Raw genomic sequence first — 57258 nt, 5'->3', positions numbered from 1 at the left:
CCGCCGACGATGCCGCCCAGGGGGCCGGCACCGCGCCCGCCACCGCCCATCATCATCACGCCCATGGCCAGCGCCCCGGCGACCATGGGCAGCATCCGCAGCAGGGTGCCGAACGGTTTGCTCGGCGTGGGCGGCGGAATCTCGGGTGGTGGTTCCAACAACAGATCACCGCGCGGCATGGGCGGTGGTGCCGCCCGCTTGGCCCGGTTGAACGTGAGTGAACCCATGCCCCATGCCCTCGGTGAGACGGTGCGGTGACCAGTCGCACCGCATCGCCCAACATAGTCGTTGACCGGGCCAGCCACGGCTGGCCCCATTGGCGCGGCGGGCTGGCCGACCCCGCAGCAAGTAGTGTGCTGCCCGTGAGCAGCGTGATGGACGAGGACCTGGCGCGGGTGACGATCATTTCCCCGAACCGTCGGGTCGACCTGGCGTTACCCGGTTCGGTGACCCTCGGTGAACTGATGCCGAGCATCGTGAAGTTCGCCGGCTTCGAGGCCAGCAACACCACTGACGCGGTCCACACCTGGGTGCTGCAGCGTTTCGGCGAGGATCCGCTTGATCCCACCGCCCGGGTCAACAAGCTGTCCATCAGCGACGGGGAGACCCTGCACCTGCGCCAGCGCGAGAATGCGCTGCCCGACGCCGCCTTCGACGACGTGATCGACGCGGTGGCCACCACCACCGCGCAGCGTCCGTCGTGGCTCCCCAAGCACTCCCAGCGGTTCGCGTTGGGGCTGGTGCTGGTGCTGATGGTGGGGTTGCCGCTGATGGTGATCACCCAACCCCTCGATCCGGACATGATGGCCACCCTGGGACGGCTGCTGGCACCGGTCGGTGACCACGTGCTGTGGGGGGCGATCGGCTGCGGCCTGCTCGCTTTCGCCGGCGCCATCGCCGCCATCTCGGTCTCCCGCGCGGTCGGTGAGTACCGGGTGGCCACCGCCCTGGCCTGGGGTTCGGTGGCCCTGTCGTTCCTGTCGGGCTACAACCTGCTGCCCGACGACGCCAGCGTGCCGCTGCGCCTGACCGTCGGTGCCGCCTTCGTGCTGGTCGTCGCCGCAGCGGTGGCGATCGCCGCCCAGGTCAGCGTGATGCCGCTGTTCACCGCGGCCATGACGGCGCTGCTGGTGCTGCTGGCCGGCTCGACCATGACGGTGCTGCCCGAGCACTTCGGGACCATCTGCCTGGTGGGCCTGTGCCTCCTGGTGGCCATCACCGCCCTTCTGCCGACCTGGAGCTACAAGCTGGCCCAGATCGCGCTGCCGGCGCTGCCCCCCGACGCCGAGACGATGCTGGCTGACGAGACACCGGTGCAGAACGACATCGTCTCGCGTGCCCTGCTGGCCGACCGGCTGCTCGCCAGCTTCCTGACGGCCACCAGCCTGGCCGCACTGTTCCTGGCCCTGCCGGTGCTGCTCACCCGCGAGCTGTGGGAACTGCTGCTGGTGGCCGTCATCGGCACCGCCCTGACGCTGCGCTCGAATGCCTTCGTGGGACTGCAACAACGTCTGGCCCTGATGGGCACCGGCACCGCCATGCTGCTGCTGGCCTTCGTCATTGGCATCAGCCGCTACCCCCTGCTGGTGCAGGTGGCTGCCGGTTTCGGGCTGTCAGTGGTGCTGATCCTGGCCCTGACGTTCTTTGCCACCGCCGTCTACAACAAGGTGCCGAGCCCCGTCTGGGGTCGGGTCGGGGACATCCTGGAGTGGCTCTCGATCATGGCGATCATCCCCCTGGTGCTCGCCGCCCTCGACATGTACGCCCGCTTCCGCGGCATGACCAGCGGCTGAGCAGCCCCACCGCCCGGATGGCCCTAGGTGAAGAGCAGCCGGTATTCCTGGGGCCCGGGCGGCATCGAGACCCGGGTCGTGCGGCGTGGCATCGCCAGCACCACGTCACTGGCACCCAGATTGCTGGCCTGGCGCAGCTGTGCCTGGCTCAGCACGTAGGCACGGCGGACGTTGTCCAGCCCCTTCGCGTCGACCTGCCCGAGCAGGGCCAGGTCGCAGTTGCGCAGCGAGTGCACCGCCGAGCCGGCCGAGACGTCCCCGATGACCGCGATCGCCTGCCAGGCGCCGACGGCCACCTGGGTCGACTCGTTGCCGTCGGCGTCGTCGACGACCAGGCTCGGACGATACGGGCGGCCCTGACCGGGCACCTTGTCGCCGCGGCTGAGCAGGTCAGCGGTCCCACCCACCCGCCGGATCGACTCGGCCAGTGACTTCCAGTTGCGGTGGTCGCTGGCGACGATGGTGATGTGCGCCCCCAGGCAGGCGGCGCGGAAGACCAGCAGCCAGGTGGCGTAGTCAGGGGCGGCCAGGAACATCCGGGTGCCCTGGGGGCGGAACAGCCGCAAGGAGACCTCGGCCCGGTTGGTGCGGCCCAGCACCACACCGCTGGGACCGGTCCGGACCACGGCGGACTTGCCGGTGGCCTCGACGGGCGGCAGCCGCCACTCGCTGCTGGTGCTGGTCGTCGTGGGACTGCTCATCGTTCAACCTGCTTCCCGAGGGGCACGGTGGCCAGCATCGCGGGCACCTGCGCGCCGCCGGCGAAGGAGAGCTTCACCGACGTCGGCAGGGCCGCGGCCAGGACGTCGGCGGCCGCGGTGGCCTGCTCGGCGGTGGGTGCGGCGAGCCGGACGGCACCGGTCGCCCGGGAGGCGGCGTCCAGGGTGAAGGACGTCACCGCGAACAGCACCGGCGCGTTGTTCAGCGCCTGCAACAACGCCTGGTAGCCGAGGGACTTGGTGGAGCCCCAACTGCGCACGTGGCGTCCGGTGTGGGACAGCCCGTCGCACTGCCAGGTCGTCCACTCCTCACTGGAGCGGTGTTCCCCGTGGTCGGGAGTCGAGCCGCTGGTCAGCGACAGGACGTCATAGATCTCCAGGGGGGTCAGCGCCCGGGTGACGATGCCCTGGCGCTTGAGGGCCGCCTGCACGCGGTGCATGCCGAAGCGCAGGGTGGCGTAGATGCCGTCGGTGGAGGCACCCCGGCGGGCCACGGCCTCCAGGCACAGGCGCGGGTCCAGTCGCACGCACAGCCAGGTCATCCGTACCGCGGGGGGCATGTCGGCCCCGGACACCTCGGTGTAGGCCGACGGCGCGGGCGATCCGTCCGGGAACAGGACCCCGACAGGGGCGGGCACGGTGTAGGTGACCACCTGCAGACCGGCGAAGACGATGTCATCCTGGCGGGTCAGTCCGGACAGGGCGTCCAGGTCGATCTTCTCCCCGGAGTCCGCGACCAGGACGTCGTCGGAGTTCAGCGCCAGCACCCCGGTCCAGCTGCGTCCGTCGGTGACCACGCCGACCTCGGCACCCTGCGCCGAGCGGGTCTGGTTGACGGTGAGGCCGGGCACCCACTGGGCCAGCGGCACCAGGTCGACGGGCATGTCGGCGGGTTCGTCGATCTGTTCGCCGCGGCGTCGCAGGTAGCCGAGCGCCGTGTCGGCCCAGCCGATCAGGCTGCGGCCCTTGACGGGGATGCCCACCAGCAGTGCCACCCCGGCGACCACCCCGGCGATGAGGTAGCCGTTGCGGGTGCTGGTCAGGGCGAACAGGACCGCGGCTGCGATCGCCAACTCCCAGCCCAATGACCGCATCCAGAAGCGGGTGGTGAGTCGCCGCGGCGTCCGTACTGCCAGTTGGGCCGCTCGTGCCATGGGTCCTCCTGGATGTTCGCCCGCGCTGCTCGCGCCTACTCTAGGGGCCGCGGGGGCGAACCGAGGGGCCTGCGGCACGTCGGTTCACGCCTGCCTGGTGAGGTCCTCGGCGTTGGCCGTGCCGGTGGACAGCAATTAGGGTGGCACAGGTCCGGCTCGGCATTCGTCCCGACGTGAACCCCCCGGGGAACAGAATGGGGATGACCTGAGTATCCGACCCCAGCAGGCACGCAGGTGTCGCCCAGGACCAGTGAAGGAGGCACGGTGGCGTCGCGCAAGGACCTGTTGAAGGCCCATTCGTTCACGACCCAACGACTGGTCTCGGCCCTGGTCACCCGCAACCCGGACGACCAGTCCCCGCCGCTGCGCCGGGTGGGCACCGCCACCTTTGTCTCGTTGCTGATCGGCGTGGTGTTGCTGGCCGGGTTCGCCGTCTTCGGGTTGATCCGCAAGCAGGTCACCACCGACCAGTGGCAGAAGACCGGGGTGGTCATCCATGACAGCGGTTCGGGTGAGTTGTTCGTCTGGGACGACGCCACCGACTCGCTGGTCCCGATGAACGATGTCGTCTCGGCGCGGCTGCAGGCCGGCAATGGCGCCGAGCCCGACATGGTGACCGTGAAGAGCGCCGACCTGCTCGGCATCAAGCAGCGGCCCCGTCAGGGCATCCCCCAGGCGCCCTACCAGTTGCCGCTGCCGGCCAACATCACGCCCTTTCCGCTGCGGGTCTGCGCCACCGAACCCAACCCCACCGGCGCCCGCTTCCTGACCGTCCAGATCGGCAACCGGGCTCCGGCCTCGACCAGTTCGGTCGACATCGCCGTCGAAACCCCCGACGGCCAGCAGTACATCGTGATGAACGGCACCAGCCACAAGCTGCTCAACCAGGGCACCGTCTCGCCGCTGATCGAGAACCTGCCGCTGTTCCGGGTGAACAATGCCTGGCTGGCCTCGCTGCCCTTCGGTCACCCCATCGAGCGACGCGAGATTCCCGGTGCCGGCGGCAAGCCCGTGCGCGGCAACTGGACGATCGGCACGCTGACCCGCATCGGGGCCCCCGATGACGCCGAGACTCGCTACTACGTGCAACTCAATGACGGGCTGGTGCGCCTGTCCTACCTCGACATGCGGCTGATGGTGGCCACCGGCACCCCCGAGGCCACGCCCATCTCCGAGTCCGACTACTCCCAGTTCGCCGACAACACCACCACCTTCGGCACCAGCGGACTGCCCTTCGGCCGTCCGCAGGGCCCGACCAACATCGGCAGCGTCGACCAGCTCTCGCTGTGCGCCAGTTACGTTGGCGGCGACCAGACCTGGCCGAACATCACCATTGGGGCCCCCACCCCCACCCGGCCGGCCACGCTGGTCAACCCGGTGGGCAACAAGGCCGACCTGATCGAGATGGACACCCTCAGCGGCGCGATCCTGCAGAACCAGACGTTGCGCGGGGAGCAGACGGCCACCTTCCTGGTCACCAACGGCAAGATCTACGGCATCCCCGACCAGGCCTCGCGGCTGGCGCTGGGCTACGGTCCAGACACCCCGGTGGGCCGGGTTCCCGAGGGGGTCCTGAACCTCTTCCCGACGGGGCTGCCGGCCGGGGTGGACCTCTCCAGGGCGTCGATCACCACCGTTTGACCCCGACTGGCGCACATCCTGCGGGCGTCCCGACGGCCGTCGTCCAGTCCGGCCGTGGCCCAGCCAAGTGACCCTGCCGCGCCCTACTGTTTTTTCCAGAACCATTGAGTTCCCTGCCAGCATCACAGGGGAGCAACCACAGTCGAGAAACCTCTCGGCCCCCCATCAGGAAAGGTAACGCCATGTCGGGACAGAGTCAGGTCAACCGCGCCTCTATGCAGACCGCCGCGGGCCAGGTCGAGGACGCCCACGGCAAGATCCACGCCCTCCAGAACGCCCTCTCCGGCGAGATCAACCAGCTGCGCACCGGCTGGAAGGGTCAGGCCTCCGACGCCTTCTACGGCGCCTACACCCAGTTCGACGGCGAGTTCGAAAAGGTCAAGAAGGGTCTTGACGACATCCACCAGAAGCTCGTCGGCTCACAGGTCAGCTACACGCAGACCGAAGAGGAACAGAAGGCTGCCACCAACCCCATCCTCGGCATGCTCTGAGCTGCTGACAACCACGAGACCTTAGGAGAACATCATGGGCGACTTCACTCTTGTCAACTCTGCGGCGATGCAGCAGGGCATCGGCAGCCTCAAGAAGGCTCACACCAACCTCAACGACACCCTGGACAGCCTCAAGGGTGACCTCAACCAGCACCTCTCGGAGTGGGATGGCGCCGCTCGCGCCGCCTACAGCGAGGTGCAGCGCCAGTGGGACCAGTCCGCTCTGAAGATGAGCGAGATCGTCAACAAGATGGGCGTGGTGATGACCTCGATCTCGGAGGGCTACGACGCCAACGAGAAGAGCATCCAGTCGCGCTGGAGCTGACGCTGCTCCCTGGTGACCCTGACGTGGCCCCGGTCCTCGGACCGGGGCCCTGTCGCGTCCCGGCACTCGCTGGCCACCGCAGGCACGAGGCTACTTCAGCAGCTTAGAGAGGCGACGGTCGGCCAGCGGTTTGCCGCCGGTCTGGCATCCCGGGCAGTACTGCAGCGAACTGTCGGCGAAGGAGACCTCCGCGATCGGCGTCTGGCACACCGGGCAGGGTTGCCCGGTCCTGCCGTGCACCCGCATGGTGGTGCGCTTGGTGTCCTTCAGCTTCTGGGCACCGACCCCCACGGTGGCCTCCATGGCCTCGGTGAGCACCGAGCGGATGGTCACCAGCAGCTGGTCGCGCTGCTCCCGGGTCAGGGAGCTGCACGGGTGGAAGGGGCTGAGCCTGGCCACGTGCAGGATTTCGTCGGAGTAGGCGTTCCCGATGCCGGCCAGCAACCGCTGGTCCTTGAGGACGCCCTTGATCTGGGCGCGCCCGGCGGTCGACAGCACCGCATCGAAGTCGTCGGCGGTGAAGGACGCGGCCATCGGGTCGGGGCCGAGCGTGGCGACCATGGCGATGTCGTGGGGATCGGTCACCACGTGCACGGCCAGGTGTTTCTGGGTGCCCGCCTCGGTCAGGTCGAAGCCCTGACCGTTCGACAGGTGGACCCGCAGCGCCATCGGCCCCTTGCCGGCCCGCAGCATGGTGTCGGGCATCTGCTCGCGCCAGTGCAGCCAGCCCGCCCGAGCCAGGTGAAAGACCAGGTGGACGCCCTGGGCGTCGATGTCCAGGAACTTTCCGTACCGGTTCACGCCGCTGATCTGCAGGCCCAGCAGCGCGTCCAGCGGCGGGCTGACCGTCTTCAGCGCGCTGAAGGCCACCAGTTGGATCCGTTCGATGGCCTGCCCCACGCAGGCCTCGGCCAGGAACCGGCGCAGCGCCTCGACCTCGGGCAGTTCAGGCATGCTGGTCCCCTCTCGGCTGTCGTGGCACCACGCTACGACGATGCTGCTCACCGCGGTGGAATCGGGGCGCGTCGGCCGACAACACTCGCTCGAGCCGGGCGAGGTAGTCGCTGCGGGACACCTCGACGGCCCCCAGGCTGGCCAGGTGCGGGGTCAGCCACTGGATGTCGAGCAGGCGCACCTGGTCGCGCAGGTCGGGCTCGATTCCGCGGCCGAGTTCCTGGACCAGCCGCACCAGGGCCACCTTGGAGGCATCGCGGCCCAGCTCGTGGTCGTGGAACATTGACTCCCCCGAGAACAGCCCGCCGACGTTGACGCCGTACAAGCCGCCCACCAGTCGGCCGGCGGCGTCCCAGGTCTCCACGGAATGGGCCACGCCGCGCTGGTGGAAGTAGCGGTAGACCTCGACGACGCCGTCGGTGATCCAGCCACCCTCGCGGCTGGGGTCGGCGCATCGTGCCATCACCTCGTCGAAGGCCACGTCGACGGTGGTGGTGTAGCGCCGGGCCGTCTTGCGCAGGCTGCGACTGACCCGCAGGCCACCCACGGGCAGGATGCCCCGGTGCATGGGTGACCACCACCCCATGTCGGTCGGGTGGTCGCCCTCGAGCAGGGGCATGGGGAAGACGCCGCTGCGGTAGGCCGCCAACGCCAGGTAGGCATCGAACTCCTCCGAGAAGGCGATCAGGTCCTGACGCGGCCACTCGCTCTCGGGTCCGAACAGGTGCAGCACCCGTCCAGTGTTCCACTGCTGGGCCTGCGTCCACGGCCGCGGCGGCCGTGTCGCTCGGGGCTCAATCCGGGTCGCACCCCATGTGGATGAGGTCACCAGCACATAGGCTGGAGTGGCCCCACCCGCGACCCGACACAGGAGGCACCATGGCCACGGCGAACGAGATCGGCAAGGCGCTCATCGCCACCGGGCAGAAGTACCGGCCCACCGCTGGTGGCGCAATGCGCCGGGTGCTCGAGCTCGCCATCGACGGGGCCGCCGGTGTGCCCTCGGCCCGGGACGCTGCCGCCTCCCATCTTGGCAAGAAGCCCGACCGCGAATCGGCCATTGATGCCCTCGTCACCCAGCACGTCGCCCTGGCCGGCGCCCAGGGCTTCGCCACCAATCTCGGCGGGCTGGTCACCATGGCGGTCACCCTGCCCGCCAACCTGGCCGGGGTCTCGGTGATCCAGTGCCGGATGGTGGCCGCGATCGCCCACCTGCGCGGCTACGACCTGGACGACAACCGGGTCCGCAGCGCGATCCTGATGTGCCTGCTGGGCGAGAACAATGCCACCGAGCTGATCCGCAGCGGTGACCTGCCCTCGACCCCCATGGCCATCGCGACCGCACCCGCCTTTGACTCCGAACTCGACTCGACCATTTCTCAGCACGTGCTCGGCCAGCTCATGCAACTGCTGGGCGGCAAGAAGTTGGGGGTGCTGCTGGCCCGTCGCATTCCCGTCATCGGGGGCGGGGTGGGGGCCGCCACCGACGGCTGGTCGACCTTCACGGTGGCCAGCTACGCCCGGGCCGAGTTCGCCGACCGGCGCCGCAGCGGCTGAGGAGGCAGAATGGACGCCATGCCCGCCGCGTCCGCCCCCGTCACCGCCACCATTGACCTGCGGGCGATCGGTGACAACCTGCGTGCCCTGCGCACCCGGGTCGACCCCGGCACCGCCCTGCTGGCCGCGGTCAAGGGCAACGCCTACGGCCACGGGGCCGTCGAGGTCAGCCGCCACCTGCAGCGCACCGGTCACGCCGAGATGCTGGGCGTCGCCACCGTCCCCGAGGCGGTCGAACTGCGTGCCGCCGGGATCAGCCTGCCGATCCTGAAGCTCTCGCACTGCCTGCCCGACGAACTCGACGCCGCCGTCGCCGCGGGCATCGAGCTGACCGTCGTCGACGAGGCCACCCTCCGTGAGGCCGCCGCGGCCGCCGGGTCGGGCAGCGTCGCCGTCCACCTGAAGCTGGACTCCGGCATGGGCCGGATCGGCGCCCCCCTCGAGGACGGGGTGCGGCTGGCGAGGTTGGCCCGGTCCCTGCCCGGTGTCCGCCTGACCGGGGTCTTCACCCACCTGGCCACCAGTGACGTGGCCGACGACCACGGATTCACCGCCCGGCAGTTGGACGAGTTCCGCCGCGTGGTGGCCGCCATCCAGGACGAGGGTGGTCGACTGCGGTGGGTGCATGCCGCAAACTCCGGCGCCCTGCTCGGGCATGACCTGAGCGGCTTCACCCTGGCCCGTCCGGGGATCGCCCTGTACGGCTACTACCCCGATGCCACCACCCCGCGCACGGTGGCGCTGCGACAGGCGATTCGGCTGCAGTCGCGGCTGTTCTTCCGCAAGTGGGTCAGCGCCGGCACCAGCATCGGCTACGGCCGCAGCTGGACGGCGCCGAGCGACACCTGGATCGGCACCGTGCCGATCGGCTACGCCGACGGGTTCAGCCGACGCAACTCGAACCGGGGTTCCATGATCATCAACGGTCGCCGGGTGCCGATCGTGGGACGGGTCTGCATGGACCAGACCATGATCGATCTGGGTCCTTCCTCCGACGACCGCGTTGGTGACGAGGTCGTCTGCCTGGGTGGGCAGGGCAACGAGTTCATTGGCACCGACGAGATGGCCGAGCTGATGGGAACCATCAGCTACGAGGTGACCTGTCTGATCTCCGGCCGCGTCGAACGGCGCTACGCCGAGTAACCGCCCCGTCCGGCCTGGCGGGCGTTCACCCAGTGCGCCACCCCGACCAGGGCGCTGCGCATGGGGTCGGGGGCGATCGCGACTGGCAGCGCCGAGCCACCGGGCCCGGCCTGCAGCAGCCGCCCGGTCAGGTACTGGCTGACCAGTTCCCGCGACTGGGCGATGGACCCCCCGATCACGAGCGCCTCGGCCCGGAAACGGTGCAGCACCGGGATCATGGCCTGGGCCAGGGCCGCGAAGGCCTCGTCGAAGACCTCAAGCGCCGCCGGTTCCACGGCGTAGGCCCGTTCGGCGATCTGCTTGACGTCGAGCCACTCGCCGGTCAGGTCGCGGTAGCTCCTGCGGATCGCTGCCCGCGAGACGATCTGCTCCAGCGGCACCCCGTCCAGGGTGATCGTGTGGACCTCGCCCAGATGAGGCACCTCGTCGCCGGTGACCACCGGCAGGCCATCGGCAATGAACGCCGAGCCGATGCCCGTGCCCAGGGTCATCGCCACCCCGCGTCCCATGCCCACCAGGGCCCCGGTCATCCACTCCCCCACGCCAAAGGCGTCGGCGTCATTGATGAAATGCACCTGTGCGGCACCGAGTCCCCGGCGCAGGGCATCACCCAGGTCGACCCCGCGCAGCGACTGGAACTTCTCGACGCCGGTGTAGTCGCCAATGCCGGCGTCGTAGTCGAAGGGTCCGGGCACCGCCGCTCCCCACGCGGCACCGTCGGGGGCCAACAGGCCGCGCCCGGCCTCGACCAGGACCGAGACCAGCTGCGGGGCACTGCCCGAACTGTCGAGGTCGATGCGGTCGACGACCTCGACCTCACCGGACTCGCTGGCCCACGCGGTGGTGACATGGGTGCCGCCGACCTCGAGGACGGGAACCGGCTCACTGCTCAGGGGGGAGGCCACACTCATGGGCTCAGTACAGCATGGCCAGTTCCGGGTCCTCCAGCAGGGAGGCCACCTCCCGCAGGAAGCGCGACCCCTGCTCGCCGTCGATCAGGCGGTGGTCGAAGCTGATCGAGACGGTGGTCACCCAGCGCGGCTCGATTCGTTCCTCGGCGCCCACACCGACGACCCACGGCTTGCGGTCGATCGATCCCATGCACAGGATGGCCGACTCGTTGCCGTTGATGATGGGGGTGCCCGACTCGACCCCGAAGACGCCGACATTGGTGATGGTGAAGGTGCCGCCGTGGTAGTCGGCGGGCTGCAGCCTGCCCTCCTTGGCCACCTGGACCATGGAGTTGATGGCCCGGCACAGGTCCAGCATGCTCATCCGCTGGGCGCCCTTGATGTTGGGCACCATCAGTCCCCGGGGGGTGGCCGCGGCGATGCCGAGGTTCAGTTCGCCGTGCTGGACGATCTCCTGGTTCTGTTCGTCCCACGAGGCGTTGATGTCGGGGTTGTTCGCCATTGCCAGGCAGACCGCCTTGGCGTACATCAGCAGCGGGCTGACCCGCAGGTTCGCGAACTCGCGGCGGCTGCGCAACCGCTCGACCATCTCCATGGTGGCGGTCACGTCGATGGTGACCCACTCGGTGACGTGGACATGGGTGTTGACCGAGTTCACCATCGCCTCGGCGGTCACCTTGCGCACCCCGCGGATCGGGGTGCGGCGCTCCCCCGTGGACTGGTAGCGCCCCTGCGGCGGGTCCGAGACGAAGCTCGACCCCTGGCCGGCGTCGGCGTAGGCGCCCGGGGAGTCGGACTCGAAGCCGGATGCCCCGAAGTTCGGCTCGGTGCCGGGCCCGGTCACCCGGGCTCGCGACGCGAGTGAGGCCATCGCGGCGGCGGCCTCGACGTCGGCCCGGGTGATGGTGTGGTTCGGTCCGGTGCCGGCGACCTCGTCCAGGTCAACACCCAGCATCTTGGCCAGCTTGCGCACCGGTGGCTTCGCGCGGGCGGTGTTTGCGGCCCCGAAGAGCACCATCTCGTGGCTGCGGACCGGCTCGCCGGGCCCCGGCAGCGGCTCACCCTGCGCCTGGGCCACGACCGGGTGCGGCTCGTGGATGTCATCGGGACGGCGCGACGGTTCGGCCTGCACGAAGGAGTCGGCCAGGGCCTGGGCGGCGGTCTGGCTGGAGGCGTCGCGGCCCCCGCGTCGCCGGCGTCCGGTTGACGGCTTGGGCCCGTAGCCGACCAGCATGGCCTCGGGCGCCTCGGGTTCTGCTGACGCAGCGTCAGCAGTGCCCACGGGACCGGCAGCAGCGTCGCTGCCGTCATCGATGACGATGACCGGGGTGCCGATGGCCACGACCTGGCCGACGGGCACCAGGATCTGGTCGACGCGTCCCGACCAGGGGATCGGCAGTTCGACGATCGACTTGCTGGTCTCGATCTCGAGCACGATGTCGTTGACGGTCACCTCGTCACCGACGCCGACATGCCAGGCGACGATCTCGGCCTCGACCAGGCCCTCGCCGGGGTCGGGCAGGTTGAATGTCTTCATCAGTACCCCATTGACTCGTCGACGGCGTCCAGGATTCGGTCCACGCCCGGCAGCCAGTCCTCCTCGACCCGACTGAACGGGTAGGGGGTGTCGTAGCCGGTCACCCGCAGCACGGGCGACTCCATCACGTAGAACAGTTCCTCGCCCAGGCGGGCGGACAGTTCCGCGCCCAGACCGAGGTTGCGGTGGGCCTCGTGGACAACGATCGCGCGGCGGGTGCGCTTGACGGAGTCGACGATGGTCACCATGTCGATCGGCGAGAGGGTGCGCAGGTCGACGACCTCGATCGAGCGACCCTCCTCCTCGGCGATCGCGGCGGCCTCCAGGCAGGTCTTCACCTGGGGGCCGTAGCTGAGCAGGGTGACATCGGTGCCGCGGCGCGCCACCCGTGCCTGGTGCAGCGGCCACGGCTCAGCCTCGTGCTCGCTGACCTCACCCTTCTCGTGGTAGCGCCGCTTGGGCTCCAGGAAGATGACGGGGTCGTCGGACGCGATCGCCTGCTGGATCATCCAGTACGCATCGCCGGGGTTCGAGGCGGTGACCACCTTGAGCCCGGGCGTGTGCGCAAAGTAGGCCTCGGGCGACTCGGAGTGGTGCTCGATGGCGCCAATGCCACCGCCATAGGGGATCCGGATGACCACCGGCATGGAGATGCGTCCCGAACTGCGGAAGTGCATCTTCGCCAACTGGGTGACGATCTGGTCGTAGGCGGGGTAGACGAAACCGTCGAACTGGATCTCGACGACCGGACGGTAGCCGCGCATGGCCAGCCCAATGGCGGTGCCGACGATGCCGGACTCCGCCAGTGGGGAGTCAATGACGCGGTCCTCGCCGAAGTCCTTCTGCAGGCCCTCGGTGATCCGGAAGACTCCGCCGAGCTTGCCGATGTCCTGGCCGGCGAGCAACACCTTGGGGTCGGCCTCCAGGGCTCGGCGCAGACCCGCATTGAGGGCCTTGCCCAGGGTCATCGTGGTCGGCTGCTGGCTGCTCATCAGGCGTCCTCACCCCGGGGACCGAAGGAGTCGACCCAGGCCAGGTACTCCTCGCGCTGGGCGCGGAGTTCGGCGGTGGGCTCGGCGTGCACGTGGTCGAAGATGACCTCCATGGGACGCACCTCCAGATCGTGGCAGGCCTTGCGGACGTCGGCACCGAAATCGTCGAGCTGCTGGTCGAGCTCGTCCAGCCAGGCGTCGTCCAGTTCGTCGATGGAGCGCAGGTAGATGGTGACCCGTTCGATCGGGTCGCGTCCCTTCCAGTGCTCGTCCTCCTCTGCCAGACGGTACTTGGTGGGGTCGTCGGAGGTGGTGTGCGCGCCGCGGCGGTAGGTGAAGGCCTCGATGAAGGCCGGGCCCTGTCCTTCACGGGCACGCTGCATGGCCCACTGGGTGACGGCATGGACGGCGAGTGCGTCGTTGCCGTCGACGCGGATGCCGGGGAACCCGAAGCCGCGGGCACGCTGGTACAACGGGATTCGGGTCTGGCGGTCGGTGGGCTCGCTGATCGCCCACTGGTTGTTCTGGCAGAAGAAGACCACGGGCGCGTTGTACGAGGCGGCAAAGACATAGGCCTCGTTCACGTCGCCCTGGCTCGACGCCCCGTCGCCGTGGAAGGCCAGGACGGCGGCGTTGCGGTCCGGCTCGGGGTTGCCGACCATCCCGTCGAGCTGCAGGCCCATGGCGTAGCCGGTCGCATGCAAGGTCTGCGAGCCAATGACCAGCGTGTACAGCTGGAAGCGGAAGGTCTGCGGGTCCCAGTCGCCCTGACCGGTGCCCCGCCACAACTTGAGCATCTCGGCCACCGGCACTCCCATGGCCAGTGCCACGGCGTGCTCCCGATAGCTGGGGAAGACGAAGTCCTGACCGGCCAGCGCGGCGGCGGCACCCACCTGGGCGGCCTCCTGCCCGAGCAGCGGGGGCCACAGGCCGAGCTCGCCGTGACGCTGCAGGGCGGTGCCCTCCGCGTCGAAACGCCGTGCCTGCATCATGCCGCGCAGCATGCCGCGCAGTTGAGCTGCGTCCCCGTCCCAGGCAAAGTCCGGGTGGTCCACGCGCACCCCCTCGGGGGTGAGCAGTTGGACCATGTCCTGCGGGTCGCGTGATCGCATCCGTGCTTCGGGGTCAGTGACCCCGACCAGTGCACTCATTCGTTGATCCTCCCGTGGAATGCCACGTTTCCTACGCTAGCGTAGGTTCGTTTTCGGCCACGTTGTGGGAATCCCACCGTGCCGCCCCGCCGAGCTTGGTGATTCCTCCCATGCCCGCGCGCCCTGCGTCCCGGCGCCCCTCGGGCGACAACACATCTGGTGTCCAGTACTGTCATGCCAACCGCACCGACGCGGCCCTGCTCAAGGACTAGACATGACTCGACGTCTGTTCCGGCTCGTGACCGGAATCGGCCTGGCCCTCGCCATGACCGCCACCCTGCACCCCACCGCTTCGGCTGACGACACCGACCCCACGGGACGACCCGGCCAGAAGCCGGCCACCCTCACCGCACGGCTCAGCGCCGCGGTGTCCACCAGCGACGCGCAGAGCACGACGCGTCCCCTGGACTCGGCCGCCTCGTCGGAGGAGACCGGTGCCGTGGCCCGACTGAACAGCTACCGCACCCGCGCCGGCCTGGGCCCCGTCCGACTGGTCGGGGTGCCGGGCGCCGTGGTGAACCACGCCAAGTACATCAACATGAACCTGTCTGAGCCCAGCCTCGACCTGTTCACCGAGGACCCGGCGCTGCCCGGCTACACCGAGGCCGGCGCGGCGATCGCCCCGCAGACCTGGCCGGCGGCCTCGAGCATCGGCAGCTACTCCCAGATCATCGACCAGTGGCTGGCCGACCCCGAGGCACAGTACTTCGACTTGCTCGACCCGGCCACCAGCACCATCGCCTTCACCCGCCATGAGCAGGTCGTGCTGGCCTGGTTCCAGAAGGGTGCCGTCGACGCGGTCACCTACCCGATCGTCTTCCCGCAGGGGCCGAACTTTCCCCTGACCACCATGCCGGACTACCTGGTCGACTACTACGCGCAGGACTGTGACGTGCCCACCGGCGGGTTCCCGATCAGCTTCCAGTTCGACCCGGCCGTCTACGACGCCGTCTGGGTCGACCGGGTCGACGTCCGGGTGGACGGTGCCCCCATCGCCGTCTGCCCGCTCAACAACGCGGGAACGCTCGGCACCCCCGGGCAGGTGGTGCTGGTCCCCACGATCGCGCTGCCGCAGGGCGCGCATGTCTCCGCGTCCTTCGAGGGCACCGCCTGGTACGACCGCAACGTCTCCGAGACGGTGGCCGTCCAGGCGAGCACCGTGTTCACGGTGCAGGCACCGGTCACCGCCACCCCCGGCGACCAGACCGGTGACAAGACCGCCGACATCCTGGCCGTCACCACCACCGGCGACCTGATGCTCTACAAGGGACGCCAACCCGGCACCATCGGCCACGGCTTCCAGATCGGACGAGGCTGGAACCAGTTCACCTGGTTCGCCCACACCCCCGACGTCAACGGCGACCACCGCGAAGACCTCATCGGACGACGCGCCGACGGACACCTCTACCTCTACTACGGCCAGGGCATGGGCTCCTACACCGCCGGCAAGAAGGTCGGCCAGAACTGGGGCGCCCTGCGCAACCTCACCGTCGTCGGCGACATGAACGCCGATGGCACCCCCGAAGTCATCGGCATCGGCCCCGAAGGAAACCTCTACCGCTACACCCTCACCGCCAACGGCTTCATCGGCGCCTCCCTCATCGGCAAGAACTGGCAAGGCATCGAACTCACCGCCTCAGTCGGCTCCTTCAACGCCACCACCGACCCCTACGCCGACCTCATCGCCGTGGGCACCAACGGACGCCTCTACGCCTACTACACCGGCAAGAACGGCACCTTCATCCAGGCCGCGGTCATCGGCCAGGGCTGGACCGGATTCACCGCCCTGTTCAGCCCCGGCGACCTCACCGGCGACAACCGTCCCGACCTCATCGGACGCAACCAGACCGGCACCCTCTACAGCTACCAGAACCGCTCCGGCTCCTGGGGCCCCGCCCGCCAGGCCGGCACCAACTGGAACGACATCCGACTCTTCGGCTGAGAGCCGCCTCAGGTTAGGGTGAACCCCGGTGCCGCAGCACAGAGCGGCCGGTCGAAGGAAGTCGCCATGCCCCAGCGCACCCCCCGCCCGCCCCAGGTGGCCCGACTGGTCACCGTCGTGGTCCTGGCGCCGGCCATGGTCCTGGCCCTGGTCCCGCCTGCTCGCGCCGACGAGGCCGACGGCGTGGCGCGACCCGGTGAGCGGCCCACCGACGTCTGGGCCCGGGTCACCGGCGAGTCGGCGAGCGCCCCGGCACCCACCGGGTCGGTCGGACCGGCCGCGTCCTCGGAGGAGAGCGGGGCGGTGGCGCGGCTCAACGCCTACCGGGCCCGGTCAGGGTTGAGGCCGCTGAGCCTGGTCGGGGCACCGGGTGCGGTGGTGAGCCACGCCCGCTACCTGGACGCCAACTTCTCGGTCACCGGACTTGACCCGTTCAGCGAGGACCCGTCGCTGCCCGGCTACACGGCTGCCGGTGCCGCGATCGCCCCGCAGACCTGGCCGGGGGCGTCGAGCACCGGCACCTACTCCCAGATCGTCGACGAGTGGCTGGCCGACCCCGAGGCGCAGTATTTCCTGCTGCTCGCTCCTGGCGCCACCACCATCTCGTTCACCCGGCAGGGGCGGGTGGTGCTGGCCTGGACCCAGTCCGGGGCCGACCCGGGCACCTACCCGATCGTCTTCCCGCAGGGACCGAACTTCAACCTGATCGGCATGCCCGCCGGCCTCGGGTCCTACTACGGGCAGAACTGCTCGGGCGCCGTGGCCGGTTTCCCGATCACCTTCCAGTTCGACCCAGCCCTCTACGACCGGATGTACGTGAACTCCTCCAACGTCCGGGTGGACGGCACCTCGGTCGCGGTGTGCCCCGTCAACAACGTCCAGCCCCTGGCCACCGCGGGCATGGTGGTGCTGATCCCCAGCATCGCCCTGCCCCGCGGCAGCCAGGTCACGTCGTCGGTCACGGCGACGGCCTACCTGCGCGACGGCAGCGGCTCGCGGGTGGTCCAGGCGAGCACGGTGTTCACGGTGCAGGCACCGGTCACCGCCACCCCCGGCGACCAGACCGGTGACAAGACCGCCGACATCCTGGCCGTCACCACCACCGGCGACCTGATGCTCTACAAGGGACGCCAACCCGGCACCATCGGCCACGGCTTCCAGATCGGACGAGGCTGGAACCAGTTCACCTGGTTCGCCCACACCCCCGACGTCAACGGCGACCACCGCGAAGACCTCATCGGACGACGCGCCGACGGACACCTCTACCTCTACTACGGCCAGGGCATGGGCTCCTACACCGCCGGCAAGAAGGTCGGCCAGAACTGGGGCGCCCTGCGCAACCTCACCGTCGTCGGCGACATGAACGCCGATGGCACCCCCGAAGTCATCGGCATCGGCCCCGAAGGAAACCTCTACCGCTACACCCTCACCGCCAACGGCTTCATCGGCGCCTCCCTCATCGGCAAGAACTGGCAAGGCATCGAACTCACCGCCTCAGTCGGCTCCTTCAACGCCACCACCGACCCCTACGCCGACCTCATCGCCGTGGGCACCAACGGACGCCTCTACGCCTACTACACCGGCAAGAACGGCACCTTCATCCAGGCCGCGGTCATCGGCCAGGGCTGGACCGGATTCACCGCCCTGTTCAGCCCCGGCGACCTCACCGGCGACAACCGTCCCGACCTCATCGGACGCAACCAGACCGGCACCCTCTACAGCTACCAGAACCGCTCCGGCTCCTGGGGCCCCGCCCGCCAGGCCGGCACCAACTGGAACGACATCCGACTCTTCGGCTGAGGGCCGCGCGGGGCGGCGTCCACATCTGTCGGCCCCGGCGCTTACACTGACACACAGTTCGTCCGTCCCAACCCACGAGGAGGCGCTCGTGCGCGCTCACAGGTTCATGACCACCGCCATTGGCATCATTGCCGCGACGGCCACGGCGCTGACCATGGTGGTTGGTGCTGCTGCCGCCGACCCGACCAGCGATCCGTCCGAGGCTGACGGCTCCGCCTCGCCGCAGCGCCGGATCCATGCGCCCCTGACCCCGATCAGCGAACCGGATCGATCGCTGTCGGCCCAGGGTCCGATCGACTCTGCGGTGGCCCAGCTCAACCTGTACCGCGCCAAGGTCGGCGCCCGGTCGGTGGTCTACGACGCCAACCTGGTGAGCGCCGTGAAGGCGCACGCGAACTACCTCGAACTGAACAAGAACGACCCGACCCTGAACCCTGCCAAGGAGGAGCCGGGCAAGCCCGGCTACACCGCCGCGGGCGCCGGGATCGCCCCCTTCACCCTGGTGGCCACCGGCGTGACGGCCAACATGACGGCCATCGACCTGTGGATGATGGACCCCTGGGAGCGCAGCGCCCGACTGTTGCACCCGTTGACCAATGGCATCGCCTTCGCCCAGACCAGCACCTTCCTGGTCGCCGGCGTGAACTTCAACAACGCGGCACAGCAGGCCTGGCCGCAGGTCTTCCCGGCAGCCAACAACCACGCCGAGATGACCTTCAACTCCACCGCCGCCAGCTACTACGCCAGCCAGTGCACCCAGAAGCCGGCGGTGTGGGGCTTCCCGATCACCGCGCAGTGGGACCACCAGACCCTCGGCGCGCTGAGTGGTGTCCAGGCCTCGCTGTACCGCGACGGGGTGCCGGTGCCCTTCTGCCTGCTGAGCAACCGCACCCACCTCGACATGGACGCCCAGGTGGTGCTGATGCCCACCGCCCCGCTCGTGCCGGGATCCTACTACTCGGGCACCGTCACCGGGACGGCCGCCAAGAAGGCGGGCGGCACCCAGGCCGTCAGCGCCACCATCAGCTTCACCACCTACGCCCAGAACCGGGTGTGGGGTGACCAGACCGGGGACCACATTGGCGACCTGCTGGGCATCGACAAGAACGGCGACCTGCGCATCTACAAGGGCCGCAAGCCCGGCACCTTTGGCGCCGGCTGGACCGTTGGCCCCGGCTGGGGTTCGTTCACCTGGTTCAGCCACACCCCCGACATCAACGGTGACGGCCGCGACGAACTGATCGGGCGTCGCAACGACGGCAACCTGTACCTGTACTTCGGCCAGGGCATGGGTTCCTACACCGCCGGCAAGAAGGTCGGCTCGTCGTGGAATGGTCTGGACAACATCACCGTGGTCGGCGACACCAATGGCGACAAGCTGCCCGAGGTCGTCGGCATCGGCAATGCCGGGGCCAACGCCGGCAAGCTGTTCCGCTACACCCTGACCACCAACGGCTTCGTCGGTGCCACCCAGATCGGCAAGAACTGGGGCGGCATCAAGTACACCACCAGCCTGGGCTCGTTCAACTCCGACGGGTTCGCCGACATCATCGCGGTGGGCGACAACGGCAACCTGTACGTCTACTACATGGCCGACGGCAAGATCATCCAGGCGGCGCAGATCGGTCGGGGCTGGTCGAGCTTCACCGCCCTGTTCAGCCCCGGTGACCTGACCGGGGACGGCGCCCCCGACCTGGTCGGGCGCAACTCCGCCGGAACCCTGTACAGCTACGCCAACCAGCGCGGCTCGTTCGGCGGCGCCCGTCAGGCGGGCACCGGTTGGAACAACTTCCGACTGTTCGGCTGAGACTGGGCCACTCGGTCATGGTGTCGAGGGTCTGTTCGCTGTAAAGTCAGCGCGTTGGGCAGCTGCCACCGCGTGGGGCAACCCACGCGGTGGCAGCTGCCGATCATGCCGGTCCCATGGAGGACCTACCCTGGTTGGAGTGATGATGGAGCCCTTTTCCGTAGCCCTGGTCAACGACTACCCGCTGGTCGTCCACGGACTGCATCGCATGCTGCTGCCCTTCCGTGACCGTGTCCGTGTGGTGGAGTTGGCGGTGAAGAGTCGTGAAGTGAGGGCTCCTGTCGACATCGCCCTGTTCGACTCCTTCGCCCACGATCGCGACCTGCCCACGTCGCTGAATGCCCTGGCCGCCGACCCAAGCGTCAACAAGGTCGTGCTGTACACGTGGGCCTTTGAGCCCGAACTGATCACCGCCGCCATCCAGGCCGGCGCCCACGGGGTGCTCGCGAAGACCCTGACCGGGGCCGGCCTGCTGGCCGCCCTGGAACAGGTCCACGCCGGGCAGCGCGTGATCAGCCCACGCCCCACCACGGTGCGCGACGTCAGGGCGGACACCGACAGGCCTGACGAATGGCCCGGACGGGCAGCCGGCCTGACCCAGCGTGAGGCAGAGATGATGACGCTGATCACCCGCGGCCACACCAACGCCGAGATTGCCTCGGCCACCTACCTGAGCCCCAACTCGGTGAAGTCCTACATCCGGTCGGCCTACCGCAAGGCGGGGGTCGAGCGCCGCTCCCAGGCCGTCGCCTGGGGCATGGAGAACGGTCTGGGCCGGGAAACCGCCAAGAACTCCTAGTCAGGCGAGTTGGCACCATCCGCGGGGCGAGGGGCACCGTGGGGCAACTCTTGGTGAACATCACACAAAGTTCGGTCCGTGCCATTGCCGAACCTGCGTGGGTCCACCAGAGTGACCCTAGGAGGACTCCCCGTCCACCGCGCGACTCGTGTGCCGGGGTGTCTCACGCCCTGGTCCGGTGAACTCCTCGTGGAGCCGGGCCGTACTCGACACCTTCAAGGAGAATCATGGCTCACCACCCTCTCGCAGGGGTTCGCCGGGCGGCCACGGCCCTCGGCGTCAGCGCCGCAATGATCGCCGGCGGGCTCAGTGCTCCGGCGTTCGCGGACGCCCAGGCACCCACCAGGTTGCTGCCGAACGCGGCCTGCGTCGCCGGCACCCCGATCGAGATCTACAGCTTCAATGACTTCCACGGTCGCATCGGTTCCTACAACGCCAGCAGCGCCACCTACAACTACCTCGCCGCGAAGCTGTTCACCCCGGTCGAGCAGTCCCGTGCCGCCGGCAACAACGTCGTCCTGCTGTCCAATGGCGACAGCATTGGCGGGTCGACCTTCGAGTCCGCCTCGCAGAACGACAACCCCACCATCGCCATCCTGAACGCGGCCGGCATCGACGCCTCCGCCACCGGGAACCACGAGTACGACAAGGGCCTGGCCGACCTGCAGTCGCGCTATGCCGGCACCAACGACAACGTCATCCCCGAATTTCCCTACCTGGTCGCCAACCTGACCAATGCCGCCGGTGAGGTCCCTGCGCCGCTGAAGTCGCACGCCATCATCGAGGTCGACCACGACCAGGACGCCACCACCGCCGCGATCCGCGTCGGTGTGATCGGGGCGGTCACCGCGGAACTGGACAGCCTGGTCAGCCCGGCTGGTATCGCCGGCTACACCGTCGGTGACCCGGTCGCTGCCGTCAACAAGGTGGCCACCGCCATTGCTGGCGACACCGACATCATCGTCGCCCAGATCCACGAGGGTGCGCCCAAGGGCAGCACCACCGCTGCGGAGAACGCCGCCGACAGCGCCGCCTTCAAGAGCATCTACGAGAGCGTCAGCCCGCAGGTCGACGTCGTCTTCAACGGCCACACCCACCAGCTGTACAACTGGACCACCCAGGACGGCCGACCGCTGATGCAGGCGGCCTCCTACGCCGAGAAGATGGCCAAGGTCACCATCAACGTCGAGGACAATGGCACCGTCTGCGGTGAGTCCGCCACCACCGTCGTCGACCCCGCCGCCGCTCCCGACACCACGCTGCCGGCCATCGCCGAGATCATGTCGATCACCGAGGACGCCATCGCCCAGGCTGATGTCGTCGGCGCCGTGAAGGTTGCCACCACCGACGGCCCCATCAGCCTGCCCGGCGGGCTCAACAAGCCCGACATTCGTGACCTGGAGTCGCCGGCCACCAACCTGGTCGCCGAGTTCTTCGGCGACGTCCTGGACGGCAACGCCCTCTACGACGGCAAGAAGGTCATCGGCGTCCAGAACCCCGGCGGCACCCGGGCGGGCCTGCCCAAGGGTGACGTGACCTACAAGGACGCGGCCCTGGCCCTGCCCTTCGCCAACACCATCAAGAGCACCGAGATCACCGGCGCCCAGCTGAAGATCGTGCTCAACCAGCAGTGGCAGCGCACCTCCACCGGCACCGTTCCCAGCCGCGCCTTCCTGCGCCTGGGCCTGTCGCCCAACACCACCTACACCTACGACGAGTCGCTGCCGGAAGGGTCGCGCATCACCGGGATCTTCTTCGAGGGTGCGCCCGTTGCCGACACCGACGTGTTCACCATCGTCTCGGGCAACTTCCTGATCGATGGCGGCGACAACTTCCGCGAACTGGCCAATGGCACCAACACCCGTGACACCGGTCTGGTCGACCTGACCGCCTTCACTGACTGGGTCGGCAAGCAGGGCACCATCTCGGCGTCCTACGCCAATGTCGGCGTCTCGGTCAAGGGTCAGCCATCGGTGGTCATCGAGGGCGCCAAGTACAGCTTCTCCGTCGGCGTCCCGCTGTCGGACGGCGTCGCCAAGGACACCCTGGACAGCACCGGCCTCGAGGCCGTCAAGCACACCACGGCCACGGCGTTCATCGTCCAGGGCTCCACCAAGATCAAGGTCGGTTCGGCTGCCGTCGTCGACGGCCAGGTGGCGAACCTGCAGGTCTCGCTGCCGGTGAAGTCGGGACTGACCAGCGGTGCAGCCACCCTGCGCGTCGAGGGGGCACCGTCGGGCACCACCGCCGAACTGGCCGTGACCGTGGTCGCCGCCGGCCCCACCTTCGCCTGGGGTGACCAGACCGGTGACAAGATCGGCGACATCCTGGCCGTCGACTCCACCGGGTACCTGAACATGTACTTCGGTCGCAACGGTGGCCTCAGCGGACTGTCGACCCGGGCCGGCGCCGGCTGGGACGAGTTCACCTGGGTCTCGCACACCCCCGACGTGAACGGTGACGGCATCGACGAACTGCTCGGCCGCAAGGCCACCGGCGAGATGTTCCTGTACTTCGGCCAGACCATGGGCCAGTTCACCTCACCGCGCCTGGTCGGCACCGGCTGGGAGGGCATGGGCAAGCTCGTCGTCGTCGGTGACATGACCGGTGACGGCAGCCCCGAGGTCGTGGGCGTGGGCGAGGACGGCGGTCTGTACCGCTACACCCTCACCAACGGTGGCCTCAAGGACGCCCGCCACATTGGCAGGAACTGGCAGGGGTTGACCAACATCGCCAGCGTCGGTGACTTCAATGGTGACGGCACCGCCGACATCCTGGCCACCAACGCCAACGGTGACCTGTTCACCTACTACACCGGCAAGGGCGGCATCATCATCCAGGCTGCCCACACCGGTCGCGGCTGGACCGGTTTCACCGCGTTCTTCGCCCCCGGCGACCTGAACGCTGACGGTCGGGTCGATCTGGTCGGCCGCAACGCCACCGGTGTGCTCTACCTGTACACCAACAACAGCGGCAACTGGGGTGTGGCCAAGGAGATCGGCCACGGCTGGGGTGGGTTCACCCTGTTCGCCTGACCCCCACGGCAATGGACGGGCCCGTCGGCAGTTGCCGGCGGGCCCGTTTCATCGGGTGGCACTTCGTGAACGATGTGCCGTCCCCAACCTCGACAGGCGGCATTTCGTGAACGATGTGCCGTCCCACACCTGGTCAGACGGCACTTCGTGAACGATGTCTCGTCCCACACCTCGACAGGCGGCACTTCGTGAACGATGTCTCGTCCCACACCTGGTCAGACGGCACTTCGTGAACGATGTGCCACCCGAAACGCACCCACAACGCGACCATCCGCCGCGACGGGTCAGCGCATCCCGCCAGGACGCCCAGTGCCGTACCGCTCGTCGTACTCGTGGCGCACATTGTCAGAACCGTGACCGTCGATGGGGCTCTGCTCCCCGCCCAGGTCGAACGGGGTGCCGTGGTGGTCAGGCATCAGGCCCGAGGTGATTGGCCAGTCCTCCTGCAGGTTCGTCAGGATGTCGTCGTCGGTGCGGTAGGCACGCACCAGACCCCCGTCCACGTCGGCCAACACCTGCTGGCGGGTCGTCCCGTTCTGCTGAGCGATGTAGTCGATGGTGGCATCACTGACGCCGGCCGCGTTCGCCGTGACGGCGGGGTTGCCGCTGGTCATGGCGGCGATCTCGGCCAGCCGACCGCCCAAGGAGTGACCCCCGTAGACGACGTCACCCCGGCGATCACTGTGACCGATGGCCTGGGCGATCGCCATCGCCATCTCTGACTGGGGACCCATGCCGGTGCCGCCGGGCAGGTTCTCCTTCAGCAGGTCGGTCTGGCTGGGGTCCTCGAAGTCGGTGCCCTCGAAGACGACCACGATGGCGCCGTCCTGGCCCTGGTAGACGTGCGCCGCGAAACCGTTGTCGTGGTCGGTGAGCATGGCGGGGGTCAGACCCAGCCCGGCCAGGGTGTCGGGGTCGGTGACCTCACGGAAGCCGTCTGGGATGTCGCCGGCCAGCAGGTCGATCACCAGCCCGTCGCGGCCGTCGGTGGTGGTGCCGCGCATGGAGTCGGCCAGAGTGCCCGGGTCGGTGCCGTAGCCGATGCCCGGGTCGGTGCCGGTCTGCAGCATGACCCCGGCTCGCGACAAGGACTCCCCCAGCTGGCGGATCTGGCCGAGGTAGGCCGTGCCCTGTTCGGCGACGTCGCGCATCACGTCGGCCATCACCTGCATCTCGGTGGCCAGGAACTCCAGCAGCCAGGCCAGGAAGTCGGCGACCAGTGCGGCCAGCATCGCGGCGCTGACGACGACGCCGAACGGCACCGCCAGCAGGCCCAGGGCCACCTTGAACCAGAAAATGGTGGGGGCGACCTGGGCGATGATCTCGCTGATGATGTTCGCGACCATGGCGATGACCAGTTGCCGCGCCGAGGCGGTGTTCAGGGCCACGCCCTCGATGCTCGGCCCGATGATCGCCACCAGGTCCTGGGCGCCCGCCAGGCATCCCTGCGCAGTGCCGGCGTAGGCAGCAAAGACGTCGGCGCTCGGACCTGTCCACTGCGACGCTGACCCGGAGGCAGTGGCCAGGCCGCTGACGTGCTCACCCAACGCGTCGGCCACCTGCTGCAGTGAGGCCTTCGCCTGCCGGATGGCGTCGGCGTCGCCGGTGAGTTCGGTCAATGCCTCATCGATCGGCCCGAAGTAGCTGAGCACGGTCCCGGCCAGCCAGGTCAGCGAGGTGGTCACCAGTTCGCCGACCGCGGCGGGGACGTCGAGCCAGTCCAGGGCGGTGGGCATCAGGACCCGCACCGGGTTGCCGCCCGAGAAGGCGTCACCACCGACGGCTGCGCCCTGACCCAGGATGTCGGCTGCCCCGGCCCAGTGCGCACGCGGGGTGACGTCGAGGTCGGCGAGCGGGTCGGTCGCGCCGGTGCCCCCGGGTGTGGCTGCCCCGGCTGCGCCGCCGGGGGCGGCATCCAGCGCGTCGACCAGGATGGCGATCAGGTCGAGCGCCGCGTCCTCGGCGCGGCGGTACCCCATGGCCGTGGCCCCCACCCCGTCCGCGATGCTGGCCACCGCGCCCGCAGCTGCGTCGAGGAACGCGGACAGGTCCTGCGTGGTGGCTGGGAAGGTGTGGCTGGCCGGCGGCTCGAGCAGGTGGCCGAAGGCGCCGACAGGCGGGCCGGACGGACGGGGGACACCGGTCAAGTCGGCCGCCTGGTCGTCCACGGCGGCGGCCATGGCCTGGATCTCGGGGACGCTCCACGCGCTGGTGGTCATTCAGGTCCCCGTGTCGTCGAGGACGATCTGGGTCTGGCGGCGCAGGTCCTCGGTGGCCCGTTGGAGCGCCTCGGCCATCGCGTCATTGAGCTCACCGGCCGGCAGGGTCGAGGTCCACGTCGAGAGGGTGATTGCCTCGAGATGGCCCCATGAGTTCACCCGGACGCCGATCCTGCCCCCTGCGGCTTCGCCCTCACCGACCAACGTCGCCAGCCGCGGCGCGGCCTGCTCGGCGGCGGCCATCCGCTGCTGCAGGGTGGCGCGAAGTTGAAGGAGCATCACCGGCGCCGGCGCCTGGGCGTCGACATCGGCAGGCAACTGGAAGCGTCGGTTGCCCAGGCCCGGGGAGGGCTGGTCAGGATCGCCCGGCAGGTCGGTGAGCGTGATGGCGTCCCGGACCCCCGCCGCGGCACCCCCACTCGCCGTCCGGGCGAGGTCCAGCAGGTGGCGGGCCAAGGGGGCACCGACCAGGCCCGGGGACACCACCCGCAGGGCCAGGACGCGGCCATCGGCTGCGACGTCGACCTCGGCGTGCTGGCTGGCCGCCCGACGTCCCGGGTTCGCCCGGCGCAATGCGGTCGCGAGCAAGCGGTAGGAGCGCGCGGCCTGACGCAGCCGGGCCTCGGCGGGCAGCTCTGGGCGGGGTCGGCTCACGCGCCCAGACTAGGCCCCGGCGGGGTCGCCCCCGCCGGGCTTCGTCGACCGGGTCCGCTCAGGACGGCTGGTCGTGGGCCAGGGTTGCCACCATCACGGCCTTGATCGTGTGCATGCGGTTCTCGGCCTGGTCAAAGATGACCTCGCGCTGGGCCTGGAACACCTCGTCGGTGATCTCCAGGGCCTCCATGCCCGTCAACTGGAAGACCTCTTCCCCCACGGTGGTATTGCGGTCGTGGTAGGCGGGCAGGCAGTGCATGGCGATGACGTCGGGGTTGCCGGTGGCCTCCATCAGGGCGGCGTTCACCTGATAGGGCCGGAGCAGGTTAATGCGCTCGGTCCAGACCTGCTTGGGCTCCCCCATCGAGACCCACACGTCGGTGTAGACGACATCGGCGCCGCGGACCCCGGCGGCCACGTCGTCGGTGAGGGTGATGCTGGCACCCGTGCCGGCGGCCACACCCCGGGCCTGTTCGACGATCGCGGGATCGTTGTGCAGTTCCTTCGGGGCGACCATCCGGACGTCCATGCCCATCAGCACACCGGCGGCGAGCACCGAGTTGCCGACGTTGTTGCGGGCGTCACCGACGTAGGCGATGGTGACCTCGTGCAGCGGCTTGCCGACCCGCTCGCGGATGGTGAGCTGGTCGGCGAGGGTCTGGGTGGGGTGCCATTCGTCGGTCAGTCCGTTCCAGACCGGGACGCCGGAGTGCTGGGCGAGTTGCTCGACGGTGTCCTGGCCGAAGCCGCGGTACTCGATGGCGTCGAACATGCGCCCGAACAACAGGGCGGTGTCGACGATCGACTCCTTGCCGCGGATGTGCGAGCCGGACGGGTCGAAGTAGGTGGTGTGGGCGCCCTGGTGGGCGGCGGCGACCTCAAAGGCTGAACGGGTACGCGAGGAGCTCTTCTCGAAGATGAGAGCGATGGTCCTGCCCACCAGACGCTGACGCTCGGTGCCGGTCTTCCGCTCGGACTTCAACTCGGCCGCGAGGTCGAGCAGGCCGCTCCACTCGTCGGGGGTGAAGTCGAATTCCTTGAGGAAACTGCGTCCGGTCAGCGATGTCATGGGGAAACGCTACAACCAGCCACCGGCTCGGCGCGCATGCCGGTACCGTCGCCGGCGCCGGCGCCGGCGGGCGTCCGGCTGTCGTGGTGACCACTAGGCTGGGTCCATGACCTTGTTCCTGGTTGGCGGAGGCCCCCGCGAGAACCTGTCCGACGTGCACGATGCCTACGCGGCGAGCGTGGGCGTGCGGGCCCGCGGTCGACGCGCCAGGGTCGCCCACATCAGCGCTGGGACCGCCGAGCAGGTCGCCCAGTTCGTCGAGGCGTACACCTCCCCCCTGCTCACCCGCCTGCCCGAGTGCGAGATCGTCCCGATCAACCTGTTGCCGCACGTGCCGGCCCCCGACGGTTCGGGATCGGTCGACCCGACCGAGTGGCCCGAGTCGCTGTCGGGGTTCGACGGGGTGATCGTCAGTGGCGGTCACACCCCCAGCTACCTGGCCGGGTTGGCACCCCGACGCGACGAGCTGGCGCGGTTGGTGCGCGGCGACGTCCCCTACATCGGTTACTCCGCCGGCGCCTCGGTCACCTCTCGGCACGCCCTGGTCGGCGGCTGGCAGGTCAATGGTCGTGCGGTGGGCTCCCAGCAGTGGTCGGAGGGCCTGGACGAGGTCAGCGTGGTCGACGGTCTGGGCATGATCACCCCCACGATCGGCACCCATGCCGACGTGGCCCTCAACGACGGCCTGCTGACCGGCATCGTCGAGGCCGGGGTGACCCGCACCGCCGTCGGCATCGACGAGGACACCTGCCTGGTCGTCGACCCGGTCAGTGGCCGCAGCGCCCACTACGGCAACGGACGCATCCGTTGGTTCAGCCGTGACGGGGATGCCGTGATCGTCACCACCCAGTACGCCTGAGCCTCAACGGGACCTGAAGGCCTTAGGGTGGGGGCCATGCAGATCTTGGTGGTTGATGACGACCAGGCAGTGCGCGACTCGCTCAAGCGCTCGTTGACCTACAACGGGTACGAGGTCGCGACCGCCTCGGATGGGCTGGAGGCGCTGGCGCAGTTGTCGGCGATCCGTCCCGATGCGGTCGTGATGGACGTGATGATGCCGCGGCTGGACGGGCTCGAGGCCACCAGGATGCTGCGTTCGACCGGCAATGACGTCCCCATCCTGATCCTGACGGCGCGTGACGCCGTCAATGACCGGGTGGATGGGCTGGATGTCGGTGCCGACGACTACATGGTCAAGCCGTACGCGCTGGACGAGTTGCTGGCCAGGCTGCGGGCGCTGACCCGTCGGGCGCGCCCCGAGCCGGAGCACAACCCCGAGGTGAAGCAGTTCGAGGACCTCGTCCTGGATCCGCAGACCCGTGAGGTGACCCGCAATGGTCGCCGGATCAGCCTGACCCGCACCGAGTTCGCCCTGCTGAACGTCTTCATGGACCACCCGCGCCGGGTGCTGGAGCGGGGCTGGTTGCTCAACGAGGTGTGGGGGTTCGACTTCCCGACCACGGCGAATTCGCTGGAGGTCTACATCGGCTACCTGCGTCGCAAGACCGAGGGTGAGGGCGAGTCCCGTCTGCTGCACACCGTCCGTGGCGTCGGATACGTGCTGCGTGAGACCCCCCCGTAAACCGGCGTGAATTGGTTGAACGCCTGGCGCAGGTTCCTGCCGCGCCTGCGCACCGAACTGCCGCTCGGCAGGCGGCTCGCGACGATGACGCTGATGAGCCTGACGGCCGTGGTGCTCGCGGTGGGCGCCACCGCCTACTTCGCGACGCAGGCGTCGTTGTACCAGCGCCTGGACGGCAGCCTGGTCAATGTCGGCAACACGCTGATGCCGACGGTGCAGCAGATGCCGACCACGGTCGGCGGTCTGACCGCTGACGCCACCACCACCGCCGACGTGACCCTGCTGGTGGTGCGCGCCGACGGTGTGGTCACCGGCATTCCCGGGGCGCCCACGATCATCACGCCCGGCCCCCAGGAGCTGTCCGCAGCCCGCACCCAGCTCGCCTCCGAGCCGCGCACCCTGGTCACCGGTTCGGGCGTGAAGTTCCGCGTGACGGCGATGCCGTTCACCTCCGAGGGCCAGAACTACGCCCTGGTGGTGGCCCGTCCGCTGGAGCCCACCGAGGCGACCCTGCGGCAGTTGTGGTGGGTGCTGCTGGCCGTGGGGCTGGTCGGCATGGTGAGCGTGGGCATTGGCGGTTGGTGGGTCAGCCGGCAGACGCTGGCCCCCATTCGGGAGCTGTCGAGGGCCGTCGCGCAGATCACCGAGACCGACCAGCTGACGCCGATCCCCTCGGCCAGCACCGACGACCTGGGTAACCTCACCGAGTCGTTCAACACCATGCTGAACTCCTTGTCGTCGTCGCGGGAACGGCAGAAACGTCTGATCGCCGACGCCGGCCACGAGCTGCGAACGCCGTTGACCTCGATGCGCACGAATGTCGAGTTGCTGGTGGCCGACGAGAACCGGCACATGCTGCCCGACGGAGCGCGGGCCGAGATCCTGCACGACATCGCCGCCCAATTGGGCGAGTTCACCTCCCTGGTGGGCGACCTGGTGCAGCTGTCACGCGAGGACAAGGCGACCGCTGCGCCGGAGGCGCTGGACTTCGCCGAGGTGGTGCGGGCCGCCATCGTGCGCGCCCGCCGCCGCGGCCCCGGCCTGCGCTTCGACGTCGAACTCGACCCGCTGTACATCCTGGGCGAGTCGGACACCCTGGAGCGTGCCGTCACCAACCTGCTCGACAACGCCGTGAAGTTCTCTCCCCCCGGCGGCACCATCCGGGTGCACCTGGAGGGTGACGTGCTGCGCATCTCGGACGAGGGCCCCGGCATCGCCGAGGAGGACCTGCCACACGTCTTCGATCGCTTCTACCGTTCCGACCGGGCCCGCAGCACGCCGGGCACCGGGCTCGGGCTGTCCATCGTCGCGCACACCATGCAGGCCCATGGCGGCTGGGTGACGGCCGGACGCGCCGCCGAGGGCGGGGCGGAGTTCACCCTGCACCTGCCCGGAAGCAGCCACGACCCAGAAGACCTGCCCATGGACGAGGCGCCCCGCAGTCGCGGCTCGGCCTGAGCCGTGCTCACTGGTGGTCCAAGGCCTGGTGACCGCTGAGCCGGGCCCCGTCGGCGGCCCGACGCCCGGCGGCCCGGATGGTCTCGGTGTGGTGGCCCGCATGGTTCACCCGCGGTCGGTGCACCCCCAGCTTCGGGTACCGGGTGGTGATGAAGTCGCCGACCTCGTCGGACTTCGCACGCAATGCCAGGGCCACCGAGGACAGCTCCCGGCCGGTCGGCGGTGCCTCGGTGCGCTCCTGCTCGAGGGCCTCAGCCAGGGCATGGTCCTTCGCCTCCGACAGCCGCAACCCGATGCGCTGGATGAACCCGTCGTAGAAGACGCCGCGAGCGGTGCTGGTGTGCACGCTGGCGGGCACCACGCTGGCACCGCGACGAACCAGCCGGGTCAGGTCCCGGTGTTCACCCGACTCGATCCACCGGTCGGCCGCGGCGATCATCTGCGTCACCAGTGATCGGTACAGGGCCTCGACGGTGTCGAGGTCGCTGGGCATGCCAATGGGAAAGACTGCGGACTCGCCCCCACGCATCAACACCTCGACGTCATTGAGCTGGGCGATCACCGTGTAGAGCCGCCGCAGGGCACCGACGTGGCGCTGGCGGGGCCGGCCGATGCTCAGGGTGCGCTCCTCGACCAGCTCGCGCAACTGGGCCTGGGCGTCGGCGTGCCGTGCCCGGGCCAGGTCAATGGAATACCGAGTGGCCAGTTCCTGCGCCTTCGCCACCAGTGCGTCGGCCTCCTCAGTGGAGTGGGTGGTCTCGGCCTTGCGGAGCAGCTTGCCGATGACAGCGGTCGCCTTGGCGCTCATCCGGTCGCCTCTCGTGATCGTGGTGCACTGCGCTGCCCACCGGGGGCCAGTGGCAGTCCTGCCCCGGTGAACAGTCGATGGAGTTCGTCAGCCTGACGAGGCAGCGCCAGGTGCCGCAGCAGCGCCACCAGGCTCGCCCGGAACAGTGGCCCGTGGGACGGCTCGGCGCCACCGGGATGCTGTCTGGTCTGGCACGCGGTCACGTGGTGGGCGAGTTCGTGTAGGACCACCAGCCGGGCCGCACCCCACGACGCCAGCGCAATCTCTGCCCGGTCGGGGGGCTCGGTCGGGCCGGCAGGGCGATAGTGCGACTTCGTCTCGCCCCGACGCAACCGCACCCGTACTGGCGGCAGACCCAGTTCCAGGCAGGTCAGGGTGCAGAACAGCCTGACCGAGGCGAGGTCGGTGAAGTCGTGCTCGGGTTCCACGCTGACCAGTCGACCGTCGACCAGGACGGCGCGACCGGCCCTGGCCCAGCGCTGCAACCGGTCCTCGCAGAGGTAGACGCGGCCCACGTCGGGGTCAGCGGCCATGTCGTCCCCGCCAACCGCCGCGGACCGGCACATGGGTGGGCAGGCTGCGGCGGGGGCCGTGCCGTTCAGGCATGCCCAGTGCCATCAAGGCGATCTCGACGCGATAGCGATGCGGGCGGAACACGTCGAGTGCCTCCGCCGGGTCACCGCCCAGGTGGTCGCTGATCATCCGCGGCACGTGGTAGTCATCGACGCTCCAGGCATCGGCGTCCCCCAGCACCTGCTGGCGAACCTTCGCGGCCGTCCAGGGGCCAATGCCGGGCAGGGTGCGCAGGGCCTGGTCCAGCACGTCGCCGCAACCGGTGCCCGGCTGCGCGCCGGTCCGGGCGAGCACCCGCTCGAGCGCCGGCACCTTGGCCAGCGCCTGCCGCAGGGTGGCCGACCGGCCCTCGTCCACCCCCGCCCGCAGGAACTGCCAGCTCGGGATCGAGGCCCACTCCTGAGCCGTGGGGGCGGCGACCATGCCATGCGCCGGGTGGTCGCGGGCCTCGGCGCCGGGAGCGGGGGTGCCGTAGGCCCGGACCAGACGCCGAATGCTGGTGAACGCCTCGGCGCCGGTGACTCGCTGCTCAATGACCGAGAAGGCCAGGGATTCGGCCAGCAGCCCCGAACCTCCGCAGCGGACGCTGCGCCGGCGCAGCACCGCCGACTGCAGCCGGTGGTCGGGGGTGAACTGTTCGGGATGGTCGTCGGCACCCAGTTGGGCCGGGGTCTGGTCCACCGCCCACCGGGCCCCGTCACCGACGGCGTGGACAAGCACGTCCTGATCGGAGCGTTCCAGGTGCAGCAGCGCGGGCCCGTCCGGGGTGTGAATGGCCCGCCACCAGCCGTCCGGCACGCGTCGCAGCGTCGGGTCGCCGTGGCCGCGCTGCAGGCGGCCCAGGATGGCGTCCATGGCCGGCGCCATGCCGGCGACGACGAGTGCTGGTGACATGTGTTCCAGCCTAGGCGGCGCCGCCGACCTGACCAGTCCCCGTCGTCCAGCTGACAACACCTGGTGCCATCCGGTCAGCACGGCCACCGGCCCGGACGACACTCGGAGGCGTGCGGGGCACAGTGTGGTGGACTGTCCCGAGTAGATTGAGGCGCGCAGCACCACCGACCTCGGCGACGACAGGAGCGTGATGGCCCACTCCCATTCGCACGGAGACGATGCCGAACTGACCCCTGCCCAGCGGGCCCACCAGAAGCAGGCCGCCCGGGTCCTGGCCATTCTGCTGGTGCCGCTGGCGGTGCTGACGTTCGTGGCGCTGGTGGTGATGTGGCCGCAGGACACCGCCAGCCACATCCGCGAGGACACCGGCATCGTCCGGGTTCCGGGCACGACCTACCAGCGGGGCACCATCGTCGAGGTCAAGGAGGCCTCGTGCGACGGGCAGGTCGGCACCTTTCCCGGGGACACCTCCATCTGCGCCACCCTCACGGTGCGCGTGGACGACGGCCCTGACCAGGGATCGCTGCAGACCTTCGAACTGACCTCGGCGGTCTACCAGTCGGGGGCCGACCCCGGCCAGCAGGTGCGCATGTACCGGGTGCCGTTGGAGGGCACCGACGCGGTCTACTCCTTCGTCGACTTCGAGCGCAGCACACCGGTGATGTTCTTCGTGGTCCTGTTCGCGGTACTGGTGGTCGCCGTGGCCCGGCTGCGGGGCTTCCTGGCGCTGGTCGGTCTGGGGTTCGCCTTCTGGATCCTGATCGAGTTCATGATGCCCAACCTGATCCAGGGCAAGGACCCGGTGATCGTCGGGGTGGTGGGCAGCGCCGCGATCATGTTCGTGGTGCTCTACACCTCCCACGGGTTCAGCGTCAGGACGACCACGGCCCTGGTGGGGACCCTGTTCGGGTTGCTGCTGGCAGCGATCCTGGGGTCCATCAGCACCACGTGGTCACACCTGACGGGGGTCACCCACGAGGACGACTTCATCCTGGCGGCGTCGGCCCCGGACCTGCAGATGACCTCGATCGTGATCTGCTCGATGATCGTCGCGGCTCTGGGCGCGTTGAATGACGTCACCATCACCCAGGCCTCCTCGGTGTGGGAACTGGCCAAGACGGTGAAGAGCCCGTGGCAGTTGTACCGCAGCGCCATGCGCATTGGGCGCGACCACATCGCCTCGACGGTCTACACCATTGCCTTCGCCTCGGCCGGTGCCGCGTTGAGCGTGTTGCTGCTGATCCAGATCTATGAGCAGAGCCTGGCCGACATGGTCTTCGAAGAGTTGTTCGCCGGCGAGATCCTGCGCACCATCATCGGGTCGATCGGGCTGGTGCTGGCGGTGCCGCTGACCACCGGCATCGGGGTGCTGGCGGTGTCCGCGGGACGCGCCGCCGGCCGCCGGGCCGCGGGATCCGACGAATCGGCCGGGGCAGGAGACGACCACGGCGAACCACTGGAGGGGCGTGGAGTTGTCGCCGAGGACGGCACCGGTGGGAGCATCGGCACGACCTCACCCGGACGGCCGGGGGGCACGGCAGCCGACCACACCGCCTTCCAGCGCCCCGCGGACTGACCGGACCGACGGGCCGGCGCGTCACTGTGACCGGGTGGCCGCTTCCCTGATCTCGTCCAGTTCGACAGTCAGCATCTTGCGGGTGAAGACCTTGCCCAGCGGGCCCATCACCGTCCACAGGAACCGGGCCGCACGGGACGCGTCGGCCTGGTCGGCGCCGAAGGTGATGCTGAGCAGGGTCCCCTCGCCCTCGTCGCCGTCCTCCAGGGTCATGGTGGTGGTGTACAGCACCCCGTCGGTCACGGCCGTGACCACGGTGCGCCGCGGCGGATCCGACTCGGTGACGGTCATTTCGTGGGTCTCGGTGCGTCCCAACATGGTGCGGGTCTCCCGCCAGGAACTGCCCGGGCCGTAGGGCTGGTCGTTCAGCAGGGTGACCGCCGTGATGCTGGGGATGGTGGTGGGTGCGTTCGCGATGTCGGTGATGACGTGCCAGACGCGTTCACGGGGTGCCGCGATGGTCCCGCTGACGGTGATGCTGTGCCCAGTCATGGTGTCCTTTGGTCGAGGAGTGCGAAACGATGTGGGTCGTCAGGATGCCAGAGGCGTCCTGCCCAGTTGCAGGTGGACGTCCACCACATCCCCCAGGCCGAGCCCTTCGGCATGGCGCACCTTGTCCTTGATGGGGATGTAGTAGGTGCCCTGCTTGCGCCACAGCGCGGTGTACCAGGTGGTGGCGCCGACGGTGATGGTCGCCGGGATCATGCCCCACCCGTAGGACAGGTGCGTCTCGTCGAAGATCTCTTCGGCGGCCCCGTGCGGCACCGCCACGAAGTGGAAGGGTGCTGGTCCCCGCCACTCGAAGATCTCGCCGCTGAACCGGAAGTCGATGGGCTCGGCGCTGAACTCCCCGACGTCGTCGTCGGGGGGACCCTGGTCGCTCCGGTCGGTGGCCATCAGAACCCCCTCAGCGGCGGGTGATCTCGTCCAGCAGGGCGGCGAATTCCACCGGTGCGCTGTACATCGGCCAGTGACCAGAGTCGATGTCGGCGAAGTCGAGGCGGTCGGTCTTCTCGAGCTCGGTCAGTTCCCCTGAGGCGATCCAGGCCCTGGCATCCTCGACGCTGAACTCGGGGCAGACCAGGGTCACCGGTACCTGGTAGCGGCGCTGGTCGCCCAGTCGCACCCGGGCGTGGGTGATGGCCGAGGAGACCGGATGCAGATGCAATTCCATCAACGCTCTGGCCGCCTCGTCCAGGTCGTCGGAGTCAGGGCCCGCAAAGGTCTGCCAGCCGGGCCAGACCACCTGACCGTCGACCGGTTCGATGGCGTCGAAGTAGGCGCCGCCGTCGGCCACCGGGAAGCCGCCCACCATGACCACCCGGGTGACCACCTCGGGGCGCGCATCAGCGGCGACCCACGCCAACGTGGCGGCGGCCGAGTGCCCCACCACCACGACCGGTCCCCCGGCCTGGTCGACCGCGGCCACGACCGCAGCGACCTGGTCGTCAAGGGTTGCCTCCGCGGGCGCCCCGCCCTGCCCCGGAAGGCTCACGGCCACCGCCTCATGGCCGTGTCGTTCCAGTTCGGGAATGACCTGCTGCCAGGACCTCCCGTCGAGCCACATTCCGGCGATGAGCACGATCTTCATGAGTCCTCTTTCCTGGGCCACGACGTTGCGACTGCCTCTGGAATCCAGACTAAGTCCGGCGAGCGACAATTGTGGGGCGAACAATGATGGTCCCAGGCAGCGCTGACCGCCATCGCCCAGGAGGCACCATGTCCATGACCCATCCGCACCTTCTGCAGGTCGTCCTCGACGCCACCGACGTTCGGGGCTTGGCCGAGTTCTACCGCGAACTGCTCGGGATGGAGTACCGGCCCGGTGATGAACCCGATGCCGGTGGCGCCGCCCCGCAACCGGACTGGCTGGTGCTTCATGCCGACAGCGGCATGCGGGTCGCCTTCCAATGGGTCGACGCACTGCCCCGCAGCACCTGGCCGCAGAGTCGGGTGCCCCAACAGCTGCACCTGGACATGGTGATGGACGATGCCGCGACCCTGGAGCACTGGCGGTCCTGGGCCATCGACCACGGCGCCACCGAACTGCTCGACCGCACCGATGACCCCGACGAGCCACTGGTGGTGCTGTCCGACCCTGCTGGTCACCCGTTCTGCTTGTTCGTGGGGTGATCCCGGCAGGGCGGCACCGGGGGGCTTCCCAGCGAGGGCCAACTGCACCACACTGGAATGCGGCCATCGAACAGGGGACTTGCATGCACATCGCCGACAGCCATGACGTGATCAGGGTCCGCGGGGCGCGGGTCAACAACCTGCGCGACATTGACCTGGACCTGCCCAAACGTCGCCTGATCGTGTTCACCGGGGTGTCCGGGTCGGGCAAGTCCAGTCTGGTGTTCGGCACGATCGCCGCCGAGTCCCAGCGCATGATCAACGAGACCTACTCGGCCTTCGTCCAGTCGTTCATGCCGAGCCAGGCCCGCCCCGACGTGGACGCCCTGCAGAACCTGTCGGCGGCGATCGTCGTCGACCAGGAACGCCTGGGCGCCAACCCGCGATCGACGGTGGGCACCGCCACCGACGCCTACTCGATGCTGCGCCTGCTGTTCAGCCGGCTGTCGGAACCCCACGTCGGCCCTTCGACGGCATTCTCGTTCAACATCGCCACCTCCAGCGGCCACGGGGCTCAGACCGTGCAGAAGGGCTCCGGTCAGGCCAAACGGGTGGAGTACAAGACGCTGGGGGGCATGTGCCCCCGCTGCGACGGCATGGGCCGGGTCAGCGAGATCGACCTGTCGCAGGTGCTGGACGAGCAGAAGTCGCTCAACCAGGGCGCCATCCTGGCCCCGAATTTCGGCACCGGCACCTGGTACTGGGTGTACTACGGCGAGTCCGACAAGCTCGACCCCGACAAGCCCATCAAGGACTACACGAAAAAGGAGCGCGACTACTTCCTGTACTCCGACCCCGTCAAGGTCAAGCTGCGCACCGGCATCAACACCACCTACGAGGGCCTGATCCCCAAGATCCGCCGGGTCTTCTTCGACCGCGACACGGAGATCAAGCAGGCCCATATCGCGGCCTTCGTGGAGCGGGCCGGCACCTTCCAGGACTGCCCCGAGTGCGGCGGCACCCGCCTGAACGAGGCGGCCCGCACCGCCACCGTGCACGGACGCACCCTGCCTGAGGTCTCCGGGCTGCAGGTCAACGAGCTGGTCGACTGGGTCTCCGGCATCACCGAGCCGTCGGTGGCGCCGGTGGTGAGCACCCTGCAGGGCATCCTGACGGCCATGGTCGAGGTGGGGCTGGGATACCTGTCGCTCGACCGTGAGGCGGGCACCCTGTCCGGGGGTGAGGCGCAGCGCGTGAAGATGATCCGCCACCTGGGCAGCTCCCTCACCGACGTCACCTACGTCTTCGACGAACCCACCGTCGGGCTGCACCCCCACGACATCGCCCGGATGAACCAGTTGCTGCTGGCGCTGCGTGACAAGGGCAACTCGGTGCTGGTGGTCGAGCACAAGCCGGAGGTGATGGCGATTGCCGACCAGCTCGTAGACCTCGGACCAGGCGCCGGATCCGATGGTGGCCACGTCACGTTCGTCGGCGACCTGGACGGGCTGCGCGCCTCGAACACCCTGACCGGCCAGTACCTCGACCTGCGGGTCCGTCTGCGCGAAACCCCCCGCACGGCGACCGGGGTCCACGAGATCCGCGGCGCCTCGACCCACAACCTCAAGGACGTGGACGTTGACATCCCGACCGGGGTGCTGGTGGCGATCACCGGGGTGGCCGGGTCGGGCAAGTCCTCGCTGGTGCACGGTTCGCTGGCCCACCGCGAGGGCATCCTGGTCGTCGACCAGACCGCCATCAAGGGTTCGCGACGGTCGAACCCGGCCACCTACACCGGGCTGCTGGACCCCATCCGGTCACAGTTCGCCAAGGCCAATGGCGTCAAGCCGTCCCTGTTCAGTCCCAACTCCGAGGGTGCCTGCCCGGTGTGCAACGGTCAGGGCGTCATCTACACCGATCTGGCCATGATGGCCGGGGTCAGCACCCCCTGCGAGGAGTGTGAGGGCAAGCGGTTCAAGCCCGAGGTGCTGGAGTACACCCTGCACGGTTTGACCATCTCCGAAGTGCTCGAGCTGTCGGTGGCCGCCGCGCACGAGGTGTTCACGGCGGCAGCTCCGAAGAAGATCCTGGACAGGCTCGTCGACGTCGGCCTCGGCTACCTGAAGGTCGGCCAACCGCTGACCACCCTGTCCGGGGGTGAGCGCCAGCGGCTGAAGCTGGCCGCCTCGATGGGCCCCAAGGCGGACACCTACATCCTGGACGAGCCCACCAGCGGCCTGCACCTGGCCGACACCGAGCGGCTGGTCAGCATGCTGCACCGGCTCGTCGACCAGGGCCACTCGACCATCGTGATCGAGCACAACCTGGCCGTCATTGCCCAGGCGGACTGGATCATTGACGTCGGACCCGGGGCCGGCCACGACGGCGGCCAGATCGTCTTCCAGGGCACGCCCCAGCAGATGGTGGACGACTCCGACACCCTCACCGCCCACCACCTGCGCGGATGGGTCACTGGCTGAACACAACCCCAGCGGCGTCAACGTGGAGGTGACGGGGTCGACTTGCACTGCGTGCACAATGTGCATAGCGTGCAAGTTGTGCAGGATTCATCCACCTCCCCCACCCGTCGGGAACTGAACAAGACGGCCACCCGCGATGCGCTGGTCGAGGCGGCTCTGGCCCTGTCCGACGAGTTCAGCCTCGACCTGGTCACCGCAGACGCGGTGGCCGAGCGCGCGGGCGTCTCGCGGCGGACGTTCTTCAACTACTTCCCCAGCGTCGAGGACTGCGTCGCCAGTTCGATCACCGACGTCCTGCAGGCCGCCATCGACAAGTTTGAGGATGCACCAGCCGACCAACCGATCATGACGGCGGCCAGTCACGCCTTCTCCCAGGTGTTCACCGCTGAATCCACCCCGCGGATGGCCCGGGTCCTCAGTCTGGTGCGCACCCACCCCCGCATGCTGCGCAGCCACCTCGAGCAGTGGGACCGGGCCACCGACGAGATCACCAGGGCACTGTCGCGCCGGTTCCCGGCCACCGATCCCCTGTGGACCAGTGCCCTGGCGTCATCCATGGTCTCGGTGGCCGCCTCGGCGATCCGGGGATGGCTGGCCGACCTTGACGACGCCCCGTCCCGGGCCCCTGCCCTGACAGCGTCCGCGTCGTCCCAGACCCTCAGGCTCACCGTCGATCGGTGCTTCGGCTACCTGGCCGACGGTTTCTCCACTCCCCCACCTGCCCCCTGAGCCTTCCCCGCACCACAACCCAAGGAGTCCCCATGGCACGCTTCCTCCAGAGATTGGGCGGCGCCAGTGCCCGCCGGCCGTGGGTGGTGATCCTCGTCTGGATCATCGCCCTGGCCGGCATCAGCACCGCCGCCCTCACCCTGCAGAAGCCCACCACCACCCAGTTCGAGATTCCCGGACTGGAGTTCCAGACCGTGCTGGACGACCTCGGCCAGGACTTCCCCGAGATGACCGGCGGCACGTCCACCGTGGTGTTCACCGCCGACGAGCCCTTCACCGACGCGCAGAAGGCTGCCATTGGTGCGGTCATCGAGAAGATGTCGGGGCTGGATCACGTCACCGCAGCCATCAACCCCTTCCAGGCCCAGGCGCTGCTGGAGGGCATCGGCCCCGACGGCAAGCCGGTCGTCCCCTCGTCGGAGGCGGAACTGCAGCTGATGCAGCGCCAGGGCGCGTTGCTGAACGGTCTGCGCTACGTCTCGACCGACCAGACGGCCGCGCTGGCGCAGGTCCAGTGGGACACCGACCCGCAGAGCGTCCCCAAGGAAGCCCGTGACGCCCTGATCCAGGTGGGCACCACCGTCAGCGACGCGGGCCTGAGGGTCAACTACTCCGCCGACGTCACCCAGGACATCGCCAGCATCATTGGCCCCGGGGAGATCATCGGCGTGGTCATTGCCGGCATCGTCCTGTTGGTGATGCTGGGCTCCCTGCTCGCCGCCGGACTGCCGATCCTGATGGCGCTGATCGGAGTGGGAGCCGGCATCGGCCTCACCCTGGCGGCCAGCTACTGGGTCGAGATGATGTCGATCACCCCGGCGCTCGGCCTGATGCTGGGCCTGGCGGTCGGCATCGACTACGCCCTGTTCATCCTGAACCGTCACCGCATCCAGCTGCTGCAGGGCATGGACCTCAGGGCCTCGATCGCCCGCGCCGTCGGCACCGCCGGCAACGCGGTGGTCTTCGCCGGCCTGACCGTCATCATCGCGCTGGCTGCCCTGGTGCTGACCGGCATCCCCTTCCTGGGTGTGATGGGCGTGGCCGCCGCCGGGACGGTGCTGGCCTCGGTGCTGGTGGCCATCACCCTGACCCCCGCCCTGTTGTCCCTGATCGGGGCTCGGGTGATGACGAAGAAGGCGTGGGCCAGGCACGGCTTCAGCCCGCGCGGTGAGGTGCTTGACGAGACCTTGCAGTTGCCCAGCAGCACCACCGCCAGGACGGCGACCGCCGACCGCGGCTGGATCAGGACGGTCACCCGGCACCCCTGGATCACCGTCCTGGCGACCCTGCTGGTGCTGGGCGCCATGTCGATCCCCGTGGCCGGCATGCGTCTGGGCCTGCCCGACGGCGCCTCCGAACCCGAGGACTCGACCGGTTACCGCACCTACGCCATCACTGTTGAGAAGTTCGGCGCCGGAATGAACGGGCCGCTGCTGGCCGTCGGGACCCTCCCGGAGGGGCTGAACCAGCAGCAGGTGGCGATGCTGCAGTTGGAGACCGGCGAGAAGCTCCTCGCGGTCGACGGGGTCAGGCACGTCGCCCCCGTCGGTGTCTCCGAGGACGGCCGGACCGCGCTGTGGCAACTGGTTCCCGTCGACGGGCCCAACTCCGAGTCGACCGCCGAGCTGGTGCACACCCTGCGCGACAAGCAGACCGAGATCTCTGCGGCGACCGGGGTGGACGTCCGGGTCACCGGGCAGACCGTCGCCAATATCGACATCTCGCAGAAGCTGGCCGACGCCCTGCCGGTCTACCTGCTGGTCGTGGTCGGACTCTCGCTGGTCCTGCTGCTGCTCGTCTTCCGGTCGGTCCTGGTGCCGCTGATCGCCACCGGCGGTTTCCTGCTGTCGATCGGTGCCGCCATGGGCGCGGTCACCCTGGTCTACCAGGAGGGCTGGCTCGGCGGATTCTTCGGCGTCTCCCACCCGGCCGCCCTGCTGAGCTTCCTGCCGACGATCCTGATCGGGGTGCTCTTCGGCCTGGCCATGGACTACCAGATGTTCCTGGTCACCGGCATGCGCGAAGCCTGGTCCCACGGCCAGGACGCCCGCTCGGCGGTGGTCACCGGTTTCCGCCACGGACGACGCGTCGTCACGGCAGCCGCCCTGATCATGACGGCCGTCTTCGCGGGCTTCGTCTGGGCCGAGTTGGCCATGATCCGTCCGATCGGTTTCGGACTGGCGATCGGCGTGCTGATTGACGCGTTCATCGTCAGGATGACGCTGACCCCGGCGCTGCTGCACCTGCTGGGCGAAAAGGCGTGGAGGCTGCCGCGCTGGCTGGACCGGATCCTGCCCAGCGTCGACGTCGAGGGAGCCGCGCTCGAGCAGGACGACCGGGGCCCCGCCGAACGGCTGCCGGCCTGAGAATGCACACCGGCCGGGGGATCACTCCCCCGGCCGGTGTGGCATTTCAGAACCTCTGTGGTCCTTGTCGTTACTTCAGCTTGGCCAGTTCGCTCTCGAGCAGCGCAGTCTCGCTCGTCTGGGCCTTGTACATTTTGGTGGCCATGTCCTTGACGTAGTCGGTGGAAGCCAGCTCTGAACCCGCCTTGGCCATCTCGACGCCGGCCTTGTGGTGGGTGATCATCAGAGTCAGGAACAGGCGCGCCGCGTCGGTGCCGGTGGCATCGCGCAGTTGCTGCATCTGCTCGGGGCTGGCCATGCCGTCCATCAGGCCGTTGGCCTGGATCATCGGCCGCGAACTCGAGCCGGAACCGTGCTGGTGTCCGCCATCGCCCATCCACTGCATCGGCGCCCCCTCGCGGGCCATCGGACGGTCCCAGACCTTGAGGATGCCCTCCATCTGCCCCATCTGGTTGCCCTGGCTGGTGGCGATGTCGTAGGCGATCGCCCGCAGGGTCGGGTCGTCGGTCTTCTCGCGGAAGATCAGCGACATCTCGACGGCCTGGGCGTGGTGCTCGTACATGTCGCGGACGAAACCGACGTCGGTCGAGTCGTCGGCCGGCGCCGCGTGCTGGCCGAGTCCGGCCAGGTAACCACCGAACGCCGCCAGCATCAGCGCGAGTACCGAGACCACCATGATGGGCAGCGTCAGCCGGGATCGGCGGCGGGCCTGGGGCACTGCTGATGCTGCGTCAGCAGGTGCCGAGGCAGTGCCCTGGCGGGGTTCGGTGCTGTCGTTCACGGCCTCAGTGTGCTCCACGGGGGCAACCGGCTCGCGGTCGGGGGTCTGGTTGTCGGTCATGGTCGTCCCCCTCAGGCCAGGTCGCTGGTGCCGCCGGAGCACGCTGCACCGGGCTCGGGGGTCTGCGGACCCTGCTTGTACTCACGGATGAAGGCACCGATCTTGGTGTCGTCGACACTGTCGAGCTTCAACTGGTGGCCCCAGGCGCTGAGCGCGATGGGGGCCCCCATGTCGTCGGGGTAGGGCGACATCATCATGAACGGCACGTTCTCGGCGTAGGCCTTCAGCCGGTCGACCTGGTCCTGGGGCAGGGAGGGACTGTAGGTGATCCAGACCGCGCCGTGCTCCAGGGAGTGCACCCCATGCACGTTCTTGATCGGCTGCGGGTAGACCGCGCAGTTCTGCCAGATGGCGTGGTGGTCACCACCGACCGGAGGGGTCTGTTCGTAGGTCACGTCGGTCTCGACATGGTTGGCCGACAGACCTTCAAAGGTCTTCACGTCACCCAGGGAGGCGTCCAGGGCACGGCTGCGGGCCACGCCCGCCCAGACGATGCCACCGATCAGAGCCAGTGCCAGCACGGCGGCGACGATCCACAGGATCGACGAGCCGCGGCGGTCGGAACGAGCCGCCTTGCGCTGCATCTCGGCAAGCTTGGCGGCGCGGCTCGATGCCTCGGTCGACGTCTTCGTGGACGCGGCCGTGCGTCGCTTGTTGCTCATCAGTTCCTCCCTGCCGGACGTCGTCCGGGATCGTGTTCTGCGCCCTGCGAACGCAGCCGGGGGCTTTGCCCCCCACCAATCGTAGTCAAACGTTCAACCAATGCCATGGCTGTGCCTGCGTCCTGGTGTGCTGCCATTCTGCGTCATGGACAGCACAACCCGTCGGGGTCCGCGTCACGATCCGGTCACCCGCCTGCCGCCCCACCATGAAGATGGAAGCATGGTGGGTGTTGGTCCCGTGATGGCCCGAGCCCTGGAGGAACCGAGATGCACCCCGAAACGCATGCCCCCGAGTCCCACAGTCCGTATGCCCCCCATGTGCTGTTCGTCTGCGTGAAGAATGGCGGGAAGTCCCAGATGGCAGCAGCATTGATGCGGCAGTTGCTGCACGATCGGGTCAACGTCGCCTCGGCCGGCACCCACCCCGGCAGCCAGGTCAATGCGCTGTCGGCCCAGGTCGTGGCCGAGATCGGCGCCTCCATGGAGGGCGAGACCCCCCAGCAACTGACCCCCGACCTGCTGCGCCAGGCCGACCACGTGGTGGTGATCGGCCAGGAGGCGACCGTCGAACTCGTCGACGGGATGAAGACCGAGGTAGTCGTCTGGCAGGTCGACGAGCCCTCGGAGCGCGGCATCGAGGGGATCGAACGGATGCGTCTGGTGCGTGACGACATCAACAAGCAGGTGCTGGCCCTGGCGCTGGAGATCAGCGGCCAGCCCGGCGAACACGTCGACATCCTGATGAACCTGGCCAACGACCTGGCGCACCGGTACACCGGCAGACTGACCCGCGAGCAGGTGCGCCAGGTGGTGCGCGACGTGCATGCCGAGATCTTGCCGGTGTCCAAGGCGCCGGCCTTCGTGCCGATCCTGGTCGAGCGCCGCGCCGTCCAGGTGCTCGACGCCATGGTCGAGGGACGCGAACCAGACCTGGTCGACCTCGAGCACTAGGAGCACCGGTCGGCGCGGGGGCCGTTCATCGGCCGTAGGGTGAACGACATGTACCGGCACGTGTTCTGGGACCTGGGTGGCACCCTGGTCGACACCTACCCCCAACTGGACGAGGCCCTGGCCGGGGTGGTCCGTGCCCACGGCAGACAGGTGGCCACGACGCATGTGGCGGTCTGGACGCGGCGCTCCACGGGTGCGGCGATCGCCGAACTGTCGCGCGCCTACGGCATTCCCGTCGCCGAGTTCGAGGCCGCCGAGGCGCAGCTCAAGCGCCTGTGGCACCAGCATCCCGCCCCGGCCATGCCCGGGGCGCGCCAGCTGATGGACGACATCGCCGTGGCGGGCGGGCTGAACCTGGTGGTCACCCACCGTGACCGAGCCAGCGCCATGGCGCTGGTCGGGGGGCTGGACCTGCCGGTCGACGACCTGATCTCGACCGCCGACGGGTACCCCCGCAAACCCGACCCGGCAATGTACCTGGCCATGCTGGCCGCGCACGACCTGGCTGCGGCCGACTGCCTGGCCGTCGGGGACCGGCCCATCGACGCCGAGGCAGCGCACGCCGCCGGAATGAAGGCCGCCATGCTGGAGTCGGCGGCGGCACCGGTCGACGACGAGGCCGAATACTCGGTCGAGGCATTGGACGAGCTTCGCCCATTCTTGGGACTGCAGTAGTCGGCTCGGCCCGCCCCGGGGCAGCGAGCCGCCGTCAATCGAAGAAGTGCTGTCAGTCGAAGAAGTACAGCGGCAGGCACACCGCCACGAACACGACGAAGCCCACGAACATGGTGAGGGTCATCATCGCCATCATCTTCGGCGTCAACGGCAGTTCGTCGCTCTCGACCTCGCTCTCGACCTCGCTCTCGACCTCGGCGTCGCGGTCGTGGGTGAGGTCCTGGTCGATGGTGTCCTCAGTGGGCTTGTCGCTCATGGCCCTCAGTGCCCCGAGCCAGCAATCCACATGGGGATGCACACCGCGACGAACGCCACGAAGCCAATGAACAGTCCGATCGTGCTCAACGTCATCAGCACGGGGTTCAGCGGCGGCTCGTAGTCCTCGCCGTCCTCCCCGTCGAACGTGGCCGGGTCGAGCTCAGGAGCGTCCGTCGAGACCGCCTGGTCAGGGTGGGTCGCCATCAGCCCACCAACCGGGAGATGTCGGCGTACAGGGCCACGGCCAGCACCGCGAAGACGAACAGCATGAACCAGGTGTACATCCACTTCATGGCGTGGTCGGAGGTCCAGAAGCGACGCACGCTCACCACCCCGTTCACCACCGCGACCACACACAGTGCGATGCCGATCGGGGCAGCGAACACGCCGGCGAAGCTCAGCAGCGGCACCGCGATCGGGACGACCAGGTAGGTGATCAGGCACCGCACCGCCGAGATCACCAGCGAGACGCGAAAAGCCTTGTGGGCGTCACCCAGGACCCGGCGATCGGTGGTGCGCACCCGCAGCAGTCGACGCATGAAGCGATCGACGGCGCTGTGCTCGCCGGCGCTGCGCGGGACGATGGCCGAGGCAGATGCGTCCAGATGGGTGCTCACGTCTTCTCCTGATCGGGTGCTCCGATCCTAACCGACGACACCGCGGACCAGCAGGCCCACTGCCCCAATCAGGCGGCGGGCACCTCGAACTCGATCGTGAACTCGGGCAGCGTCTTGTCCTCACCAATCACCTTGGCGGCCGAGCGCCGGTACTCACCGGTGTAGCTGGCGGCCTTCTCGTCCTCGTCGAACAGGAACGCAACCCAGCCAGTGGCCTCGCCATCGCGGCGAGGGGCGTCCAGCACCTTCTTGCCGTCGGCCTCCATCTCGTCGTCGACCTTGGAGGTGTAGCGCTCCTGGTCGCCGTCGGCCTTGTTGAGGCGGAAGCTGCCGGGTGAGACCAGACCGCCGAAGTCGCCGCTCGGGGTGATCTTGACCTGCAGCAGCACCAGCTCTGATCCCTCGGCGATCTTGTCGGCCACGCTCGGGTACGACGCGCCGCGGATGGCCGAGATGACGGTGATCGTGTCCCCGACCTCGGTGTCCTTGAGCACCTTGTTGATCGGGACCTCCTTGGCCTGGCTTGGGGCCTGGGACTTGTCGTCCTCGGACAGGGTGGCCGAAGGCTCCGAGGTCTCGCTCGCCGTGGTCTGGGCAGTGGACTGGGCGCTGGTGGCCTCCGCAGCGGTGGTCTCGGTGGCGGTGGTGGGCGGCGCCTCAGTGGTGGTCTCGTCCTGTCCACAGGCGCTCAGCAGGGCCAGGCTCGACAGCCCGATGGCGGCACTCATGGCACCTCGACGCGTCACGTTGCTTGTCATGGTCACTCCCAGTTCTCGTCGTCGTCTGCCAACCCCCGCGCTGGTCACGGGAGTGTCGGCACGAGTGGGAACGTTACCGGGCGCGGGGGTCACCCCGTTGGGAACGAGTTACACCGGTGTAGTTATCCACCTGTGGACAACCCCTGTGGACAACGTGTGAACAGCCCCGGGTGCACGGCGTGGCGTCACGCCAGGAGTCAGTCGAAGGAGACCTCGCCGCGAGCTACTCTGCCCACTGCCTTGCCGGACATGCGATGATCAAGTTCTGCCAGGTGCAGGGCCTTGATCCACGACCCGCACCGTGACTGGATGAGGTTTGCGCCGGGTGCATCGGTGTCCCTGGCTGCCTCATACGACGCGACGGTGAGCGGCCCGCGTGACATTTCTGCCACGCGCCTCAGAGCATCAAGACACTCCTGCTGGGTGACGATGTTCCGCGGCTCATCCTGCGGTGATATCGCCAGCACCTGCTCTGCCCACTCCCAGGAGCCGTCCGGCTCCGCGGCGTAGCGCAGCAGCTTCTTGGTGCGCAGCTTCATCTCGTTCCACGTGCCCAGCCGGATCCTCAGAGCCGCCAGCGAGGGAAGATCCTTGTCGCGTGCGTAGTCGTCGTAGGCCTGCGCCGAGTAGGAGGGCAGGTCGTCACGGAAAAACTCCAGCAACGACGCCCACATTGTTTCTTCGGACACCTGCGGACGCAGGCCGCCCCGGTCCTTGAGCAGGTGGCTGAGGCCGGCCAGCACCAACGCCGTGTTCCAACTGCCGAACCTGATCTGGATGGTTTGCTTTCCTGGCAGCCCACGCTGTGTGGCCCAGGCGGTGAAGTCGTCGCCGATGGGTCGCGATGTCTGGTGTCCCCACTCGGACAATGCGGCCAGCAGGTCTTCGTCACTGGTACGGCCCCCGCCCTCGTAGGGCCTGACCTCATGGACGGCCAGACGGTGCTCCAAAGCGGCACGCACGGTCGCTTCATCGGTGTCCCACCACTCAGCGATTTCCTGGACGTCCAACTCGGGGTAGGTCAGCGAGGTGCCATAGATCCGGCGGTTCAACCGCCGCGCACGCCGTTCCTGCTGTTCCTTTTGGAGCTTTCGCAACTCACGGGTCTCAACGCCCTTTGCTTGGGCGATCTGGCGAATGCGTTCTCTCGACACCCGATACAAGTCACCGAGGGCTTGCAGGGTAAGACCCGCGTGCATGCCGCTGACGATGATGTCGTCTCGATGGTCGCCTCGTTGGTGCCCCGTGAGGGAGGTGAACCAGTCCAGCCACTCCTGCTCGTCCAGGTCTTGCGGGGTTGCGAAATGTTCGGGGGCGGGAGCAACGTCGATCGACGGCGCTTGTTCAACGTCATCCTGACTCAGACCAAACGTCGGCGCGATCCCCACCCAGTCCTCATTCAGCAAGGGTCGCCTCGAGTCGGCATAGCAGCCTCAACCGTGCCGGGGCGTCCGGGTTCACCTGCTCGACGGTGACGCGGACAGTGCCAGCCCCACGCAGCCGGTGGACATCGTTGACCAGCCAATCCGGAATCCAACCCAGTGGCTTGCCCTCGGCATCCAGAATGATGGCGCGGTCGTTGTAGGGGTTGGTGGGTTCATCCCGCAGCTGGAGTTCGGTGCCTGGCCTGAGGAATCGCGCGATGTCTTCACCTTGAGTCTGGTGCTGGATACCGGAGACGAAGAAACGACCGGACGCCACTCCCTGATCGGGACTGAAGTCTTCGACCAGATGGAAGGTGTCAGTGGCGCGGCCTCCGCCGGTACGCGCCAACACTTCGATCGGCGGGGCCTGATCGCCGAGTCCCAGCCATGCAAGGTACTGGCCGTAGGACTCCCTCTGCCTGGACATCACCCGGTTCGCAAAGAACGCTGGCAAACCGTCGGAGGCGTAGGCGTGATGGACGTCTGGGAACTGGATGAGTGGCGAGAATCCTTCGATCTGGTCTGCATCAGTGACGTAGCTGAAGGCATAGCTCTTGTCCTTCAACCAGTCAAAGTTGCCCACGTGGTGGTAGCCGCGAGTCAGCGGATGCTTCCAGATCAGCCGCAGTCGGCGAACGCTTCTCTGCGACCGCAGCCTACTGGGGGCGACGTGCAAACTCATCGAGCAACCTCCTCCTGTTCGTCTCCACAATCCTGACCGAGAACCTACGGTGCGCCTCTGACATTATGTGCAATGGCATTGCCTCAACCGCTTCGCCGAACGTTTCCAACGATACGTCCTCGAGTCGTTCCATGAGATCGAGGCTGGCTGAGGGGCCTGCCGCGCGGAGTGCGTCGACCGCCACAGAGACAAGCGTGGGACGCGCTGGCATGTGCTGACTCTTGCCGCGCCTCACCCAGCTCGCGAGACGGGCTTCATCGGTCAGCAACGCAACGACATGCGCCTCGGGCTCCGCGAACCCCAGCGCGTTGCCGTGGTCGAATGAAGGTGCCAGCCGTCCAGGCCCGTCCACCGAGAGTTTCACGGCCCAGTTCGTGTGGTGCCTGTCCCGTCCAGCGACCAGCGCATCAAGCATCAGGTAGCCAGCTAGCTCATCGAAAGCTGTCCGGCGGTCGTCGCCACCTCGATAACCCGAGAGCCCTTGGCGAATGTTCGGCAACGTGTACTGGCTGTTCAGCCGAAGCTTCGCGGAGTCATACCCCTCAACTGCCACTGCCATCAACTCATTGCCGTGGGCCAGGGACTCTCCGTCGTCGAGGATGTTGCGTACCAGCACCCCGCGTCCGCCGACGCGCTCTGCCAATGCCACGCACGCGGAACGGATTCCGAGCAGCTGGGCGAGAACGTGGACCAGACCTTCGGCCCAGTCCTCACCTCGAATCAGGCCACCCTCGTCGCGCACTTGTTTGAAGAGCCAGAGCGTGGCCTGATCTTCACCCTCCCCAAGAGCCTCGAACCACAGCTTCTCTTTCTTGCCCATCTCCTCCGGCCGAACCTCGGTCAAGCCGGCGACGTCATTCTGTTCCCAGTGGTACGGAGGCCCGTGCCCCTGACATTGGACAGTGGCCATCGTCAGTCCAAAGGCAGTTCGGGAAGCGCGTTCACGATCTGCATCGTGCCGACCGAAACAGTCACCACTCGCTTGAGCAGGTCGACGATGTAGCGGGGGTTGCCAACCTCGCGGGACCAGTCGTTGGGGTCGTTGACGATGCCCGAGGCCTTGTCAGTGCGGATCCAGTAGCGGTCGATGATCCACTCCAGCGCCGACCGGGACCCGAGCTGGTAGCGGTGTGCCTGCTCGGGGATGTCGGCCAGGGTGACGTGTGGGTTCACCACGAGCTGCGAGCGATCCACGTCACCGCCCGTTCTGGGGAACTTCATCTTGGCGCCCACCGCGAACAGGTCCCAGTCGTTGAGGCCGACGGCGGGGGCCACTAACTCCTGAAGTGGGTACGGCTCGACGGACTCGTAGTCCACGTGCAAGGTCATCAGTCGCTGACCGGCGTCGGCGAAGGCCCGGAAGTCATTGGCGGACGCGGCCAGCGTGATGCGCGGCAGCATCTTCTTCAGATCAGCGGCGAACCGGGTCCGGTACTGCGGGGAGTGCAACACCGCGTACACGTAGCCGAAGATGTCGTCCTTGCTGACGCCCGGCCCGAACGCCTGCTGGAACCTGGCCAGCACCTGGTCGGTGATGTTGTCCACCCGCCGGTAGCCGTCGACCAGCTCACCCTCGGGGACGAAGAGCATGTCGTTCTCAGCACGCTTCGGACCCGGGACGTAGGTCCAGCGGGGGAAGAACTGAGCCGCCTCGACGTAGGTCTTGCTGTCCGGAAGTAGGTCGGTGGCGAGCAGGGAGAATGGGGTGCGGCCACTGGGCTCGATGACCAAGAACCCGATGTTCGGGGTGTTAGCCGTGGGGAACATGGCTTTCATCTGTCCCGGCCGATGGTTGAAAACGGGATCGAAGTACAGGGCCAGCTTGCTGAATGGCCGGTAGAGGGACGTTCGCACCGATGAACCGGTGTAGGCATGTGCTTCACCCCGCATGGCACGAGGCTTGAGACTGCTGGACCAACTGATCCGGGTCTCGTCCGAGCTCAGCTCCGACTCCGCACTGTGCCCGGCAGCGGCCTCCGCGTTGTAGGTGTCGATCATCCGGCTCATGTTCGCCTCGACCTTGGCGCCCGAGAAGTTGTAGCACCAGGCGTCGCGATTGGTCTGAACCCCTGCGGACGCGCTCGCGAAGACGTCCCCGATCGGCAGCAGCGTCTCGAACACCGCGTCCCGCTGGTTCACCCAGTCCCCCGCCGCATTCGGGACGATCTCGATCCAGCCCTCATCCCCCAGCCCGGCCGACCGCAAAATTTCCAGCTTTTGCTCCCGGTCCAGGTAGTCACCGATGTCGCGGTAGTGCACCACGGCCGGCCCCACGTGGTCGGGCCGCTTGACCCCCAGGACGACGGCCACCGTGTTCCGGCTGCCCGGCCCGAAAACCTTCCCACCCTCGCGGCGCGACAACTCTCCCGCCGTCCGCTGATTCCCTCGCAGGTTGAACACCCACAAGCTGGCGAACTCCTCGGCCATCGACAGACGCATCCCGTCGGCGGTGTTGCCGTCCAGCCAGCCGCCGTTGCTGACGAACGCCATGATGCCGCGCTCCTCCAAACGGTCGGTGGCCCACCGGTAGGCCCGAATGTAGGAGTCGTACAGGCTGTTCTTGTTCGTCGCCGTCGACCGCTTGGCGTAGGTGTCGGCGATCCGGGCGTCCAGGCTCGGGTACTTCAGGTTCGCGTTGTTGTCGTTGGCACTCGACTGGCCCACCGAGTACGGGGGATTGCTGATGATCACCGTGATGTCGCTGCGCAACTGGGCCTCGATGCGGGCGTTGTTGGCCGGCAGCAGGCTGGTGTCGGCCCGGTCACCGTGCTCGGAGATCTGGAAGGTGTCGGTCATGATCGCGCCCGGGAACGGCACGTACTCAGCCGACCCGGTGACCGACTCATACGTGGTCTCGATGTTCACACAGGCGATGTAGTAGGCCAGCAGCATGATCTCGTTGCACCACAGTTCGCCGGCGTACTTGCGGGCCAGGTCCTCGCGGCGGATCACCCCCGACTCCAGCAACCGGACGACGAAGGTGCCGGTGCCGGTGAACGGGTCCAGGATTCGCACACCCTCATCCGACAACCCGTGGCCGAACTCGCGTCGGCTCAACTCGTCGGCGGCGCGGATCATGAAGTCGACCACCTCGACCGGGGTGTAGACCACGCCCAGCGACTCGGCCTGCTTCGGGAAGGCGTTCTTGAAGAACTTCTCGTACAGGTCGTGGATGACGCTCTGGCGTCCTGCGGCGTCGGTGACGGCGGCTGCCTTGTTCCGCACCGAGTCGTAGAAGCGCGTCAGGTGTTCGGTCTCGGCCTCCAGACCCTGGTCCTCCAGCACGTCCAGCATCGTCTGCATGCCGATGGAGACGGGGTTGCTGGCCGCGAACCCCGACCCACCGAACAGGGCATCGAAGACCGGGGCGGTGATCAGGTGCTGGCTCAGCATCGAGATCGCGTCGTCGCGGGTGATCGAATCGTTCAGGTTGCCGCGCAGCCCGGCCAGGAAAGCGTCGAAAGCACGGGTGACCTCGGGCGAGGACGCTGCCAGGATCGCGTTGATCCGCGCCACCTGGGCGGCACTCATGTCGGCGACGTCGGCCGCCCACTGGTCCCAGTACTCCCGCGAACCGACCTTGGTCACGATCCGGGAGTAGATGGCGTCACGCCACTGTTCCAGCCCGAACAGGGGCAGCTGGGCGGCGCCCGTCTGGGTGTCGTCCCCGTCGAACCGGTCGGGGGTGTCGACGATGATTCGGCCCGAGGTGTCGCGGCCACCGTTCAGGTTGATCGATTGGACGATGGCCTCGAACCGGTCGTCGTGGGCGCGCAACGCGTTCAGCACCTCCCAGACGACGCGGAAGCGCTTGTTGTTGTTCAGCGCGTCCGCCGGGTCGACGCCCACCGGCACCGCCACCGGCAGGATGATGTAGCCGAAGTCCTTGCCGGGGGCCTTGCGCATGACCCGGCCGACCGACTGCACCACGTCGACCGTCGAACTGCGCGGTGACATGAACATGACCGCGTCCAGCGCCGGGACGTCCACACCCTCGGACAGGCAGCGGGCATTGGTCAGGATGCGGCACTGCCCGTCGACCACCGGCGCCTTCAACCAGGCCAGCTTCTCTGCCCGGACCAGGGCGTTCATCGTGCCGTCCACGTGCTGCGCCTCGCAGGCCAACCGCTGGGTCGCCTCGGCTCCACCGGTCGCCTCGACCACCTCTTCAAAGGCCCCGGCCACCCGCTCGGAGGACTTGATGTTGGCCAGGAACGCCACCGCGCGTTTCATCGGCGTCGAGTCCGGCGGAAACGCGGGATGGGGATCCCCGGTGTGGGTGCGCTTGGCCAGCGAGTTCCAGCTGCCCATGATCTTGGCGGCGTCGTCCAGGGGCAGTTCGCGATGCTCACCGGCCACTACCTGCTGCATCGGCCCGGCCATCTGTTCTTCAGTGACCATCAGCACCATCACCTTGTAGTCGGTGAGCAGGTCACGGGCGACGGCCTCGCCGAAGCCGAGCCGGTGGAAGACCGGGCCGAACAGTGCCTCGTCGTCCATCGAGGACAGCACCGCCGAGTGGTCATCGGCCTTGTTCTTCACGTCGTCGCCGAACACCCGGGGGGTCGCGGTCATGTACAGCCGCTTGGCGCCGGCCAGGAAGCTGTTGTCATGCACCCGGACGAACGACGACTCGTCGGCACCGGCCAGGGTGACACCGGTGGTCCGGTGCGCCTCGTCACACAGGATCAGGTCGAACTCACCGGCCCCCAGTTGCTGTGCCCGGGACACCACATCGATGGACTGGTAGGTGGAGAACACCACGCTGAGCCCCGCCGACCGACGTGCGGTGACCAGGCGATCGTGGAGTTCCTGGGAGTCGGTGGTTGCGGGCAGCGGCACGTCATGGGGGCTGATGTCCTCGGCTGCGCGGGACGCCTTGGAGTCCGAGCAGACCACGAACGCCCGCAGGTCGAGATGGGTCTGGGCAGTCCACTCCCGCAGCGTCTGGGCCACCAGCTGGATCGAGGGGGCCAGGAACAGCACCCGCAGCGACCCGCCGTTGGTGGCGGCCATCTGCTCGGCCAGCTTCAACGAGGTGAACGTCTTGCCGGTGCCGCACGCCGAGATCCACTGCCCCCGGTCGCGGGCCTGCAGACCGGCCCGGATCGCGGCGATGGCCTCGTCCTGGTGGGGGCGTGTGGAGTACTTGTGCGCACGCTCCAGGCGGACCACCAACTGCTTGGGGTCGGCGAAGGACCAGTCGATGGGCGATTCGGCGATGTCGGCCAGACCGATGCGTTGCACCGGGATGCCCTGGTCGTCCAGCGCGCTCTCGGCGTGCTTCGACCACTTGTCGGTGGTCGAGATGATCACCCTGTTGGTGAACCCTACGCCGTTCCAACTGCGGCCCGAGGCGGTGAAGAACGAGTCAATGTCCTGCTTCTGCAGCGAGTGGGTGGGTGCGTAGAACTTGCACTGGATCGCCGTCCAGTCGCCGGTCTCACGGTCCTGGGCGACCAGGTCGATGCCGACGTCGGGGGAGGTTCCCCGGTGAGTCCAGTCGCCCCAGCGCGCCACGTTCGTGTAGCGGGAGGCCAGCGTGGGGTCAAGGGTGAAGTACTTGACCATCAGTTCCTCGAAGCGGGTGCCGCGCTCGGACTGGGAGCGGGCGGCGTCGAACGCCTCGATCACGTCATGGACCGTCGTCACTGGGTGGCTCCTGAGGGGTGGGGTCTTGGGCTCACCATAGTGCCGACCCGGTCACGCGCGGCGGGGCAGCCGCAGGACGAACGTGGCGCCCATCCCCCTGCCGGCACTGGTCGCCGTGAGCGAACCACCGTGGGCTTCGGCCAGCGCTCGGGCCACCGTCAGCCCGATGCCCGAGCCGCCCTGGTCGGCCTCACGGGCGGCGTCCCCGCGATAGAAACGTTCGAAGACATGGTGCAATTGCTCGGCGGTGATGCCCTGACCGGTGTCGGCCACGGTGATCGTCACCGAGTCCGGGGAAGCCGCACCCGCCACGGTCACCGATCCACCGGGCGGTGTGTGCCGCAGCGCATTGGCCAGCAGGTTGCCCAGGATCTGCGCCACCCGCTGCGGGTCGGCGCGCACCATCGCCTCCTCAGCGGTGCCAGTCAGCTGGACCCCCTTGGCCGCGTAGGCCTGCTGTACCTGGCCCACTGAGGCTGCGACCAGGTCCGGCAAGCGGTGGTCGCCCACCTCCAGGAGCATGCGTCCCTCTTCGGCCCGGGACACCTCGTCGAGGTCGCGGGAGAGTCTGGTCAGCCGCTCGGCCTGTTGCTCCAGAATGATGCGCGTCTGCTCGTCCCAGGCGATGACACCGTCGGCGAGGCCCTCCAGATGCGCGTTCAGCGTGGCGATCGGTGTGCGCATCTCGTGCGCGAGGTCGGAGAGCAGGCGACGCCGGGTGGTCTCGACATTCCCCAGCCGGTCGGACATCACGTTGAATGACTCCCCCAGCAAGGTCAACTCGGGTCCGCCACGGGCATCGGTGACCCGCGTGCTGTAATCGCCGCGGGCGATCCGTCCGGCGGCTTCGGTCAGGCGTTGCACCGGCTGCCCGATCCGCTGGGTCAGGAACCACACGACGACCAGGGCGCATCCGAGGGCCACCAGTAGGCCCGCCCCGAGCGCAATGGTGCTCGCGTCGGTGAAGGCCCGCTCCATGTGGAGGATTTCGACCGAGTGCTCCGGGAAACCGGCCTGCACCAGGTGGTCGTGGAACAGGGGTGGCCCCACGATCGCCGCGACCAGTCCAGCGGTGACCACGATGGCCAGCAGGACGATGGCCTGGGCCACGAACAGTCGAGTACCGAGGCGCCAGGACGCCATGCCACCGGGCGCCATCCTCACCCCTTGCCCATTCGGTAGCCGACTCCCCGGATCGTGGTGAGGTAGCGCGGTTCGTTCGGGTCCTCGTGCAGCTTCTTGCGCAGGTTGGCGACGTGGACGTCCACCACGTGTTCGTCCCCGACCCAGGCGGGGTCCCACACCACATCGATAATTTGGCGTCTGCTCAGCGCCTGCCTGGGCTGGGAGGAGACCACGTCGAGGATGTCGAATTCGGTGCGGGTGAGGGTGACCGGGGCCGAGCCCAGCCAGACCTCTCGCCCGGCCGGGTCAATGCGAAGGTCGCCGAAGACCCGCTCCCCCTCGATGGAGTCGGGGACGGCGGGTCGGCGTGGACGTCGCAGCACGGCCTGGACGCGCGCCACCAGCTCGCGGTTGCTGAAGGGCTTGGTCAGGTAGTCGTCGGCGCCCACTGACAGCCCCACCAGCCGATCAACCTCGTCACCGCGCGCGGTGAGCATCAGGATGTAGCAGTCCGAGAAGGTGCGGATGCGCCGGCAGACCTCGATACCGTCCAGTTCTGGCAGGCCAAGGTCGAGGATGATGACGTCGGGACCCTCCTCACGGGCACGGGCGACGGCCTCCAGCCCGTTGTGCACGGTGCTGACGCGGTGACCCGCCCGCTCCAGGTAGGACGCCACCACCCCGGCGAGGGCTCGCTCGTCTTCCACGACCATCACGGTGGTGGTGGCCGAACCATCGGTCATCATGCTGGCCAGTATGGCTCTTCCGTCCGGCCGTCGAGCGTGCGGACCAGCGGCGGCACTGCTTCTTGACCCAACCTGAACCGGCCCGAGACGGGATGTGCCTGCCGGCTCGGGGATGGTGGGACACAGGACGGGACCGTGGAGGGGAGGCCCAGGTGCACTGGACCATGTGGCTGTTGATGATGCTCGGAACCCTCAGCTTCTGGGTGGTCATCACACTCGGCATCGGTGCCCTGTTCAGCGCTGCCCCCACCAGTCGCGACGATCAACCTGGCAACTCGCCGCGAGACGGGTCTTGACCACATCCTGACACGCTCGACACCGGATCCGAACGAGTGCGACGCAGGCTCGGGATCTGTCCCCTACCCCCATGAGAGGGTTCCATGACCCGCATTTCCCGCCGCACCGCGATCTTCGGAGGACTGGGGATCAGCGCCGCCGTCCTCACGGCCTGCAGTGACACCACCACCTCTGCCGACTCCACATCCCTCGCCGTGCCCACACCGTCCCCCGCCCCCGGGCAGAAGGTCGTCGAGCAGAGCTTGGTGGCCAGGCCGATGACCCTGGATCTGGGTGGCCCCACCGTGCCGACCTGGGCGTACGGCGACTCCGCTCCGGGGCCCGTGGTGCGCGTCACA

General features: G+C 68.4%; 52 protein-coding genes (2 of these 52 running past the window's edge). 22 read left to right on the top strand and 30 right to left on the bottom strand.

From position 1 onward, the window contains the following. On the bottom strand, positions 1 to 227 hold the 5' end (the start) of the coding sequence (eccCa, locus tag IPV09_RS03030; RefSeq protein WP_207473596.1) for a type VII secretion protein EccCa. Its footprint begins 3841 nt before the window's first position; the window shows 227 of its 4068 coding nt (coding positions 1-227); its start codon is at positions 225 to 227; its stop codon lies off the left edge, out of view. A gap of 135 nt (positions 228 to 362) precedes the next feature. Between eccCa and eccD the strand changes: the two genes are divergently transcribed. Beyond that, positions 363 to 1793 carry a type VII secretion integral membrane protein EccD gene (eccD, locus tag IPV09_RS03025; protein WP_207473595.1) on the top strand — a complete coding sequence of 477 codons (1431 nt, stop codon included), beginning with the start codon at positions 363 to 365 and terminating at the stop codon, positions 1791 to 1793. 23 nt (positions 1794 to 1816) lie between these two features. On the opposite strand, the gene IPV09_RS03020 is transcribed toward eccD, so the two are convergent. Both IPV09_RS03020 and eccE read right to left on the bottom strand, forming a co-directional pair. Then, complete coding sequence (locus IPV09_RS03020; protein WP_207473594.1) at positions 1817 to 2494, bottom strand: hypothetical protein; 678 nt, start codon at positions 2492 to 2494, stop codon at positions 1817 to 1819. Then, positions 2491 to 3666, bottom strand: coding sequence for a type VII secretion protein EccE (eccE, locus tag IPV09_RS03015; protein ID WP_207473592.1), 1176 nt, complete (start codon positions 3664 to 3666; stop codon positions 2491 to 2493). Before eccE ends, IPV09_RS03020 begins: the two co-directional genes overlap by 4 nt. 264 nt (positions 3667 to 3930) lie before the next feature. On the opposite strand from eccE, the gene eccB reads away from it, so the two are divergent. The 3 genes from eccB to IPV09_RS03000 all read left to right on the top strand — a co-directional run bounded on the left by eccB (position 3931) and on the right by IPV09_RS03000 (position 6123). After that, positions 3931 to 5307 carry a type VII secretion protein EccB gene (eccB, locus tag IPV09_RS03010; protein ID WP_207473591.1) on the top strand — a complete coding sequence of 459 codons (1377 nt, stop codon included), beginning with the start codon at positions 3931 to 3933 and terminating at the stop codon, positions 5305 to 5307. A gap of 182 nt (positions 5308 to 5489) precedes the next feature. After that, on the top strand, positions 5490 to 5798 hold the full coding sequence (locus IPV09_RS03005; protein ID WP_207473589.1) for a WXG100 family type VII secretion target: 309 nt from the start codon (positions 5490 to 5492) through the stop codon (positions 5796 to 5798). A gap of 34 nt (positions 5799 to 5832) precedes the next feature. After that, complete coding sequence (locus IPV09_RS03000) at positions 5833 to 6123, top strand: WXG100 family type VII secretion target (protein WP_207473587.1); 291 nt, start codon at positions 5833 to 5835, stop codon at positions 6121 to 6123. A gap of 90 nt (positions 6124 to 6213) precedes the next feature. Here the strand turns inward: IPV09_RS03000 and IPV09_RS02995 are convergent, their stop codons facing one another. Then, positions 6214 to 7077: an Fpg/Nei family DNA glycosylase gene (locus IPV09_RS02995; protein WP_207473586.1), complete on the bottom strand. Its 864-nt coding sequence runs from the start codon at positions 7075 to 7077 to the stop codon at positions 6214 to 6216. Further along, on the bottom strand, positions 7070 to 7810 hold the full coding sequence (gene aat / locus IPV09_RS02990; RefSeq protein ID WP_207473585.1) for a leucyl/phenylalanyl-tRNA--protein transferase: 741 nt from the start codon (positions 7808 to 7810) through the stop codon (positions 7070 to 7072). The genes IPV09_RS02995 and aat overlap by 8 nt, the downstream gene beginning before the upstream one ends. Before the next feature lie 146 nt (positions 7811 to 7956). Between aat and IPV09_RS02985 the strand changes: the two genes are divergently transcribed. After that, positions 7957 to 8634, top strand: a complete 678-nt coding sequence (locus IPV09_RS02985) for an EcsC family protein (RefSeq protein ID WP_207473584.1) — start codon at positions 7957 to 7959, stop codon at positions 8632 to 8634. An 18-nt stretch (positions 8635 to 8652) separates the two neighbouring features. Beyond that, a complete protein-coding gene (gene alr, locus IPV09_RS02980; RefSeq protein WP_207473583.1) occupies positions 8653 to 9777 on the top strand; it encodes an alanine racemase in 1125 nt (374 codons plus the stop codon). On the opposite strand, the gene IPV09_RS02975 is transcribed toward alr, so the two are convergent. From IPV09_RS02975 to pdhA, 4 genes are read right to left on the bottom strand one after another with little or no spacing between them, the layout of a single operon-like run. Further along, entirely contained in the window at positions 9765 to 10688 is a 924-nt protein-coding gene (locus tag IPV09_RS02975) for an ROK family protein (protein ID WP_207473582.1), read from the bottom strand. The genes alr and IPV09_RS02975 overlap by 13 nt on opposite strands. 4 nt (positions 10689 to 10692) lie before the next feature. Then, on the bottom strand, positions 10693 to 12210 hold the full coding sequence (locus tag IPV09_RS02970) for a dihydrolipoamide acetyltransferase family protein (RefSeq protein ID WP_207473621.1): 1518 nt from the start codon (positions 12208 to 12210) through the stop codon (positions 10693 to 10695). Between the two features lie 14 nt (positions 12211 to 12224). Next, the gene (locus IPV09_RS02965) at positions 12225 to 13217 is read right to left on the bottom strand and encodes an alpha-ketoacid dehydrogenase subunit beta (RefSeq protein ID WP_207473581.1); all 993 of its coding nucleotides are present in this window, start codon (positions 13215 to 13217) and stop codon (positions 12225 to 12227) included. Further along, on the bottom strand, positions 13217 to 14368 hold the full coding sequence (gene pdhA, locus IPV09_RS02960; protein WP_242681157.1) for a pyruvate dehydrogenase (acetyl-transferring) E1 component subunit alpha: 1152 nt from the start codon (positions 14366 to 14368) through the stop codon (positions 13217 to 13219). The genes IPV09_RS02965 and pdhA overlap by 1 nt, the downstream gene beginning before the upstream one ends. Positions 14369 to 14582: 214 nt before the next feature. On the opposite strand from pdhA, the gene IPV09_RS02955 reads away from it, so the two are divergent. The 5 genes from IPV09_RS02955 to IPV09_RS02935 all read left to right on the top strand — a co-directional run bounded on the left by IPV09_RS02955 (position 14583) and on the right by IPV09_RS02935 (position 23751). Further along, positions 14583 to 16310: an FG-GAP-like repeat-containing protein gene (locus IPV09_RS02955; RefSeq protein WP_207473579.1), complete on the top strand. Its 1728-nt coding sequence runs from the start codon at positions 14583 to 14585 to the stop codon at positions 16308 to 16310. 66 nt (positions 16311 to 16376) lie between these two features. Beyond that, positions 16377 to 18110, top strand: coding sequence for a VCBS repeat-containing protein (locus tag IPV09_RS02950; RefSeq protein WP_207473578.1), 1734 nt, complete (start codon positions 16377 to 16379; stop codon positions 18108 to 18110). A gap of 88 nt (positions 18111 to 18198) precedes the next feature. Next, entirely contained in the window at positions 18199 to 19917 is a 1719-nt protein-coding gene (locus IPV09_RS14555; RefSeq protein ID WP_207473577.1) for an FG-GAP-like repeat-containing protein, read from the top strand. Between the two features lie 142 nt (positions 19918 to 20059). Next, positions 20060 to 20716: a response regulator transcription factor gene (locus tag IPV09_RS02940; RefSeq protein ID WP_207473576.1), complete on the top strand. Its 657-nt coding sequence runs from the start codon at positions 20060 to 20062 to the stop codon at positions 20714 to 20716. Between the two features lie 227 nt (positions 20717 to 20943). Continuing rightward, entirely contained in the window at positions 20944 to 23751 is a 2808-nt protein-coding gene (locus IPV09_RS02935) for a 5'-nucleotidase C-terminal domain-containing protein (protein ID WP_207473575.1), read from the top strand. 284 nt (positions 23752 to 24035) lie between these two features. Here IPV09_RS02935 and IPV09_RS02930 read toward each other — a convergent pair whose 3' ends face one another. The 3 genes from IPV09_RS02930 to argF are packed head-to-tail and all read right to left on the bottom strand — an operon-like array spanning position 24036 to position 27693. Then, on the bottom strand, positions 24036 to 25970 hold the full coding sequence (locus IPV09_RS02930) for a hypothetical protein (RefSeq protein ID WP_207473573.1): 1935 nt from the start codon (positions 25968 to 25970) through the stop codon (positions 24036 to 24038). After that, complete coding sequence (locus tag IPV09_RS02925; protein ID WP_207473571.1) at positions 25971 to 26624, bottom strand: YbaB/EbfC family nucleoid-associated protein; 654 nt, start codon at positions 26622 to 26624, stop codon at positions 25971 to 25973. Positions 26625 to 26682: 58 nt separating this feature from the next. Then, the gene (gene argF, locus IPV09_RS02920; protein ID WP_207473569.1) at positions 26683 to 27693 is read right to left on the bottom strand and encodes an ornithine carbamoyltransferase; all 1011 of its coding nucleotides are present in this window, start codon (positions 27691 to 27693) and stop codon (positions 26683 to 26685) included. A gap of 106 nt (positions 27694 to 27799) precedes the next feature. Between argF and IPV09_RS02915 the strand changes: the two genes are divergently transcribed. From IPV09_RS02915 to IPV09_RS02905, 3 genes are read left to right on the top strand one after another with little or no spacing between them, the layout of a single operon-like run. Then, positions 27800 to 28552: a hypothetical protein gene (locus tag IPV09_RS02915; protein ID WP_207473567.1), complete on the top strand. Its 753-nt coding sequence runs from the start codon at positions 27800 to 27802 to the stop codon at positions 28550 to 28552. Between the two features lie 36 nt (positions 28553 to 28588). After that, a complete protein-coding gene (locus tag IPV09_RS02910) occupies positions 28589 to 29275 on the top strand; it encodes a response regulator transcription factor (protein ID WP_207473565.1) in 687 nt (228 codons plus the stop codon). Between the two features lie 57 nt (positions 29276 to 29332). Next, a complete protein-coding gene (locus tag IPV09_RS02905) occupies positions 29333 to 30733 on the top strand; it encodes an ATP-binding protein (RefSeq protein ID WP_370590198.1) in 1401 nt (466 codons plus the stop codon). A gap of 7 nt (positions 30734 to 30740) precedes the next feature. Here IPV09_RS02905 and IPV09_RS02900 read toward each other — a convergent pair whose 3' ends face one another. Genes IPV09_RS02900 through IPV09_RS02890 form a run of 3 tightly spaced genes read right to left on the bottom strand, consistent with a single transcriptional unit; the run spans position 30741 to position 33008 of the window. After that, a complete protein-coding gene (locus tag IPV09_RS02900; protein ID WP_207473563.1) occupies positions 30741 to 31541 on the bottom strand; it encodes a DUF2786 domain-containing protein in 801 nt (266 codons plus the stop codon). After that, positions 31538 to 32074, bottom strand: a complete 537-nt coding sequence (locus IPV09_RS02895; protein ID WP_207473561.1) for a hypothetical protein — start codon at positions 32072 to 32074, stop codon at positions 31538 to 31540. The genes IPV09_RS02900 and IPV09_RS02895 overlap by 4 nt, the downstream gene beginning before the upstream one ends. Next, positions 32064 to 33008, bottom strand: a complete 945-nt coding sequence (locus tag IPV09_RS02890; RefSeq protein WP_207473559.1) for a DNA-3-methyladenine glycosylase — start codon at positions 33006 to 33008, stop codon at positions 32064 to 32066. The genes IPV09_RS02895 and IPV09_RS02890 overlap by 11 nt, the downstream gene beginning before the upstream one ends. Positions 33009 to 33198: 190 nt before the next feature. Between IPV09_RS02890 and IPV09_RS02885 the strand changes: the two genes are divergently transcribed. Further along, entirely contained in the window at positions 33199 to 34584 is a 1386-nt protein-coding gene (locus tag IPV09_RS02885) for a YibE/F family protein (RefSeq protein WP_207473557.1), read from the top strand. Between the two features lie 21 nt (positions 34585 to 34605). On the opposite strand, the gene IPV09_RS02880 is transcribed toward IPV09_RS02885, so the two are convergent. Genes IPV09_RS02880 through IPV09_RS02870 form a run of 3 tightly spaced genes read right to left on the bottom strand, consistent with a single transcriptional unit; the run spans position 34606 to position 36175 of the window. Beyond that, positions 34606 to 35076: an SRPBCC family protein gene (locus tag IPV09_RS02880; protein WP_207473555.1), complete on the bottom strand. Its 471-nt coding sequence runs from the start codon at positions 35074 to 35076 to the stop codon at positions 34606 to 34608. A gap of 39 nt (positions 35077 to 35115) precedes the next feature. Next, positions 35116 to 35481, bottom strand: coding sequence for a DUF1905 domain-containing protein (locus IPV09_RS02875; RefSeq protein ID WP_207473553.1), 366 nt, complete (start codon positions 35479 to 35481; stop codon positions 35116 to 35118). Positions 35482 to 35491: 10 nt separating this feature from the next. Continuing rightward, positions 35492 to 36175, bottom strand: coding sequence for an alpha/beta fold hydrolase (locus IPV09_RS02870; protein ID WP_207473552.1), 684 nt, complete (start codon positions 36173 to 36175; stop codon positions 35492 to 35494). A gap of 128 nt (positions 36176 to 36303) precedes the next feature. On the opposite strand from IPV09_RS02870, the gene IPV09_RS02865 reads away from it, so the two are divergent. From IPV09_RS02865 to IPV09_RS02850, 4 genes are all read left to right on the top strand, one after another. Continuing rightward, complete coding sequence (locus tag IPV09_RS02865; protein WP_242681156.1) at positions 36304 to 36717, top strand: VOC family protein; 414 nt, start codon at positions 36304 to 36306, stop codon at positions 36715 to 36717. Between the two features lie 83 nt (positions 36718 to 36800). Continuing rightward, the gene (locus IPV09_RS02860; protein ID WP_207473551.1) at positions 36801 to 39137 is read left to right on the top strand and encodes an excinuclease ABC subunit UvrA; all 2337 of its coding nucleotides are present in this window, start codon (positions 36801 to 36803) and stop codon (positions 39135 to 39137) included. 78 nt (positions 39138 to 39215) lie between these two features. Beyond that, entirely contained in the window at positions 39216 to 39866 is a 651-nt protein-coding gene (locus tag IPV09_RS02855; RefSeq protein WP_370590194.1) for a TetR family transcriptional regulator, read from the top strand. A 32-nt stretch (positions 39867 to 39898) separates the two neighbouring features. Then, positions 39899 to 42232 carry an MMPL family transporter gene (locus IPV09_RS02850; RefSeq protein ID WP_207473550.1) on the top strand — a complete coding sequence of 778 codons (2334 nt, stop codon included), beginning with the start codon at positions 39899 to 39901 and terminating at the stop codon, positions 42230 to 42232. 70 nt (positions 42233 to 42302) lie between these two features. On the opposite strand, the gene IPV09_RS02845 is transcribed toward IPV09_RS02850, so the two are convergent. After that, positions 42303 to 43073 (bottom strand): DUF305 domain-containing protein, encoded by a 771-nt coding sequence (locus IPV09_RS02845; RefSeq protein WP_207473549.1) that lies wholly within the window; start codon positions 43071 to 43073, stop codon positions 42303 to 42305. An 11-nt stretch (positions 43074 to 43084) separates the two neighbouring features. Then, entirely contained in the window at positions 43085 to 43735 is a 651-nt protein-coding gene (locus tag IPV09_RS02840) for a DUF3105 domain-containing protein (RefSeq protein WP_207473548.1), read from the bottom strand. Positions 43736 to 44002: 267 nt separating this feature from the next. On the opposite strand from IPV09_RS02840, the gene IPV09_RS02835 reads away from it, so the two are divergent. Both IPV09_RS02835 and IPV09_RS02830 read left to right on the top strand, forming a co-directional pair. Beyond that, positions 44003 to 44686 (top strand): low molecular weight phosphatase family protein, encoded by a 684-nt coding sequence (locus tag IPV09_RS02835; protein ID WP_207473547.1) that lies wholly within the window; start codon positions 44003 to 44005, stop codon positions 44684 to 44686. A 48-nt stretch (positions 44687 to 44734) separates the two neighbouring features. Beyond that, positions 44735 to 45361 (top strand): HAD-IA family hydrolase, encoded by a 627-nt coding sequence (locus IPV09_RS02830; RefSeq protein WP_207473546.1) that lies wholly within the window; start codon positions 44735 to 44737, stop codon positions 45359 to 45361. 52 nt (positions 45362 to 45413) lie between these two features. Here the strand turns inward: IPV09_RS02830 and IPV09_RS02825 are convergent, their stop codons facing one another. The 10 genes from IPV09_RS02825 to IPV09_RS02780 all read right to left on the bottom strand — a co-directional run bounded on the left by IPV09_RS02825 (position 45414) and on the right by IPV09_RS02780 (position 56623). Next, on the bottom strand, positions 45414 to 45617 hold the full coding sequence (locus IPV09_RS02825) for a hypothetical protein (protein WP_207473545.1): 204 nt from the start codon (positions 45615 to 45617) through the stop codon (positions 45414 to 45416). A 5-nt stretch (positions 45618 to 45622) separates the two neighbouring features. Further along, a complete protein-coding gene (locus IPV09_RS02820) occupies positions 45623 to 45823 on the bottom strand; it encodes a hypothetical protein (protein WP_207473544.1) in 201 nt (66 codons plus the stop codon). Further along, positions 45823 to 46236 carry a hypothetical protein gene (locus tag IPV09_RS02815; RefSeq protein WP_207473543.1) on the bottom strand — a complete coding sequence of 138 codons (414 nt, stop codon included), beginning with the start codon at positions 46234 to 46236 and terminating at the stop codon, positions 45823 to 45825. Before IPV09_RS02815 ends, IPV09_RS02820 begins: the two co-directional genes overlap by 1 nt. Positions 46237 to 46304: 68 nt before the next feature. Further along, positions 46305 to 46964, bottom strand: a complete 660-nt coding sequence (locus IPV09_RS02810) for a transcriptional regulator (RefSeq protein ID WP_207473542.1) — start codon at positions 46962 to 46964, stop codon at positions 46305 to 46307. 227 nt (positions 46965 to 47191) lie between these two features. Continuing rightward, positions 47192 to 48400, bottom strand: coding sequence for a homing endonuclease associated repeat-containing protein (locus IPV09_RS02805; protein WP_207473541.1), 1209 nt, complete (start codon positions 48398 to 48400; stop codon positions 47192 to 47194). Then, complete coding sequence (locus tag IPV09_RS02800) at positions 48390 to 49100, bottom strand: HIRAN domain-containing protein (protein ID WP_207473539.1); 711 nt, start codon at positions 49098 to 49100, stop codon at positions 48390 to 48392. Before IPV09_RS02800 ends, IPV09_RS02805 begins: the two co-directional genes overlap by 11 nt. Beyond that, a complete protein-coding gene (locus IPV09_RS02795; protein WP_207473537.1) occupies positions 49075 to 49920 on the bottom strand; it encodes a hypothetical protein in 846 nt (281 codons plus the stop codon). Before IPV09_RS02795 ends, IPV09_RS02800 begins: the two co-directional genes overlap by 26 nt. Positions 49921 to 50012: 92 nt before the next feature. Further along, positions 50013 to 54752 (bottom strand): DEAD/DEAH box helicase, encoded by a 4740-nt coding sequence (locus IPV09_RS02790; RefSeq protein WP_370590193.1) that lies wholly within the window; start codon positions 54750 to 54752, stop codon positions 50013 to 50015. A 51-nt stretch (positions 54753 to 54803) separates the two neighbouring features. Further along, the gene (locus IPV09_RS02785; RefSeq protein WP_242681155.1) at positions 54804 to 55910 is read right to left on the bottom strand and encodes a cell wall metabolism sensor histidine kinase WalK; all 1107 of its coding nucleotides are present in this window, start codon (positions 55908 to 55910) and stop codon (positions 54804 to 54806) included. 2 nt (positions 55911 to 55912) lie between these two features. Beyond that, positions 55913 to 56623, bottom strand: a complete 711-nt coding sequence (locus IPV09_RS02780; RefSeq protein WP_370590192.1) for a response regulator transcription factor — start codon at positions 56621 to 56623, stop codon at positions 55913 to 55915. A gap of 380 nt (positions 56624 to 57003) precedes the next feature. On the opposite strand from IPV09_RS02780, the gene IPV09_RS02775 reads away from it, so the two are divergent. Further along, a protein-coding gene (locus IPV09_RS02775; protein WP_207473536.1) for a multicopper oxidase family protein crosses the window boundary here: on the top strand, positions 57004 to 57258 show its start. It continues 1212 nt past the right edge of the window; only the first 255 of its 1467 coding nucleotides appear in the window; it begins with the start codon at positions 57004 to 57006; its stop codon lies beyond the right edge, outside the window.

Source organism: Tessaracoccus sp. SD287 (genome assembly GCF_017355265.1).
Taxonomy (GTDB): domain Bacteria; phylum Actinomycetota; class Actinomycetes; order Propionibacteriales; family Propionibacteriaceae; genus Aestuariimicrobium.
This window is presented reverse-complemented; position numbering and strand designations above follow the sequence as displayed.

Coding starts and splice junctions, on each gene's coding strand:
- IPV09_RS03020 (WP_207473594.1), bottom strand. CDS start 2,494: ATGAGCAGTCCCACGACGACCAGCACCAGCAGCGAGTGGCGGCTGCCG.
- eccE (WP_207473592.1), bottom strand. CDS start 3,666: ATGGCACGAGCGGCCCAACTGGCAGTACGGACGCCGCGGCGACTCACC.
- IPV09_RS03005 (WP_207473589.1), top strand. CDS start 5,490: ATGTCGGGACAGAGTCAGGTCAACCGCGCCTCTATGCAGACCGCCGCG.
- IPV09_RS03000 (WP_207473587.1), top strand. CDS start 5,833: ATGGGCGACTTCACTCTTGTCAACTCTGCGGCGATGCAGCAGGGCATC.
- IPV09_RS02995 (WP_207473586.1), bottom strand. CDS start 7,077: ATGCCTGAACTGCCCGAGGTCGAGGCGCTGCGCCGGTTCCTGGCCGAG.
- IPV09_RS02985 (WP_207473584.1), top strand. CDS start 7,957: ATGGCCACGGCGAACGAGATCGGCAAGGCGCTCATCGCCACCGGGCAG.
- alr (WP_207473583.1), top strand. CDS start 8,653: ATGCCCGCCGCGTCCGCCCCCGTCACCGCCACCATTGACCTGCGGGCG.
- IPV09_RS02975 (WP_207473582.1), bottom strand. CDS start 10,688: ATGAGTGTGGCCTCCCCCCTGAGCAGTGAGCCGGTTCCCGTCCTCGAG.
- IPV09_RS02965 (WP_207473581.1), bottom strand. CDS start 13,217: ATGAGCAGCCAGCAGCCGACCACGATGACCCTGGGCAAGGCCCTCAAT.
- pdhA (WP_242681157.1), bottom strand. CDS start 14,368: ATGAGTGCACTGGTCGGGGTCACTGACCCCGAAGCACGGATGCGATCA.
- IPV09_RS02955 (WP_207473579.1), top strand. CDS start 14,583: ATGACTCGACGTCTGTTCCGGCTCGTGACCGGAATCGGCCTGGCCCTC.
- IPV09_RS02950 (WP_207473578.1), top strand. CDS start 16,377: ATGCCCCAGCGCACCCCCCGCCCGCCCCAGGTGGCCCGACTGGTCACC.
- IPV09_RS02940 (WP_207473576.1), top strand. CDS start 20,060: ATGATGGAGCCCTTTTCCGTAGCCCTGGTCAACGACTACCCGCTGGTC.
- IPV09_RS02935 (WP_207473575.1), top strand. CDS start 20,944: ATGGCTCACCACCCTCTCGCAGGGGTTCGCCGGGCGGCCACGGCCCTC.
- IPV09_RS02930 (WP_207473573.1), bottom strand. CDS start 25,970: ATGACCACCAGCGCGTGGAGCGTCCCCGAGATCCAGGCCATGGCCGCC.
- argF (WP_207473569.1), bottom strand. CDS start 27,693: ATGACATCGCTGACCGGACGCAGTTTCCTCAAGGAATTCGACTTCACC.
- IPV09_RS02915 (WP_207473567.1), top strand. CDS start 27,800: ATGACCTTGTTCCTGGTTGGCGGAGGCCCCCGCGAGAACCTGTCCGAC.
- IPV09_RS02910 (WP_207473565.1), top strand. CDS start 28,589: ATGCAGATCTTGGTGGTTGATGACGACCAGGCAGTGCGCGACTCGCTC.
- IPV09_RS02900 (WP_207473563.1), bottom strand. CDS start 31,541: ATGAGCGCCAAGGCGACCGCTGTCATCGGCAAGCTGCTCCGCAAGGCC.
- IPV09_RS02895 (WP_207473561.1), bottom strand. CDS start 32,074: ATGGCCGCTGACCCCGACGTGGGCCGCGTCTACCTCTGCGAGGACCGG.
- IPV09_RS02890 (WP_207473559.1), bottom strand. CDS start 33,008: ATGTCACCAGCACTCGTCGTCGCCGGCATGGCGCCGGCCATGGACGCC.
- IPV09_RS02885 (WP_207473557.1), top strand. CDS start 33,199: ATGGCCCACTCCCATTCGCACGGAGACGATGCCGAACTGACCCCTGCC.
- IPV09_RS02880 (WP_207473555.1), bottom strand. CDS start 35,076: ATGACTGGGCACAGCATCACCGTCAGCGGGACCATCGCGGCACCCCGT.
- IPV09_RS02875 (WP_207473553.1), bottom strand. CDS start 35,481: ATGGCCACCGACCGGAGCGACCAGGGTCCCCCCGACGACGACGTCGGG.
- IPV09_RS02870 (WP_207473552.1), bottom strand. CDS start 36,175: ATGAAGATCGTGCTCATCGCCGGAATGTGGCTCGACGGGAGGTCCTGG.
- IPV09_RS02865 (WP_242681156.1), top strand. CDS start 36,304: ATGTCCATGACCCATCCGCACCTTCTGCAGGTCGTCCTCGACGCCACC.
- IPV09_RS02860 (WP_207473551.1), top strand. CDS start 36,801: ATGCACATCGCCGACAGCCATGACGTGATCAGGGTCCGCGGGGCGCGG.
- IPV09_RS02850 (WP_207473550.1), top strand. CDS start 39,899: ATGGCACGCTTCCTCCAGAGATTGGGCGGCGCCAGTGCCCGCCGGCCG.
- IPV09_RS02845 (WP_207473549.1), bottom strand. CDS start 43,073: ATGACCGACAACCAGACCCCCGACCGCGAGCCGGTTGCCCCCGTGGAG.
- IPV09_RS02840 (WP_207473548.1), bottom strand. CDS start 43,735: ATGAGCAACAAGCGACGCACGGCCGCGTCCACGAAGACGTCGACCGAG.
- IPV09_RS02835 (WP_207473547.1), top strand. CDS start 44,003: ATGCACCCCGAAACGCATGCCCCCGAGTCCCACAGTCCGTATGCCCCC.
- IPV09_RS02830 (WP_207473546.1), top strand. CDS start 44,735: ATGTACCGGCACGTGTTCTGGGACCTGGGTGGCACCCTGGTCGACACC.
- IPV09_RS02825 (WP_207473545.1), bottom strand. CDS start 45,617: ATGAGCGACAAGCCCACTGAGGACACCATCGACCAGGACCTCACCCAC.
- IPV09_RS02820 (WP_207473544.1), bottom strand. CDS start 45,823: ATGGCGACCCACCCTGACCAGGCGGTCTCGACGGACGCTCCTGAGCTC.
- IPV09_RS02810 (WP_207473542.1), bottom strand. CDS start 46,964: ATGAGTGCCGCCATCGGGCTGTCGAGCCTGGCCCTGCTGAGCGCCTGT.
- IPV09_RS02800 (WP_207473539.1), bottom strand. CDS start 49,100: ATGAGTTTGCACGTCGCCCCCAGTAGGCTGCGGTCGCAGAGAAGCGTT.
- IPV09_RS02795 (WP_207473537.1), bottom strand. CDS start 49,920: ATGGGCAAGAAAGAGAAGCTGTGGTTCGAGGCTCTTGGGGAGGGTGAA.
- IPV09_RS02785 (WP_242681155.1), bottom strand. CDS start 55,910: ATGGCGCCCGGTGGCATGGCGTCCTGGCGCCTCGGTACTCGACTGTTC.
- IPV09_RS02780 (WP_370590192.1), bottom strand. CDS start 56,623: ATGATGACCGATGGTTCGGCCACCACCACCGTGATGGTCGTGGAAGAC.